Here is a 57,073-nt window from a genome sequence, read left to right on the forward strand (position 1 = left end):
CCACCTTAAAACGTGAAGTGCTACGTGATCGGAAAGTCTTTGACAACCCAATTACCTGTCGCCAAGAGGTCTTCCGGTGGTGCATGCGCTATAACACGCGCCGGCGGCACTCCTGGTGCAATCTCGTAGCGCCTGATGTCTTTGAAACCGAGACTTCGGCTATACTGACCACAGCAGCATAGCTAGCCCCCGATGTGTCCACTTTTCGGGGGTCGGGCCCGAGTGTTTATCCGCGGCAGATCCATTCCCCGGTGGCAAGATGGAACGCATGACTGCCACCCTTGATTCCACCGGTACCACCGCTGCCGTCATTGTCACCCACCAGCGCGCGGAATTGCTGCGCGCCTCGCTCGAAAAGGTAGTCAACCAAACCCACCCCGTGCAGTGGGTTATCGTGGTGGATAATGGCGCCGAGGATGCGGTCCGTGACGCGGTGGAATCCCTGGCAGGCGATCGCGCGGTCTACGTGCCGTCCAAGACCAACCTGGGTGGTGCGGGCGGTTTCGCCCTCGGTTTCCTTACCGCGCTATCACTCGGCGCCGATGCCGTGTGGTGCGCCGATGATGATGGCCGCCCCGCCGATTACGGCGTATTAGAAGAGCTCTACCGCGTGGCAGGAAATAATAACCTGCACGAGGTCTCACCTGCCGTGTGCAATATCGACGATCCCGGCCGCTTGGCCTTCCCGCTGCGCCAAGGGCTGGTGTGGCGCCGCCGCATGGAGGAGCTGGAAGGAGACTTCTTGCCCGGGATCGCCTCCCTGTTTAATGGCGCCCTGATTTCCGCCGCGGCGATGCAGACCATCGGCGTGCCGGATTATCGCCTTTTCATCCGCGGCGATGAGGTGGAATACCACCGCCGCCTGGTCAACTCCGGGCTGTCCTTCGGCACAGCTTTGACCACCAGCTACCTGCACCCGGATGGCTCGGATGAATTCAAGCCCATCTTGGGCGGAAAGATGCATACCCAGTACCCGGAGGGCGAGTTCAAGCGCTATTTCACCTACCGCAACCGTGGCTACCTGCTGTGGCAACGCGGCATGCGCAAGCTTTTGCCCCAGGAATTTGCCCGCTTTGGCTGGTTCTTCTTGGTCCAACGCCACGATCCGGCTGGATTCCTGGAGTGGCTCAAGCTGCACAACCGCGGGCGCCGCGAGGATTTCCGCCGCCCCGGAAATCGCTCCTAAGGCGCCGCAGGCCTACTTTTCTTTAAAGATAAAGACACGCTGGATGGCAAAGTTGGTCACCGTCGCCACGCCCTGGGCAATGACGAAGGCGATGGTGTCTTTCACCGCGCCTTCAAAGCCTAAGGAAATCAGCGGCTCATTGAGTACCCAGTACAAGAAATTCTGCACGGCAAAGGTGGATACGTATAACACGCCCACGGTCACGGCCGTGCGGCCGGACACCTTCGTGCCAAAGGTCCAGCGCGCATTGGCCAGATAGGCAGCGATGGTGCCAAAGACCCAACCAATCGCCTTCGCCCCAGAGCGGTGCAGACCTAAATGGGTCAATAACAGCGTCAGCCCATAATCAATGACGGCGGCAAAGACGCCTACCGCAATAAATCGCACCAACTGCTGCTTCAAAGAGCTGGAGGGGCGCTTTACTTCTGCAGCATCTTCAAGTGGATTAGTCACAGGCAGTTAGCTTACCCGCGCAGCAGCGCGCGGTACATGTCTAGGCGGTACACCGGCGCGGCGGCGTCCTTACCGTAGGCACCAATCTGGGATAGCTGGTCCAAGGAGGCATCGCACAGCGCGCGAATCTCCGCGCCTTTCAAGGTATTGCCATCATCATTGACCCAGCCCAAGGCATCCATGGTGGTTTCCACCACGGAATCGGTCAGCTCCTCACCGCCCATGCAGGATATAGCCAAAGCCATGGACCAAAAAGCATCTTTGCCCTCATTGGTGACCTCGCGCGGCAGGCTGGCCAGTGCCTCGGCGGTGGCCGCCGGTAGATCACTTCCGCGGTTTAAGTCCATGGCTTGTAAGAGGGGAACAAAGTCATAGAGCTTAGTGCGTTCGATGAGCGCCCTTACCTGTGGTTTAACCTTGGCCAGGACTTCATCGGTGATCTTTTCACCGGTCAATTCCCGGTTCACCGCAGTAAGTTCAAAGGGCGCAAAGAGATTACCCGAGCCACCCACGCACAGTGCGTTGGGGGTGCCATTATCGCGGGGATAGATTTCCGCGACCACCAGCTCAAAGTCCCAGAGGCCCCAGACAAAATCGATCTGGTCGCCCTCGCGCCAGAGGAATTCGGATGCCTGGCGCTCTGGGTCAAGGCGCGGGCCGCGGGCATCACTGTGCTCGTAAAAATGCCACGGGGAGTTTTCATCTGGCAGACCGAAACAGATGTGCAGTACTTTCTGCAGCTCATGCAAGGTAAGCGCATCGCTAAAACCAATTTGGCGGTGGACTTCCCCATCCGCACGGATATTGGAGGCTTGGCAGATGACGGTGAGCGGTTCCCGCTTTAATGACAGCAGCGGGTCGGCACGACGAGCCCGTGCCTGTGAAATATCGGTGACCCCTGCATTCATGGGCCCCACCATACGCAAATTTTAAGAAGCCAGTTTTTCTATATCTCGCGCTTCCATCCCACTGATGATAAATGTAGTTGCCGCTCCGATTGCTCCCAACAGCGTCCACGGGCGCTTGACACCGCGCTTCCGCAGGAAAGACACCACCTTGCGGGACACGGCTACATCGGCCCATAGAGCAAGGCCCACTAGGATAAGCACCGCTGCCAAAATGGCCCAGAGCTTAAGACCCTTATCCGCAAATTCCTGCGGGGAGCGTGGTTCATCGCCGTCCTCTTCGGCCTGGGCATTGGTATAGGCCACCAATGCGCCAAAACCAATCGTGGACAAAACGTAGGCGGTAATAAGTCCCTTTTTGGATTTAATCCAGTCCGGGTAAGAGGTGACGATACCTTGGGCGGCCGCTTGGGTGATGCGCCCAGCCAAGGTGTCATCGAGGGCGTAATTATCGCGGGATTCTTCTGCTGCTTCGCGGTTGTTTGTCATAGCGACCACTCTAAGCGGCGGTAAGCTATTGCGCATGTACTCGGAAAAGACAGAGCATATGACCCCCGCCCAGCAAGCCGCTCAGGATGAGCGGGCCGAGGACGATAAGCGCAACGGGCACTTTGAAGCAACAGAGCACACCAATCTGCCGCTCAGCCCCTTTATGACGCGCCTTTTAGCAGAGGAAATGCCGATTTTGGATTCCACTTCGCGGCGTCGGGTGTACGAGATTTTAGGAACCTACGAAGGGCCCACGATTGAGTCCCTAGCAGGGCTACCGGAAGAAATCCGCGAGATCATGGATCTCTAAAGCGCCGCATTCGGGGCAGTCTGTGTGCCCACGATGTTTTAAATATCACGAACGTCACTCCAGCCACCGCACTATGAGCTAGGTAGGCTGGTACATCGATACAATCCGTCGAGCAAAGAGTAAGAGATGGAACTACATACCACCGAAAAGTCCCTGCACGGCTGGGGCCGCACCGCCCCCACGACCGCCCATGTGCTGTCCACGGAAGACGTGGACGTCATCAAGAATGCAGTGGCACAGGTCGCGGTCGATAACTCGGACAAGCCCGCCCACCTGCGCCGCGGCGTCATCGCGCGCGGCATGGGACGCTCCTATGGTGACCCCGCCCAAAATGGCGGCGGCCTGGTCATCGACATGCAAAAGCTGAACAAGATCCACTCCATTGACCCGGAGTCCGCGCTTGTTGATGTCGATGGTGGCGTCACCCTTGACCAACTCATGAAGGCCGCGCTGCCCTATGGCCTGTGGGTTCCGGTCCTGCCGGGCACCCGCCAGGTCACCATCGGCGGCGCCATCGGCCCCGATATCCACGGCAAGAACCACCACTCCGCCGGTTCCTTTGGCAACCATGTGGTCTCCATCGAGCTGCTGGTTGCTGATGGCCGCGTTCTCCACCTCACCCCAGAAGGCAGCGAGGATGACCCGAGCGGTGACCTCTTCTGGGCCACCATCGGCGGCATGGGCCTTACCGGCATCATCCTGCGCGCTACCATCCGCATGACCAAGACGGAAACCGCCTACTTCATCGCGGATACGGATCGCACCGATAACCTGGAAGAAACCATTGCCTTCCACTCGGATGGTTCGGAGCACAATTACACCTACTCCTCTGCATGGTTCGATGTCATCTCCCCAGAGCCGAAGCTAGGCCGCTCCACCATTTCCCGCGGCTCCCTGGCCACCTTGGCGCAGCTCGAGGAATTGGCCCCCAAGCTGGCGAAGGATCCGCTGAAGTTCAACGCGCCGCAGCTGATGACAGTGCCGGATATCTTCCCGTCTTGGACGCTGAATAAGCTCAGCCTGTCTGCTGTGGGCTTGGCTTACTACACCATGGGCGCGCCGGCGAAGAACCAGGTAAAGAACTTGACGCAGTTCTACCAGCCGCTTGATCTCATTGGTGAGTGGAACCGCGGCTATGGTTCCAAGGGCTTCCTGCAGTACCAGTTCGTCGTTCCCACGGAGGCCGTGGAGCCGTTCAAGGAGATCATTCGCGATATCCAGCGCTCCGGCCACTACTCCGCGCTGAACGTATTCAAGCTCTTCGGCGAAGGCAACCGCGCGCCACTGTCGTACCCGATGCCGGGCTGGAACGTCTGCGTTGACTTCCCCATCCGCCCGGGCTTGGGCGAGCTTCTCGATGACCTGGATCGCCGCGTCATGGAGTTTGGCGGCCGCCTGTACTTGGCTAAGGAATCGCGCACCTCTGCCGAGAACTTCCACCAGATGTACCCGGGCCTAGAAGGCTGGCTCAAGACCCGCAATGACATCGACCCCACCGGGGTCTTTGCCTCCGATATGTCCCGCCGCCTCGAGCTGCACTAATCACTGGACTCATCACCACCCTCATGAAGGAGACTTTTTAAACCATGCTTAATGCAGTAGGCCAAGCCCAACACATCCTGCTTTTGGGCGGTACCTCTGAAATCGGCCTCGGCGTCGTCGCTGAGTTCCTTGAGCGCGGCCCTGCCAAGGTCACCCTGGCTGCCCGCGCCCAGTCCCCGCGCATCGAAAAGGCGCAGGCTGACCTAGAGGCCCGCGGCGCGGATGTCGAGGTCGTGGACTTTGATGCCACGGACTTTGACTCGCACCCGGCGGTCATCGAGAAGGCCTGGGAGCGCGGCGATGTCGATATCGCCATCGTGGCCTTTGGCACCCTGGGGGACCAGGAAGAGCTGTGGCAAAACCACGATAAGGCCGTGGCTTCTGCCCAGACTAACTACACCGCGCCCGTATCCTTCGGCGTGCTGTTGGCCGAAAAGTTCAAGCACCAGGGTCACGGCACCATCGTGGCTATGTCCTCTGTAGCGGGCATGCGCGTGCGCCGCTCCAACTTTGTCTACGGCGCCTCCAAGGCCGGCGTGGATGGTTTCTACATCAACTTGGATGAAGCGCTACGCGGCTCCGGTGCCAACGTGCTCGTCGTTCGCCCGGGCCAGGTTCGCACCAAGATGTCAGCCGAAGCCGGCGATGCCCCGCTGACCGTTAATGTCTCTGACGTGGCCAAGGCTACCGTGCAGGCGGTGCTGGATGGCAAGCAGTCCATCTACGTCCACCCGCTGTTTAAGTACGTCTCGCTAGCATTCAAGTTCATTCCGCAGCCCATCTTCCGCAAGCTGCCGTTCTAACCGTTTCCACTGTGCCCTGCGAACTGCAGGGCACAGTGAGTAGCGCACAGTGGGTAGCACACAGGGAGTAGCGCGCAGGGTACGCAGGGCCCTTAAAAGGCCCTCCGCCCTGCGCGCTTTGTTAGTTAATAAGCCACAGCTCACACCGCGCCTAATCCCAGAAGAGTGATTAAGGTATGCGAAACTAAAGGGCATGACAAGCCCAGCTACGCCTTCCCAACCAGCTCCAGTGAGCGAGAAGAAACACACCACCGCGTATCACGCAGATGCGCTACCCCACCGCTCTACCCTGCTGGGTATCTTCTTTTCCGCCCTCGGCGGCGGCATCGTCACCCTCCTTGGTTGGTATGCCTTCAAGGCGGTATCCCTGCCGTCCTTTAATACCTCCATGGTCACCCGCGCGCTATCTACCGTCGGCGTTGTCATCACCTTGGCGCTAGCGGGTGGGTTTAGCGCGTGGTGGATTTATGACCATTACAAGGAGACTTTCTCCAGGCCGCGGTGGCGCACGTGGGTAACGTATGCGGTGACCTACCTATCACCGGCTCTTTTAACCCTCGCATCCATCGGCCTGCCGCTTTCTGCCTCCCGCCTCTGGCTCGATGGCGTGCAGGTGGACCAGGCATTCCGCACCCAGTTCCTTACCCGCTCGGTGGATCAAATGGGCTATGCGGATATGAACTACCTGGACATGCCCACCTTCTACCCCGTGGGCTGGTTCTGGTTAGGCGGGCGCCTCGGCTCGTTGCTCGGCGTCCCGGGCTGGGAGGTCTACCAGCCCTGGTCGCTGATTTCCATTGCGGTAGCAGGCTGCATCCTCGTTCCCATCTGGCAGCACCTCACAAAATCCCTGCCGGTGGGAACCGCCATTGCGCTTACCACCACCGCCATCACGCTGACCATTGCGGCGGAAGAGCCGTACTCTGCCGTCATCGCCATGGGTATCCCAGCCATTGCGGTCTTGAGCGCTAGGGCTTTCCAGGGATCGCGCTTGTCCACCCTGGCGGTGGCCCTATACCTGGGCATTTCTGCCACTTTCTACACGCTATTTACTGGTGCGGCAGCGCTTACCGTCGTGAGCCTCATTGCAGTATTTACCGCATTCTATGAGCGCACGTGGCGCCCCATCGTCCGCCTTATCATCATCGCGGTTATCTCTATAGCCATCGCGCTGATCGCATGGGCCCCCTATCTCTGGAGCGTGCTGCACTCGACCGCACCGTTGCAAACCACCGCGCAGCACTACCTGCCGGAAGAAGGCACGCAGATTCCGGTACCCTTCTTGTCTTTGAGCATCATCGGATTCCTTTGCCTAGTCGGCTTGGTTTATATCGTCATGCGCCTGAAGAACGCGGAGATGCGCGCGCTCGGCCTTGCCCTCATCGGCATCTATGGGTGGATCGTCCTATCCATGGTGGTGACGCTAGCCGGCACCACGCTGCTGAGCTTCCGCCTCGAGGTCATCGTGGTGCTGCTATTTGCCACCGCTGGCATTCTCGCCCTAGGGGAAGTGCGCACCGTCGGCATCCACCGGCTATACCCCGCCAGCTTTTCCAGCGCGGGCAATAAGCGCCTGACCGCCGTCTTTGGTCTCATTTTGACGCTGGCGGGTGTTTTTTATGCCCAGCAGATCCCAGAGGAAAATGAGGATGCAATCGACTACGCCTACAGCGATACCGATGGTTACGGCGAGCGCGCGGATCGCTTTACCAGCGATTCCGCTCATTATTATCTGGATATCCACAACTTCATCCAGGATAAGGGCAATACGGCCAACGAAACGGTAGTCCTCACGGATGAAAAAACCTTCATGGCCTACTACCCGTACTGGGGCTTTAATGCCTTTACCAGCCACTATGCTAATCCCCTCGGGGAATTCAAGCACCGCAATGACCAGATTGAAGCATGGGCGGATGAATCGTGGGACTCTACTCCTGCAGAGTTCCAAAAATCCCTCGATTCCGCACCGTGGCGCGGGCCGGATGCCATCATCTTCCGCGGTGACCTCGACAACAAAGATGATGGATTCAAGGTGCACTTGGCTGAAGATATCTATCCTAATCAGCCAAATATTCGCTACCGCGCAGTCTTCTTCAACCCCGAGGTCTTTGCGGAAGGCTGGGAGCTGGAGCAAACGGGTCCATTCGTAACGGCGGTGCGAACCCAGTAAGTTTACCCACACTTCCCCGGGGTTATCGGGGCGTGCACACTGGAACTTGGGCCAGACTGACGTACACTAATCGCCGTGTCAGATAGCCTTAAAACGAAATCAAAAGAAGCACGCCCCTCTGGGCTAAGTATCGCCACAGCCCCTGCCGGGCTGCGCTGGACCGCGATCATCGCCGGGTTAATTGGTTTCCTGTGTTTTATAGCCACCCCGCTATTGCCAGTGAACCAAACCCAGTCTTCCTTTGATTGGCCGCAGAATGATTCGCTGCAATCTATCAATGCACCGCTTATCTCCGTGGCGCCAGAAAACCTGGAGGCCACCATCCCCATGTCCGCGGTGGATGAGCTCCGCGATGGCCAAAACATGGTCTACAGCACCGTCCCACCCGAGTCTAAGAAGGCCTCAAACCGCGGCCTATTTGTCCGCTCCGGCGATGACGGCCTGTCTGTGGTCTCGCTCGATGAGGTCCTGCTGACCTTAAGCGCTAAAGAAGTAGCGCAGCTTTCCGATGACGCCCAGCTGCACATCTCCGCCACCGGTGACGGCACCACCGTCAGCGTCGGCAAGCACAAAAAGGCCACCGAGGATGACCTACGCCCACAGGTCACCGGTGTGTATACCGAGCTCAAAGATGATGCCAATGTGCAAAGCTTGGTCGATGACGGGCTGAATATCCACGTCGATATCAACTCGCGGTTTACTTCTTCTCCCTCTCTGATTAAGTCCATCGCGATGTGGCTCGGCGTCGCCATGATGATTGTCTCGCTATTCTGCCTGTGGCGCATTGACCGCCTTGATGGGCAAAAGCTGCGCTTCATGCCAGAGACGTGGAAGAAGATTCGCCCCCTTGATGGCGTCGTCGCCGCAGTCTTGGGCTTCTGGTACATCTTCGGCGCCAATACCTCTGACGATGGCTTCATCTTCTCCATGAGCCGCGTCTTCGATAACGCCACCTACATGGCCAACTACTACCGGTGGTACGGCGTGCCGGAGGCGCCATTTGGCTCACCGTACTATGACCTCGTCGCACTACTTTCGCAGATTTCCGCCGCGTCAGTCTTCGTCCGCCTGCCCGGACTGATTTCGGGCCTGATTATCTGGTTCATTCTCTCGCGGGAAATGCTGCCGCGCTTTGGGGACATCGTCGATGCCCGCCGCGTCAGCCACTGGACCGCCGCACTGATGTTCCTGGCCTTCTGGCTGCCGTATAACAACGGCACCCGCCCAGAGCCAATCGTGGCTTTAGGCGTGATGGTGACGTGGGCATCCTTTGAGCGCGCCATTGCCACCCACCGGTTGCTGCCGGCCGCCGTGGGCACCATCGCTGCCACGATTACGCTCGCCGCTGGCCCCACTGGCCTTTTTGCGGTCGGTGTATTCCTCGTGAGCCTGCCACACCTATTCCGTGCCATGGCCGCGCGCGTGCCCGCCATGGGCGGCGGCGCTACCGGTTGGCTTAGCCTGGTTGCCCCATTTTTGGCCTCCGGCACTGCCATCATCGTCGCCGCCTTTGGGGATCAAACCTTGGCCAGCGTTGCCGAATCCACCCGGGTGCGCTCGGAGGTCGGCCCGTCGCTGCCGTGGTATTCCGAATACGCCCGTTATTCCACGCTCTTCCAAGAATCCGTGGATGGCTCGCTGACCCGCCGCTTCGCCGTACTCACCATGCTGTTTTGCTTGGTGCTCATCCTGGCTGCGTTTATCAAGGATCGCCGCGTTATTGGTGCCGCAGTCGGCCCCACCCAGCGCCTGCTCATCATCGTGGCGCTGTCGATGTTCTTCCTCATGTTCACCCCGACCAAGTGGACGCACCACTTTGGTATCTATGCCGGTGTTGCTGGGGTGATCGCTGCGCTGGCTGCCGTAGTGCTATCCCGGTTTGCGTTGCGCTCCCCGCGCGCCCGCACCTTTAGCATCGCCGCGGTGCTCTTTTTGCTCGCCATCTCCTTCGCGGGTTGGAATGCATGGTGGTATGTATCCTCCTTCGGCATCCCGTGGTGGGATCGCACGGTGCAGTTGAAGGGCGTTGAGGCCAACTCGATCCTGCTCGCCATCTCCTTGGTCGTTCTCGCGATCGGCGTAGTGCAATCCTTGCGCCACAGCCATCGCAAATTGCAGGCCCAAGAGGAAGGCACGGAAAAAGAATTCAAGCAAGAAGCCGCCGCGAAGGTATCGCGCTCGGCCGGCATCATGTCCGCGCCCATCGCTGTAGCCTGCGCCATTGTGGTGGCTTTTTCGATGGCTTCCTTTGCCAAGTCCACCGTCGCCCAGGCGGATTCCTACTCAGTGGGCAAGGGCAACCTTGCATCCTTGCGCGGTGATACCTGCTCGCTGGCAAATGAAACCTTGGTAGAAACCAATACCAATGACTCCTTCCTCACCCCAGTAGATGGTGACTTGGGCGATTCCTTGGTAGATAAGGATGAAACCAGCAATGGATTCGGGCCAAATAATATCCCCGAATCCATCGAGCCTGAGGATCAAGATTCTGCTTCTGTGGGTGCTATTGGAGATAGCTCCCAAGATTCCGACTCCACCAGCCAAGACGATGCCACCGCTGGTACGGATAAGGAATCCGGCGGGGATTCTTCTGATTCGCAGGAGACCCGCCGCGCTGGGAAGAAGGCTTCAGAAAGCACCGATACTTCTGAAGGCGGTGTCCGCGGCACGCAGGGCGTCAATGGCTCGACCATGCACCTGCCCTTCAACTTGGACTACACCACTGTGCCAGTCTTGGGCTCCTACACTGAAAGCCAAGAGTCGCTGTCCCAGGTAACCACGAAGTGGTATCACCTTCCGGAGACCACGGAAAATACCCCGGTTCTGGCTGTCAGTGCCGCAGGCAAGATTTATCACCACGATGTCAATGATGTGGAACAAGAGGGCATGGAGCTCACCTTGGAATACGGCACCATTGATGAGAATGGCAAGGTCACCGATAAGGGAGAAGAAGAGCTTTCCGATGTCGGCGCCACCCCCAAGTGGCGCAACCTGCGCCTGCCCATGGATAAATTGCCGGAAGAAGCCAATGTCGTGCGCCTAGTGGCCGAGGATGATTCCACCGATGAAGACGACTGGCTAGCCTTCACCCCGCCGCGCGTGCCGGAACTAGACACCATCAATAACCAGTTCCCTGCGGAAAAACCCGCACTCTTGGACTGGTCAGTGGCTCTGCAGTTCCCTTGCCAGCGCACCTTTGACCACTACGCCGGCGTAACCGAGATTCCGGAGTATCGCATCCTCCCAGATGCGGCGGCGCAGACCTCCCTGACGGATTTCCAATCCTTCTCTGGCGGCGGTGCTATGTCCACTGCGGAAGCGGTGAACTACTCCTACGAAATCCCGAGCTACCTCAATAACGATTGGGCCCGCGACTGGGGTGCCATTGAAAAGTACGAATTGCGTACCGATTCACAGGGCAATACCCCGGCCAAGGCAGAGATCGATTATGAGGACGTTACTCGTTCTGGACTGTGGAAAGAATCCGAGATGAAGATCCGGCCAGAGGGCGAGCAATAGCAACCACCCCCTAGCTGTGCAGCCAGCCGCAGCCGGTTTTATTGCGTCAGCTCACCGCGCAAAAAATCGGCGGCGTCCTGCACGCGCTGGCGCGCCACGGCCGGGGTGGACACGCGGTGGGTGGAGACGTAATCGCGCTCTTTAGCCTGGGGGATGCGGACGCGATCGGCTATCTCGTCCTCGGTCGCGGTCTGCACGAAGGTCTCGGGGAATTGCGCGGGCAGTTCATAGCCCCCGCGGTAATCCTCCGGCAAGTTGGCCAGGGCACCGAAGTCGGGGAAGGTGAGCAAGAGGGCATCGGCAGGCGCGAGTGCTGCTAACGCGCCGCCAGAAGAATATCCCCACGTGGTGACGTGGGAGGCGCCCTGCTCGCGGGCGTAATCAATGGCGCGGTCGACCGCCGTAACCATGTCTTTAACCGTATGTTTCGGCGCGAGCGGATAATCCACGTCAATGATCGTGGTGCCGGAAAGCTGCGCGGCGGCGGCGACCTCGGGGCGCCACTGCATTTCCAGTGCCTTGCCATCGCCGCGCCACCAGCCACCGGAATGCAGTGATACCGCCCACCGGCCGGTGGGCTCGGACGGACGGAAAATGGTGCCGACCTCGGCTGATTCTACGGTAATGCCGTCTGTAAACGCCGTGCCTGGAAGCGCGTGATTAACCCCGGTGCCCAAAACCATCATGGCGGCGTGGGTGATGCGGTCTGGCAGCAGTGCGCAATACTGGTCTGCCTCCGGCGAACCACCGCCGGCCCAGGGCGGGCGGAAATCCGGCGTCTCATAATGGGCGTCGATATAAGAAACTAGCTGCTCTAGCTGCTCTTCTTCGCTCATCTGGCGGTCTTGCCCGCCGATGCGCCATTCTTGGCCAGGCTCTAGCGGCCGGTGGGGATCTTTATCGTGTGCATCAGTCATATCCCCGAGCCTACGCGTGTACATAACGCGCACAAGGCCGGCTCGGGGAAGAACTGATTTACCAGATGGTCACCCGGTCCTCTGGGGCCAGGTACATTGCGGAGTCTTTGTCTACGTCGAAGGCCTCGTAGAACTCAGCGATATTCGCGGCGATGAGGTTGCAGCGGAACTCCGCGGGCGAGTGCGGGTCAATGGCCAGGTACTGGGTCGCCATCTCCGGGCGGATGGCCGTGCGCCAGACGCGGGCCCAGGACAAGAAGAAGCGCTGCAGGCCATTGTAGGTGTGCTCGGCCAATTCCGGCTCGGCGCCATCAACCACAAATTCTTCTTCTTGGCCAAGCAGGTCAATGCCCTTATCAGCGCAGTAGTTCTTGTAAGCCACCACGGAAATGCCCAGTCCGCCCAGGTCACCGATGTTTTCGCCCAAGGTGAATTTGCCGTTGACGCCGGCGGATTCGGTGCCAGCCTCCTTCAGCACCGTGGGGACCTGGCCATCGAATTGCTCCACCAGCTTTGCCGTAAGCGCCTCAAAGTCCGCGCGGTCTTCATCGGACCACCAGGAGTTCAGGTTGCCCTGGCCATCGAATTGCGAGCCCTGGTCATCAAAGCCATGCCCGATTTCGTGCCCGATGACAGAACCAATGGCGCCGAAGTTCTCTGCGGCATCCGCATCAGGGTTATAAAACGGCGGGCGCAGGATGGCGGCCGGGAAGGTGATGTCATTGACCACCGGGTTATAGAAAGCATTCACGGTCTGCGGAGTGGTGACCCACTCATCGCGGTTGGCGGGTTTGCCAATCTTTGCCAGCTCATAGTCGTGGGAAAAGGCGGACCCGGCGCGGGCATTGGCAATCAGATCCGCTCCCTGGTCAGAAATCTCCAGCCCGGAGTAATCACGCCAGGTATCGGGGAAACCAATCTTGGCCTTGAACTGGGAAAGCTTTTCTAGGGCGCGCTCGCGGGTCTGCGGGGTCATCCACTCCAACTGGGAAATGCGCTCGCGGTAGGCGGCGATGAGGTAGTCCACCAGCTCATCCATCTCGCGCTTGGAGGATTCTGGGAAGTGCGCGTCTACGAACTCTTTGCCAATTTCCTCTCCTACCAGGCTTTCTGCCAGGCCCACCGCGCGCTTCCAGCGGTCGCGCTGCTGGGTGGCACCAGAAAGGCGGGTGCCATAGAACTCGAAGTTCTTGGCGCCTACTTCTTCCGGCAAGAGGGCCGCGCGGGAGCGCAGAATGTGCCAGGTAGCCCACAGCTGCCAATCGGCCATGCGGTCAGCGGTAAAGAGCTTTTCCAGGTGCTCCAGGTAGGACGGCATCATATTGACCACGCGGTGCTCCGGCAGCTTTCCACCAGCGAGCAAGGCTTGGGTGATGGAAGGCAGCTCAGAAAATTCGCACGGGTTATTGGTCTTTACCGCATCGCGGGTAGAAACCACGTCCCAGTGGCCTGCCGCCAGTTCTTTTTCCAAGCTGACGATGCGCTCGGCGGCTACCTCGGTGCCGAGGCCAAATAGGCGGGTGGGCTCGATAAAGCCCAGCATCTCCGCCACGTGCTTTTCGTAGGCGGCCAGCGTTTCTGCGTGCGCTTCTTCGCGGTAGTAGGCCTCATCCGGCAGGCCCAGCCCGGATTGCACGATATAGGCAACGGCCTCTTCCGAGCCGGAATCCTTTTCTACCCAAAACGTCGCCGGCGCCCCCACGCCCTCGCGCTCGAGCTCGCCCAAGCGGTGCGCCAATTCCGTGGGATCGGCCGCACTCAGGCGGTCAAGGTCCGCATCCAGCGGGGCCATGCCGGCATTGTTGACGCCCGCGGTATCCATGAAGGATGCATACAGCTTGCCGGGGCGACCATCGTTGTCTTTAACGATGTCATGAACTAGTTCTTCTGCTTCATCGCGCAGGGCGTGGAAGGTGCCATCCACACCGCGGTCATCTGGGACAACGTGATTTTCTACCCAAGGTCCATTGACTAATTGATAAAGATCTTTCATGGTTGCCACTGTAGGCCAAACCTTCCAGTTAAGGTATGGACTATGGAAAAATTCCGCTTTCCACCAGCCCGGCCGCGCGTCCTATTTATCGCTGTCCTTGCCTTTGTGACGTTGGTCCTTGCCTTGCCCGCCATCGTCCACGCGGTGCTACCGCCACACCACGCCGATGTGGAGCAGGTAACCCTATCTGATCCCAGCCAGGACTGGGATATTACCGTGTCCGATCTGTACTGCGAGCGCGACTATACTTCGCTGGCTAGCGTTGGCTGGACCTGCGGTGACGCCTCCGTGCAGGCGGTCATCGTGGAAGATACTGACGACGACGAGCACACCCTGCGCCGTATGGTCCGAGCCTATGGCATGGCTCCGGGCCTTCCAGAGGGCGAGGTATATGAAGGAAAATATGGTGCCCTCGCGCTTGCCGATGCCCCCTCCTCCACCGCCGCCATCTCCATCAACGGCACCGGTGCGGACGAGAATAAGGACTGGGTGGTCACCGTCACCGGAGATTCCGCGGCAACGCGCACGACCACTGAACGCATCTGGAAAGCCTTTGGGCAAGAGGAACTACCAGAAGAATTCACTGCTGATATCGCGGAGTTTTCTGGAAAGGCCTTGGTATAAATGTCTAAACTTTTTCGCACCGCGCTGTGGATTTTCTCCGGCCTGGGACTTATCGGTTTTATCTCCCAGACGGTCATCACCCTATTGATCTCACCGCTGATGGGCATTATCAGCATCCTCATCGCAACGGTTCTTGTGGCAATTGTCATCGCGGTATTGCAGCTGAGCCCCATGTGGGCGCGCCCGGCGCGCGTATGGGCACCACTTGCCTTTTTATGGGGTTCTGGCATGGCCATTAGCTTGGCGGCTATAAGCTCCACACCGGTCATGCAGCTCGCCATCAATTCCGGGTGGGTCGATTCCTTCATGTCATGGAGTGGTGCCTATCCTGAAGAGATTTCCAAGGCCGCAGGTGTTTTATTCGTCCTGATGTCCTTCCGCCAACTCAACCGCCCCTGGCACGGGTGGATGGTCGGCGCCGTCGTTGGCCTAGGCTTTGAAGCCAATGAAAACATCCTCTACGGCTCCATGGGCGCTACCACTCACCCGGATAGCGATTTCGTTGGGCTCGTACAGATGTGGGGCCTGCGCCTTATCGCTGGCCCTGGCCTGCACGTCTTGCTCACGGCCCTAGCCGGTTGGGGCATCGGCTGGGCTCTCTACGCTGCGGCCAAACCGCTCTGGTGGCGCATCGGCGTGGCTCTCGGCTGCCTCGCGGTATCCTTTCTCCTGCACTTTGGCTGGAATTACCTGCACGATTCCGATACCGCGGCCGTCATCCAAGCCCTTTCCGTGGCAATCATCTTGTACCCGCTGAGCATCTGGCTCATACTGCGCGGCAATAAATACGCCAACAACGATGACAGCTATAGCCACAGCACTGCGGAGGACGCGCTAGTCTTCACGCGCTAATGCCCAGCGTGCTTGTTCTCCCAAAATTGTCCAAGACAACCGCATTCCGCAAAAATTTCTCCCGATTTTCGGTGAAACGCGGTTGCTTTGGACGCCTAAGCCTTCTGGAACCCACCCCAGTCGCATAAATATGTGGTTTAAAGCACATGTTGGTAGTGGGCTTCGCTACACTTTCTACAAGGCGCTTTTGCCACTAATCCTCCATTTTAAGGACTGAGGACCTTCATGAATGCCCCAACCCACGAGTCCCGCACGGATGACAGCACGGAAAGTACCAAGGGGGCAGCTCCAACAAATTCCGCAGAGGAAGTCAACCGGCAAAAGGCGGTGGGCTCCACCCTGTCTTGGGTCATCGCGCTTTTTGGCACCGGTGTTGGTGCCGGCATCCTCTTCTTGCCGCTCAACGCAGGCGCCTTCGGATTTTGGCCGCTCATCTTTGCCACCGTATTCATCTTCCCGTTGGTGTATTTTTCCCACCGGACCTACGCCCGCATAGTCAGCGGCGCGCCACAAGAACAACACGGTAAAGATGTCCTGGAGCTGGTGCGCTACTACCTTGGCCGCAATAGTGGCCTTTTCATCGCCGTCTTGTATTGGCTAGCCATCGTGCCGACGGTGCTCATTTACGGCATCAGCATTACCAATGTGGTCGATAGCTTCATCGTCAACCAGCTCGGCGGGCCGAGCATCAATCGGTGGATATTGTCCATTGCCTGCGTGGGCGTTATGACGGGCCTTTTTGCCATCGGCCGCCGCCCCATGCTGTGGCTGGCCCAGATGCTGGTCTACCCGCTCATCGTCGCCCTGGCGGCAACCTCCATTTATTTGATCCCCAAGTGGGATTTCGAAAGCTTCCTCAACGTTGAATACGAAGGCGGCCTCTGGGGAATCCTTAAGGGCATCCTGCTTATCCTGCCGGTGCTGGTCTTTTCCTTTTCCCACATGGCCGCGCTATCGCAGTTCTCCGTCGACGTGCAGCCGGCCTACGGCAAGAAGACGGAGAAGTTCGTCTCCCGCGTAGAGCTCTATACCGCTGCAATGCTCGTGGTATTTACCATGTTCTTCGTCTGGTCCTGCGTTCTCGCACTTGGCGCGGACGGAATGAAGGAGGCGGTCGATCAAAACATCCCGGTGCTGTCTTATTTCGCCAACGTCACGGGCACGCCATTCATTGGTTATATGGCACCGCTTATTACCATGTGTGCAATCATTTCTTCCTACTTTGGACACATGCTTGGTTCCGAGGAAGGTACAGAATATCTACTGCGCATTGCCGTGCCCCGCATGGCCAATAAGCTCTCGCGCCGCGCACTGCTCAACACCATCTATGTCATCGTATTCGTGGCAACGACCCTCGTCGCCGTCTTCAACCCCTCCATCATGGACATGATTTCGGTGGTTGGCGGCATCTTTGTGGCATTCTTGGTCTATCTGGTGCCGGTCTACATGTTTAAAAAGGTCGATGACTATTCCCAGTTCAAAAACGATATCTGGAATTACTTCGTCTTCGGCATGGGCCTTGTCATCATGGCCGTGACCGTCTGGAACCTGATCTAAAAACCAGTCCCTCGGCGCTTATTGGCACACCCGCACCTGGCTTACCTGTGCTAGGGCTTGATTAACGTTTGCGCACGCTTGGCGCTCAAGGTCGGCCGCGGTGCGGGTGGCATCGCGAAGCGCCTGCTGCGCAGGTCCTTGCAGGTTGAGGTCGTTTTCAATGCGCTCGCCGATGGCCTCACTGGATCCGCCGACTGGGGCATTGTTGACACCGCGCGTGACATCCGCGGTATGGGTCTGCGCATCGCCGTACGTGTTGGCGGCTACGGTAAACCCATGCCCAGTAGATACGGAGGCGTGGATGGTGCGATCATCAGACCAGCCGAATTTGGTGCCCCATACTCCGGGAATGTGATCGGTGCCGAAATCCTGGCGGTATCCATCCGCAGCCACGGGAGCGGCGGTAGCCATTCCCGCGAAAATGGGCGCCGCGATGGGATCGTTCTGGATCTCGGCAGTAAACCGCGCGACATCTTCGCTCGAGGTCTTCGTGGTTCCCCAGTAGCCGGTGTAGTGAGTCTCGCTCAGCCCGAATTCCTGGATGATGCTGGGAATGGCCTGCGGGTAGCGGCGGTCCAGGTCGCTGGCCACGTTATCGTCGCTGTAGCGAATCATATTTTCCACTTGGTCCTTATCGGCGGCAGAACCATACTTGAGCACCCAATATCCCAGATAGAGCTTGCTCAAGGACAGCGCCGGACGGGACTCGTGGCTATTGGCGGTAGAAACGGTGGCGCCGGAATCGTGCCTAACGGTGATTTGCGTACGATCAGGCACGGATCGGGGATCGAGGCTGACCGCTTGGGCAGCAGGAATGGTCACGAAGGAAAGTGCGGTAACGAGAGAACCAATAGCTAATTTTTTCATAACGCATATAGCGTAGCTGGAGAGGTGCTGCAGCGCAGTCTATAACTGCAAAAAGTTTTCCTACTGCACTATCTATCGCATCAATACCGCTAGGTCCCGCGCATCCATGCCGTGCTTATGCATGGCGACGCGCCCGTGAGAATGCTCGATGCCCTCGCGGTCCCAGTATTCTTCCGCGCGAACGGGATCGTGGGAGGCACCATTGGCGCGGACCACGCGCCACCAGGCGGCGTTACCGCCGTCCCTATTCATCACGGTGCCGACATTGCGGGCCCCGCACCCGGCGAGTTTTGCCACCTCCCCGTAGGAGGACACATTGCCGGCCGGGATAACGGCCACGATGGCTAGCACGCGCTGTGCCAAATCAGAGGAGTCTGACATAAAACGCCTCTTCCCCCCGCGCTTAGTCCCTGGTGGGGTTGAGCACGTCGTCTGATTCGGTGGGCTCATCCTTGGGCGCGTCTTCCACCTCAGTCAGGGTGACAGTCGCGCCGGTGGAATCCGCGAGCAGGCACATGCGCCCGAAAGGGGAATCCCACGGTTCGCGGATGATTTCACCGCCGAGCTCTACCGCTTTCTTGGCGGCTTCATCGATATCGCGCACCCCTAGGTAGGTCTGCCAGAAGCTCAGTACCTGGGGCGGGAACTGGCCTTCGGCATTCCACAGGCCCGCGAACGGGGCGCCGTCTTCTTCCGCGGTGGCGTAAATGAAATTCTCGTCCTCGGACTCCATGGCGCGAATCTCCCAGTTAAATAACTCGCCATAAAAGTCCATGGCCTGCTGGAATCGCGTCGTAGCGGTCAGTTCGTGCCATACCGGGGTGCCGGGTTCGCCACCGGCAACGAAGTGCTCGGGGCCGGAGGGCTGGATGAGGCCGAACATGCCACCGGCGGCATCGGCAAGCAAGGCCATGTGGCCCAGTTCTACGGGCTGGGGCGCGGCCAAGATGCGCCCGCCGAGGTTCTCCGTGCGCTGGCAATCGCCGTCGATGTCCTTGGAGAGGAAATAGGTCACCCACGTATCCGGCATGGGTGCTTCGTCCGGCTGCGGGATGAGCCCAGCAATAGGCAGGCCCTGCAGGCGCGCCATCTGATAGGGGTTTTCCTCCTGGGTCTCGGCCGAGACTTCCCAGCCCAAGACCTGCTCATAAAAGTGGGCGGACTTGCGCGGATCCGAGGTGGTCAGATCGATCCAGTAGGGCATGCCTACTTCGGCTTCAAATGCGGGCATTTATAGATTCCTCCACTTTTCCGGATCAAAGTCATCGTCTGCGGTGGCTTCATCAAAATAGTCATCTTCATCATCGGGCTCGCCCACGCGCGCGCAGGTACCTTCGATGCACACCTCATCGCCAATCTGCAGCGTGGCGCCACGGCGGGTTTCGGTTTCACCATTGACCGTGACGGCGCCTTCTGCGATAAGTTCCTTGGCTTCACCACCGGTGCCGACCAAGCTGGCCAATTTAATAAACTGGCCCAATTTGATGGACTCGCCAGAAATTGCAACCTCAAGCATGCCGCCCAGCTTACCCAGAGCCCGTTCCCGCGCGGCTATGGGTGGGGTGCAAGGGCTTAGTCACGCGCGCGCAGCGAGACCGCCGTGCCCGTAGCGGTGACCAAGAGCATGTCATTATTGGTGCCCATTGGGGAATAGTCGAAGGCGATGCCCACCACGCCATCAGCGCCCAATTCCTGGCCGCGGCGCCACAATTCATCCAGCGCCGCCTCGCGGGCCTTGATGGCTTCGCTTTCATAGCCAGAGGCGCGACCGCCGGTGATATTGCGTATCGATGCCCCTAAGTCTTTGAGCATATTGATACCGGTAACGGTCTCACCAGCGATGATGCGCAGGTATTTGGTGATTTCATAGCCGTCGACGGTATTCGTGGTAGTAAAAATCATAACTTCAGGCTACATCGCAATGAGCCCGCGAATGCCTTCAAAGAGGATAACCACGCCGAGGAGCAGGAAGACGATGCCACTGACAATGTCCACCCACGCCGAGTTCTTGGCCATCCACTTCGATACCGCGCGCGTGCTCAGACCGACGCCAACGAAGAGAACCAAGCTTTCCAGCACCAGTACCGCGGCGACGACGACGTTTCCGCCCACCCCCATGCCTGGGTCGATGAAATTGGCAAAGATGGCTCCAAAGAAGATGACCACCTTGGGGTTTGAAAGGTCACAGATTAATCCCATGCGGTAGGCCGTCTTCGCCTTGATGATGCCGTCCGGGGTAAACCCGCGCGGTTGTGGTGCCTGCTTCTCTGTGCCCACGACGGTGGCTGGTGCACGCCGCTCCCGCAGACCGGAGGAAATCGCGCTATAGGCCATCCACAGCAGATAGCTGCCGCCGAGGACCTGCAGGAGCACCAAAATGCCCTCATGTGTAGAGATCAATGCCGAAAGCCCCGCGAGCGAAGCGATGGTCCACAGGGCAAGGCCCGTCGTGCTGCCAATGGCCACCCACACTGCCGCGCGGGTGGAACGCGCACCTAGGCGGATAATCTGCACCACATCTGGCCCCGGCGAAGCCATGGCCGCGAACCATATACCCATCAGGGTCATAAGGGCGCCTATAGCCACCTAACACCTCCACATTCGTATGCATTTTTACTAACGCGTACAACTGTAGGAAGTGTCTCACCTGCAGCGAAACAGGTAACTACTGTGACTTCAGCAGCGCGGTGGCGCCCTCCCCGGCCATCACCACACCGAGCAGGCCAAAGACGAGGCCTGAGACAATATCGATGCCGGCGGAATACCGCGCCGTCCACCGCGCGGCCGCGCGCACGAGCAGCGCAAAGGCGGAAAACCACACGAAGGACATGACCGCGAGGATTAACGCCACCGCGATAGTCCACCCCACGGACATATCTGGGCGGATGAATTGGGCGAATACCGCACCGAAAAACACCAAAGCCTTGGGGTTCGACAGGTTAGTCACTAACCCCAGCTTGAAGGCCCGCCAGTTGGTCTTGTCTTCGACATCGGCATCGCCAGCCGCCCGCGCCTGGTCCGCATAGTCTTCCGTGTCCACCTCGTAGGCGGGCGCGCGCCGCGCGGCTAACCCGCTGCGCAGGGACGATACGCCCATGTACAGCAAGAAAAGCCCACCGAGCAATTGCAAAATGCTCAGCACGCCCGGCCGCGCCGTAATCAGCGCCGATAAACCGGCCAGGGAGGCAACGATCCAAAAGACCGTCCCGCTAAATACCCCCACCGCGCACAATAGCCCGGCGCGCGTGGATCGTGGGGCCACGCGGATGACCTGCACGATATCCGGGCCCGGAGACACCAAAGCCGCGAGCCAAATCCCCATCAGGGTAAGAAGTGAGGAAATGGTCATGAACTAGATCCTTGTACCAGATAGAGGTTTCAGTCTGTAAATAATAGTAGTGAAGTGTCCCGAGTTTTGTTCCTAGGCATTTGCCTTGATTTCTATTATTCCCTGTTGCGGGTTCTTTTTCCACAATTCGGTTTCCACCTCGGCTGGGGTTCGGTATCCCAGGCTTTGGTGGAGCCTTACCTCGTTCCACCATGACACCCACTCAAATGTGGCGATTTCTACCTCGATAACGTCATTCCACCTGCGAGTATGGATCAGCTCGCCTCTTGTAGGAGCCGTTAACGTTTTCAGCTAGAGCATTGTCATAGGAGTCGCCAACTGTCCCAGTAGAAGCAGTGATCCCGTGTTGGGAAAGGCGCTCGTTGTAGACAATGCTGACGTACTATAAGCCGTGATCCGAATGGTGAATAAGGCCTGTTGTTTCCCTCGCGCTCACAATCGCTTGGTTGAGTGCTTGCAGCGGTAATGCCTGAAGTGCGCATCGAGTCCGATAATGCCCATCCGACGATCCGCCGGGAGTAAACGTCAGTGACAAACGCGGTGTACACAAAGCCTTTCTTCGTACGAACATACGTAATGTCGGCCACCCACAGCCTGTTTAAGGCCCTTGGCTTTGAACTCACGCTCGACCAAATCCGGGCGCAGATCCGGCACGTTGAGGTGTACGGGTTGTGGTAGGTGATCCGCCTTTGCCTGTGCCAGAAACACCAGCCAGGCGCATCAGCCGGGCGGTTTGTTCGCGACCGATGTCGATTCCGTCACGGTGAAGTGCATGCCACATTGGGGCCCGACCCCCGGACAGTGGACACGTCGGGGTTAGCTATGCTGCTTTGGTCAGTGTAGCTGATGTGAGTGCTTCGAAGTCATCGGGAGCTAGAAGGTTGCACCAGGAGTGTCGCCGGCGCGTGTTGTAGCGCATGCACCACCGGAAGACTTCCTGCCGGCAGATAATGGGATTGTCAAAGACTTTCCGATCACGTAGCACTTCACGTTTTAAGGTGGCGTTAAACGATTCTGCCAGAGCGTTATCAGCACTAGTTCCCACCGCTCCCATGGACTGGTGGACACCTAACGACGAGCAGTAGTTCCTAAAGGTTTGTGAGGTGTACACGCTGCCGTGATCAGAATGGAAAATAGCCCCGTCAAGACTGCCGCGCACGTCGTGTGCGTGGGCTAGGGCATCGATGACCAGTGAGACCCGCATGTGGTCTGCGAGTGCATAACCTGCAAGTTTCCGTGAGTAAGTGTCACTGACTGTAGCCAAATACATGTTCTTACCTCCCTTACACGGCAGGTAGGTAATGTCGCCGACATACACACGATTCGGCTCGTTGGCGGTGAATGTACGGCCTACTAAGTCCGGCATGACACGGTGGCCAGGCTTGCGCCTAGTAGTGACACATCGGCGGCGCTTGGTAAAGCCTTTGAAGTCCCATGGATTTCATGATGCGTGCGACCTTCTTGTGATTTATCGGGCCGAAGTCCGTATCGTCGTTGAGGCTTGCAGCGATGCGTTTAGCACCGTAAAGACCATGCTCATCATCGAAGATGGTTGTGATCCTTGCACCAATAGCGGCATCGGAACACATCTTTAACCTGCGCTTTTCACGGGTTTGCACCCATTTATAAAACGAGGAGCGATTGAGCTTTAACACGTGACACATCCGCTTAACCGAGTACTCGGTTCGGTGGTCATCGACAAACTGGAAGCGGATCACCAGTGAGTTGCTTTAAGCAAAATATTTCGCGGCCTTACGCAGGATGTCGCGTTCTTCGCGCAGCTTAGAGACTTCCTTTTCCAGCTGTCGGATTCGCGCAGAATCATTCGCCGCTTGGGCTTTATCATGCACAGCTTTAATGCGCGCACGCTTTCCGGTGCCGTACTTCTTGACCCAAGAATGCAGCGAAGCACGGTTGATACCGAGCTCTGCTGATGCTGCGTTCAGCGAGAGGTCCTCATTGTTCTCATAGAGAGCCACAGCATCGCGTTTGAACTGTTCGGAGTACCTGGACATGGTGGTAGATTACCAATCTTGCCAGCCCGACTGGGCTGGATATCAGGTGTCCACCAAACCGGGGTCAGGTCCTTGTCCGCACGCCGTAGACACCGTAATTATCCCGATGAACAGCACCAATGCGTTCAACTAGAACAACCGTCACGAAGGCGCCGAGCGCTTAAGCCCTCGGGCTTTGGACTGGCGATAACCACGCGCGGTGATGAACCCACCAGCCCGGTTATTCTTCAATGCCAATGCAGATGAACTCGACAGAGAAACAATCCCGGTATTTATCGATGAACCGGATCATTTCTTAACGTTTTGGGGCCTGGTCGTGAGGCGAAAAAAGCTGACGCGGCCTTCAGCAACTCGTTGGTATCTCGAAGCTCTTGATTTTCGCGGCGTAGCCACGCGTTTTCGGCGGCCAAATCTTCAGGCACAGGTTCTGGGGTGTTTCCCACGCGGCGGGCAGGCTTAAGTCCATTGACGAGCCGTGTGCCATGAAACCCCCAACTTTGGAGCTACTGCCTGGCACGCGGGGTGCATCGACATATTTTCCGCCACGATGCGATCTTCCACGAGACGGACCACACGATCCTTGGCATCCTGGTCAAAATTTTTCTCGGCACGTTCCAGATTTTCCCATCTACTCAAACGGAACAAAACCTGGGACACTTCAGTATATGAGAATCAGGGAAGTATTTTCTTCTGAGTCTGATTCCGTAGTCGCTCCGCTTGAAATTGACTACATGGAGAACATGGGGCAGTACCCAGCCGCAAAGTCTGCTTGCGAAACTATTTATCGCAGCACAAATCGGTCGGTAATGGTAGTTCGACCCGGTCTGATCGCCGGCTACGGCGACGAAACAGGGCGCAGTGGTTACTATCCGTGGCGCTTCGCGCATCCCACGGGTGAGAACGTGATCGTCCCAGACCTGGCGTTTCCCGTCGCTATGATTGATGTGAAAGACCTTGCAGGCTGGATAGTTGAGTCTGCAGAAGTTGGGACTTTCGGAACCTTTAACGCTACGGGGTTTGCTACTTCCTTGTCCGATGTGTTCAAGATTTCGCGTGAGTTAACCGCATCGGAGGCTACGGAACGACCTTGCTCTGATGAACTGCTTCTCGCTAATGATGTAACCCCGTGGATGGGCCCAAAATCGTTGCCGTTGTGGGTACCAGGTGAACAGTTTCGCAACATCGCGCTACTCGATTGCGCCGCAGCCTACGAAGCTGGCCTGCGGATTCGCCCGTTGAAAGAAACATTGGCGGATGCGCTGCGATTCGAAGAAGAACATCAGGGGGAAAGACTCACTGGGCTCAGCGATGAAGAGGAAGTCGTGCTTCGCCAGCGGTTAGAAGATGGTATTTAGTTTCGGCAGGACCAGTTTTAGTTGCAGTCGGGACCGCGCTGAGTTGGTTTTCGCCCCGCGACTGACTGTGAGAATGAGTCCGAATCAGACTTGAGCGCAACTTCTGCGGTGCTAGCTCTTCGTAACGGGGAGCGATCTTGTCTTCTTTCGCCCCTCCGTGGAGTTCTGTTTCGTCATATAACCTCTGGTGTATGTGAAAGGTCGCGAGCAGACCTATTGCAGCAACCCCTTGACACCGCGCAATGGGTAAGCTGAATGAGCAAACGGTTAGAGCGATCGTGGGGAGGAGCCTCGGCATGAGTCTGAAAGATGACCTGGAGGAGTACGTCCAGAAGACCGTCGACGAACAGTGGGAACGTCGCGCAGGCCAGAAGGTGCCCGACGCCGATGACCTTCCGCTGAAGAACCTTGCTGTCGAGCTCGACGCAACTGTCCTCTACGCGGATCTTGCGTCGTCGACGAAGATGGTCAAGGGGTACAAGGACTGGTTCGCTGCGGAGGTCTACAAGAGCTATCTCTATTGTGCAGCTAAGATCATTCGAGCGCGGGGTGGTATCATCACGGCCTACGATGGGGACCGTGTCATGGGTGTGTTCATCGGGGACTCGAAGAACACCGCTGCCGCGAAGTGTGGGCTCCAGATCAACTGGGCGTCGAAGAATATCGTGGCAGCGAAAATCGCTGAGAAGTACCCGAAGAGCACCTTCGTGCTCAAGCAGCGGGTCGGCATCGATACCTCGAAGCTTTTCGTCGCCCGAACAGGCATCCGAGGCAGCAATGACTTGGTGTGGGTTGGGAACGCAGCAAACAATGCGGCGAAGCTGGCTGCGCTCGATCCTCGCTACCCGACCTACATCACCGCCGACGTCTACAACAGGCTGAATGAGACCTCGAAGCTAGGGGGTAACCCGAAGCAGAACATGTGGACTGACCTGGGGACCTCCGACATGGACTATCGGATCTATGGGTCGACGTTCTGGTGGTCTGTCTGACGGGAGATGTCAACTGAGGGAGCTGATCCACTCGTCCATCTGCGGGATGATGGGATTTCCCTGGTACACGGTTCCGATGCCGGGCATCCCCTGCGGCCGGAGTAGGCCTTGGTTGTGATCGTTCAGGTTCGAGTAGAAGACGCCTCCGACGACAACCGGGCTCGATCCCCAACCGCGCCCCGCTAGGTGCGCTAGATGGGCTGCCCTGTTGACGACGTCGCCCATGTATACGACGTCGTTGATCGTGCTGCCGCTATAACCCGCCTTGATCATGAGGACCCGCCCGTACTCAACGCCTATGCCGATGCTGAGCTGGGTGATCCCTGCTTTCTCGTAGTGGTGGTTGAGGAGGTCTAGGAGGGTATTGGCCTGCGCTGCTGTAGCGAACACATCGTCGATGTGGTTGACCTGCGTCGTCTTGTAGGAGGCCCACACGCAGTCGCCGACGATATTGACCTCGCGCACATTAGAGTTGGAGTTTAGGACTGCGACCATTTCCGAGATAAACGACCGGTAGATCTTCGCAAGAACGGGTCTCTTGTGCTTCGATGTCAGGCCGGACGAATCTCGGATGTCAATGAAGATCGCCGAGCACATGCCGTAGAAGCCGTTAGAGAACGTGAGCTTGTCTCGGTCAGGGAGTCCGTCTACCTCCTCATACGCTCCTGCCGGCTGGTCCAGGATCGCTTGGATCCGTGCCGAGCTGGCCTTCCAGTCATACGGTCTATAGTTGCCGTCCATTTGCGTCCTAACTGTTCGTGATACCGACAACGAGGGACAGGACTGCGATAGCGGCTCCTGCAGCGAGAGCGTACCGGATGGCCCACTTTGCGGCGGATGCTTTTACCGTGGCAATCCGAGCATTGACATGTATCTGGTCAGCGAGATCTTTCGTCAGCTCAACAGGGTTAGAGGTCAGTACATGGAGCACCTCGCTGTACTCATGCCTCTTGCCCCTGAAATTTCGATCGATGCTTCCAAAAAACAGTCTGTTGATCGCGTCTCGATCTGCATCCTTGTCCTTGACTCTCGGTGTCAGTGTCCATCCGCACCAAGCGCCGGTAATAAAAAGCAACAAGCAGGTCAACCCAACGAGAGTGTCGAACAATACAGTCCGGGAAGTAACGTCCTTTGCGAGGTTGTATGTCATTGTTGCCATCACCCCGGTGAAGGCAAGTGTCACGCTGGCCTTCGCATCTGAGTGGCGAATCCACTCGTTCACCAATGCGAGTGTCTTCCATGCGTGATCTGGGTTAGGTTCGGGTGAGCTGGCGAGCGTGGTCGCGTCGTGCGGATGGCCCTCGGTGGTCCGTCGTCCACCGCGCCGAAACGGCATTCGAAACATAGCTCTAGAGTACAAAGGTTTACATAGATACTTCAGGAACGTCCATTACACGCGAGTCTCAAATGAGCCCACGAGCTGGCAGTCACGGGTAGAGCTTGAAGACGGTTTACGCTCCTGCCCCCGCAGCTGCCGGGGCGACTGCGGCGGAAGCGCTACCTATCGATTAGGAGGTTACCCTGTACTGAAACGTGGTCGAGTTCAAATTAAACGTGTAACGCGGGGCGTTGATGACGCTTCGCGTTATTGGGGGTAGGTTGAAGCGCGGTCTGTTCGTTCGCCGACGCGGCCGCCGCCGGATTCTCGGCGGCGATTCCGGCCCGAACCTCGGGGACATCCCCCATCTTCGATAGCTTGAGTGAGCACGACCATCTGATCTGGTGCGCTGGTTTTCGTTCGGCTCTCGGTCTATTCCGCCACCTCATGCGCGGCCGCGAAACCGCGGTGAAGAATCTGCATCTAGTCGGTTACGGCAACTGGAACGGCGAGGGCTCGGCAACGCTGATGAGGGTGGGGTCCTTTGTCAAACACACTGCCCAGGTAGTCGCGGGCTGTGTCGATGAGACTCGGCAGCACTCCGAATGGATGTCCGTGGTATCAAGGCCGCTGAACTATTCAAGTTGCGGGACGAAAAGAGTCTCGCAGTGACGCTTGGTCCCTGAGCAAGTTCGATCCTTCCACGATCTGCACTGGAGACGCCAAGCGCTCGGGGCCCTTGACCGGCTGGGGCACGTGCCGGGTGGTGGCTCGCCCACAGCCCCCGTGCCCACACGCACCGAGAACGGACAGGCCACCGGGTACGATCCCAATTCCACGGAGACGGACCGTGAACTCGAATGACGTGCCTGGCCCAAGGTGTGTCCGCTCGGCGTGTGGTTTAACCCCTATGAGACTTGCCGGTCACAGCCTCAGCGCTTCGCTTGCGCAGCCCGCAGGCCGTTCAAGATCACGATCACTTCGGCGACCTCGTGAACCAACACGACGGCGGCCAGACCCAGCACGCCGCTGATCGCCAGTGGCATCAACACGATGATGATGGCCAGAGACAGCACGATGTTCTGGTTGATGATCCGGCTTCCTCGGCGGGCGTGCTGCAGCGCCTTCGGGATTAGCCGGAGGTCGTGGCCGGTGAAGGCGACGTCAGCAGACTCGATCGCGGCGTCAGAGCCGGTCGCTCCCATCGCTATGCCCACCGTCGCACCCGCCAGTGCCGGCGCGTCATTGATGCCGTCGCCGATCATCGCCGTCGGCGTCTTGGAGGAGAATTCGGCGACGATGCTTGCCTTGTCCTCAGGGCGCAGCTCGGCGCGCACGTCGTCGATTCCGGCGATTCCAGCCAGCGCCCGGGCGGTGCGAGTGTTGTCGCCGGTGAGCATGCTTACTTCCACATCGTTGGCGTGCAGGGCCTGCACGGCTTCGGGCACCTCGGGCCGCAACTCATCACGGACCCCGATCGCCCCGGCGAGAGCGTCATCGACGGTGACCAGGACGCAGGTCTGGCCCTCGGACTCCATGCGCTCAACGTCTGCTTTCAGTGGCCCGGCGTCGATCCATCGGGGGCTGCCCACCAGCACCCGTCGGCCTTCGACGGTGCCGCCGATGCCATGCCCAGCTTCCTCGCTGATGTCCGAGGCGGTGGGCGCTTCGGGCCCCGCTGCCGCGATCGCTGCGGCGAGGGGGTGTGTCGATTGCTGCTCAACTGCTGCCGCGAAGGAAAGCACCTGCGGCCGATCGAATCCGTCTGCCGGGACCACTCCGGTAACCTCAGGCTGGTTGCGGGTAAGGGTTCCGGTTTTGTCCACTGCCAGGTGACGGATGCCGCCGAGCCGCTCGAACGCCGCGCCGGACTTGATGACCACTCCGAACTGGCTGGCCGCGCCGATCGCGGCCACGACCGTCAGCGGCACGGAGATTGCCAGCGCGCACGGCGACGCTGCGACCAGGACTACCAGCGCACGGGTGATCCACGTCTCAGGGTCGCCCAGCAGCGAGCCGATAACGCCGACCAGCACCGCCAGGATCATCACCCCGGGCACTAGGGGTTGGGCAATCCGGTCGGCGATCCGGGCGCGGTCGCCCTTTTCCGCCTGCGCTTGCTCGACTAGGTCCACGAGTGTGGTCAGCGAGTTGTCCGTTCCAGCTGCGGTCGTCTCGACCTCCAGCACCCCGGCGGAGTTGATCGCTCCCGCAGGCACTTCGTCGCCGGGCGCCACCTCCTCCGGAATGGATTCTCCGGTGATCGCTGAGGTGTCAAGGCTGGAGCGCCCGGACCGAATGATGCCGTCCGTGGCGATCCGCTCCCCGGGGCGCACGAGCATTAGCTCGCCAACCTCGAGGTCCTTCGCTGCGACCTCGGCCGCTGTGCCGTCGCGCAGCACCGTCGCGGTCTGCGGTACCAGCTTCAACAGTGCCCGCAGTCCGCCTTGGGCCCGGTCCATCGCCTTGTCTTCCAGTGCCTCGGCGATCGAGTACAGGAACGCTAGCGCCGCGGCCTCTCCGACGAATCCGAGGATCACCGCGCCGACCGCGCTGATCGTCATTAGCAAGCCAATGCCGAGCTTGCGCTTCGTGACAAGGTTTCGGATCGCTCCAGGCGCGAACGTGTAAGCGCCCAACAGCAGGCCAACCCAATACAGTACCGTCGCGGGCGTCTCCAAGTCGGACCAGTCCAGCGCCAGTCCTGTTATGAGGGCTACGCCGGAGAAGATCGGCAGCAGTAGCTCAGGGTCCTTCCACCATGGCCGATCGAGCTCGTCAATCTCCGTGCCGGTTTCGTGTTCGCATCCACATGCTGAACTCATGCGTTCTTTCCTTTCTCGCCGCAGTCGGGCACCGAGCACTCAGTGTCGATACAGGGGGCATTCTCGTCGACGGCCAGCGTCGCGTGTACCAGCGCTTCGAGCGCTGCCGCGAGGTGGGGATCGGCGATTTCGTAGCGGGTCTTGCGGCCCTCCGGCTCAGCTACGACAATGCCACAATCGCGCAGGCAGGATAGGTGGTTCGAGACGTTCGAGCGGGTCAGATCCAAGCTTTGCGCGAGCACGGCCGGGTAGCTCGGACCGTCTAGTAGGGTTAGCAGGATTCGGGAGCGCGTCGGATCAGCCATGGCCCGGCCGAGCCGGTTCATGACGTCGAGGCGCGAAGCAATAGTCAGCATGCGCTGAATTATACAGTATGCGATGAACTATTTAAAATGGGGTGAACTAACAGTCACGCGAAAGTCCCGCCACCTGCAAGAATTAGTCGATGGGATAGCCGATGACTGGTCCTTCGCGGTTCGGCTGCCAACCCAACGCGGGGGGCGTGGGCGGCGAAGTTCTCCAGAATCTTCACGTGGATGTCCACACCCACCCCTGTGGGGATGGTGATGAACAGGGTGTCGGCGGACATGACGGCGGCGTAGGTGCGGCCAGCGACACTGACACCAGGTTCTCCATCAAGGGCTAGACACTCACGGACATTGCGTACGGGTCGAACCACACGTAGCGAAGCTTTCTAATAGCCAAATGACTAACTCTTTTCGCTGGTATCCGGGAATGATACTTACTTGAAGTCGGCGGTGTTGGCTACCCCGCGTACAAAGTACTGGCACTGCTGCTTGGAAACCACTTTGATCTACGAAGCCATAGCCCTTCAAGCTACATCGCAGGAAAATTCCATTTCACGGTCGGTATGGGCCTTTTGCAGTTGGTTAATTCGAAATTCGTTCACCATCTCCTTAGCCACCCGCACGATTAACGCGGTGTTTCGCCATCTTCGCGCGAGGCGAGTAGTTCCTTTAAGTGCGCATCGATGTCATCGAGCTTTTTAATAACGGCAACGGCGAAAACGATACTAATGACTAGAGCGATAATGCTGAGCATCAATGCCCTCCTTTACTCTGGCGGCCCATTACAGTGGACCTGGTTCCTTGCGAGGCGATTAAATCATGGTTCTGGTCAGGCGTAGGGGTGCGCGGTGGGAAGGGGGGACGTCGGCAAGCAAAAGCGCCGCGCCCCCAGGAAAAGGGAACGCGGCGCTACAGCCATCCGGCGGGAGGGTGCTTAGTGGTCAGCGCCCTGGATGGAGTGCTTGTGATCGCGGACTGCTTCGCCCTCAGCGTAGAGCGGCATATCCTGCTTGGCCTTGTACCACTCAGCGTGGTTTGGCTCCAGCGGGGTACGGCCGGCGATGAGGTCGGCAGCCTTCTCGCCCACCATCATGGTTGGGGCGTAGATATTGCCGTTGGTCACGGACGGGAAGACGGAGGCATCCGCAATGTAGAGGCCTTCGACGCCCCATACACCCATGGTGTCTGGGTTAACCACGGCCATAGGATCGGACTCATCGCCCATCTTGGCGGTGCAGGATGGGTGCAGTGCGGTCTCGCCGTCATTGCGGACCCACTCCAAGATTTCCTCATCGCTCTGGACCTCTGGGCCCGGGCTGAACTCGCGGGCGCCAACTTCCTCCATTGCCTTGGTATCCAGCAAGGAGCGGGCGACGCGGACGGCTTCTACCCATTCGCGGCGGTCCTGCTCAGTGCGCAGGTAGTTAAAGAGGATGGAGGGCTTTTGCCGGATATCGGAGCTCTTGATGTGCACGTGGCCCTTGGTATCGGAGAACATCGGGCCGACGTGCCACTGGAAGCCGTGCTTAACGTCGGCCTTTTGGCCGTCATAGCGCACCGCCATGGGCAGGAAGTGGAACATCAAGTTCGGGTAGGCCTCATCCTCGTTGGAGCGCACGAAACCGCCGCCCTCAAAGTGCGAGGTAGCCACTGGGCCCTTCTTCGTCAGCAGCCACTGCAGGCCCATAAACGGCCAACGCCACTTATCCAGGTAAGGCTGGGAGGAAGCGGTGGACTTGGTGGTCTCGTACTGGATGTAGACCTCGAGGTGGTCCTGCAGGTTCTCGCCCACGCCTGGCAGGTGCTTGACCACATCGATGCCGTGCTTTTCCAAGATCTCACGGTCACCCACGCCAGAGACCTCTAGCAGCTGCGGGGTATTGATGGCACCGGCGGACAAGACGATCTTGTCCGCGAAGACGCGGTGGGTGCCACCCTGCCACTCGTATTCCACGCCCACTGCCTTGGTGCCTTCAAAGAGGATCTTGGTGGTAAATGCGCGGGTACGCACCTCAAGGTTGTCGCGGTCCTGGTTGGGGTACAGGTAGGCGCGGGCAGCGGACCAGCGCTTGCCGTGCTTGATATTGCGATCGAAGGGGGCAAAACCTTCCTGGCGGTAACCGTTGACGTCATTGGTTAGGTTATAGCCAGCCTCTTGTACCGACTTGAATAGCGCCTGGAAAAGCTGCGAGGTAGCAGGGCCGCGGGACAGGTAGAGCGGGCCATCGTGGCCGCGGCGCGGATCATCGTCGTCTGCGGCAGCGGTGGTTTCCATGCGGTTGAAATAGGGCAAGCAGTGGGCAAAGTCCCAGTTATCCATGCCTGGGTTCTGGCCCCACTTTTCGTAGTCCATGGGGTTGCCGCGCTGGTAGATCATGCCGTTGATGGAAGAGGAACCGCCGAGCACCTTGCCGCGCGCATGGTAGATGCGGCGACCATTCATTTCCGGTTCCGGATCGGATTCATACATCCAGTCATAGTTCTTTGCCCCGATGGGGAAAGAGAAACCGGAAGGCATGTGGATGAATAGGTCCCACAGGGAATCCGGGCGGCCGGCCTCAAGAACGAGCACGCGGGTGTCTTTGTCCTCGGTCAGGCGAGCCGCGATGACGGAGCCTGCAGAGCCACCGCCGACGACGACCACATCGCTGACCTCATCCGTCGCCCTCTTTGTCGAGCGCTTCTTAGTCAACTTGTCCACAATACCCATAAATCCCCTTCCTTCTATGAGCCATCTCACGCGTAGTTCTCGCCGTATTTCGGGCGGATCCATTGTATCCTGCGCAAAAAATCTATGCTTTTCCACTTTCATTTATGCGCAATAGCGCCCCCAGAATACACATCTGGTGGACGTTTTCCCAGATTAATGTATATTTACGGTGTTCGGATATGCATCTAAGTAGATGAAATCCGGGGTCTTTACGCATAGATTGCTCGCATATGATTTATGCCACCAACCTATCTCTCACCCCTCTTTTCGGGGGACTGTGGGGCACTCTTGCGAAAGATTCGGCACTTAATCGATCAAGACTAGGAGAAGTAGATGGCTAACCGTGGTCCGCACGACCATGAAGAGTCCCGCACAGGGGATTCCGACACCTCTCTCGCTCACTCCCCTGGGGAAACTCACCCAACTGAGGACAAGGGTCATAAACCGCGCAACCAAGTACGCGCCATCGTCGGCAGCTATAAGGCCGAAACCGGCGATGATGTCGGCGCCGATGAGGTGGCCGCACCCAAACCCAATTGGCCGGTCTTTATCATTTCCGGTGTGCTGATTATCGCCATGGCCCTGTATGCGGGCTTCGGGCAAGAATCCGCGGCGAATACCCTCGCCAGCGTCACCGGATGGATCGGCACGAACCTGGGATGGTTCTACGTCCTGACCGCCACCATCGCCGTGGTCTTCGTCCTCTACATCGCCTTTTCCAATACCGGCAGCATCCGCATGGGCCCGGACCACTCCCGGCCCAAATTCAATACCTTCTCGTGGGTATCCATGCTCTTTGCCGCCGGCATCGGCGTGGACCTCATGTTCTTCGCGGTGGCCGAGCCGGTCACGATGTACATGGATCCGCCGGTGGGCGATGGTGAAACCATGGAGGCCGCCAAAGAGGCCGTGGTCTATGCCATGTTCCACTACGGGCTTACCGGCTGGGCACTCTATGCGCTGATGGGCATGGCCTTTGGTTACTTCGCCTACCGCCTGAATATGCCGTTGGCTATTCGCTCGGCGCTGTACCCGCTCATCGGCAAGCGCGTGCACGGCCCCATTGGTTCGGCCGTGGACATTGCCGCCATGCTGGGCACCGTCTTTGGCGTTACCGCGTCCCTGGGCATCGGCGTGGTGCAGCTTTCCTACGGATTCCACCTCATCTTTGGCATCGAGCAGGGGCTGGGGCTGCAATCGGCGCTTATCATTGTCGCGGTGGTCATTGCGACGCTATCGGCTGTATCCGGCGTGGATAAGGGCATTCGCTTCCTCTCTGAGCTCAACGTGTACCTGGCCATCGCGCTGATGGTCTACGTCGTGGTCTTTGGCAAGACCGCCTACCTCTTTGATGCCATCGTCACCAATATCGGTGATTACGTCTCCAAGTTCCCCTCCTGGACGCTAGAGACCTTCGCCTTTGCTGAGGACCAAGCCAGCGTGGATACCTGGATGCAGTCTTGGACCCTCTTCTTCTGGGCCTGGTGGATTGCCTGGGCAACCTTCGTCGGCCTATTCCTGGCCCGCATTTCCCGCGGCCGCACGCTGCGCCAGTTCATCCTGGGCACGCTGACCTTCCCCTTCCTGTTCATCCTGATGTGGATGTCCTTCTTTGGAAATACCGCCCTGGACATGGTGCGCTCTGGTGATTATCCGGAGTTTGCGGAAAACGCCATTAACGTTCCGGAGCAGGGTTTCTACGACATGCTCCAGGAATTCCCTGGCTCCGCCATCGTCATCTTCCTGACCACCTTCATCGGCCTGCTGCTGTATATCACCTCGGCGGACTCCGGTGCGCTGGTCATGTCCAACTTCACCTCCCGCATCACGGATAACCGGCAGGATGGCGCCCGGTGGCTGCGCATCTTCTGGTCCATTACCGTTGGCGCGCTCACCTTGGCGTTGCTGCAGCTCGATGGCATTGCCACCGTGCAGTCTGCAACCGTGGTCATGGGCTTGCCCTTCGCGTTCGTGGTCTACCTCATCATGTTCTCGCTGTGGAAGTCGCTGCGCTTGGAAATCGTCCAGCGCGAGGCCCGCAAAACCGCCTTGCACGGCGCCATCAGCAGTCGCACCGAGCGCGAGCCTAGCGATTCCAACCTGTGGAAGAACCGCCTGGACCGCGCCAATTCCTTCCCCACCAAGCAGGACATGGATGAATACCTGCGGGGAACTGCCGCCTACGCCCTCGAGCAGGTGGCCACGCAAATGCGCACCCGCGGCTATGACGCCATCTTGCTCACCAGTGAGCTTCCCGATGCCGAACTGCCCCAGCTCGATCTCGAGGTCCGGCTGCACAACGAGCGCCAATTCCGCTACCAGCTCTTCCCGGTTTCCGCGGAGCGCCCGGACTTCTGCGAGGGCGACGGCGAGTACTACCGCCTCGAGGTCTACGACATGACCGGTTCGCTGGGCTATGACGTTTACGGCTACTCCGAAAACCAGATCATCAATAACGTGCTGGACCTGTACGAGCGCCACCTGGCTTTCCTCTACATGCAGCAAAGCCAGCCGGGCGATTCCGATGTCTCCGATGGCGCCGAGCCGGAACGCACCTGGCGCGAAGATAGTTAAACTGGCGGGCGATACCGCCTCAATTAGAGAAAGGTTGCTTGCACTTTGAGCACCCAGAACACCTTGTTCGATCCCACCACCACCGAATTGCTCCAGGGCGTGCACTCCGGTGATGCCCCGAAGTCGCTCTTCATCAACGGCCAGTGGGAGGCCGCCCAGGATGGCGAGACCCGCACCATTGTCTGCCCTGCCGATGGCTCCACCGTCGGCGTCGTCTCCGAGGCATCCGAGGCAGATACCCTGCGCGCCATCGAGGTTGCACGTGAAACATTCGATAAGGGCGAGTGGGCCGCAACGCCGTCCGCCGAGCGCGGCAAGATCGTCATCCGCCTGGCGGATTTCATCCGTGAGCACAAGGAGCTTTTCGCCCAAGCCGAATCCGCGGATACCGGCAAGCGCTACGAGGAATCCCTGGGCGATATGGACGATATTGCCAATGCTTTCGAGTACTTTGGCACCTTGGCCCAGCACCAAGCTGGCCGCGTGGTCGACCCGCAAGATCCCAACCTGCGCTCACGCATCGATGCCGAGCCGGTGGGCGTCTGCGGCCTGATTACCCCGTGGAATTACCCGCTGCTGCAGGTGTCCTGGAAGGTAGGCCCGGCCCTTGCTGCCGGCAATACCTTCGTGCTCAAGCAGGCGGAGCTGACCCCGCACACCGCCATGCTGCTCATGGCTGCGCTGAAGGAATGCGGCCTGCCAGATGGCGTGGGCAATCTCATCACCGGCGCCGGCGCTAACTGCGGCAATCCACTCTCCCAGCACCCCGACGTGGACATGGTCTCCTTCACCGGCGGCCTCGTTACCGGCAAGCTGATTGCAAAGAACGCGGCCGAAACCGTCAAGCGCACGGCACTAGAGCTCGGCGGCAAGAACCCGAACGTTATCTTTGCTGATGCCAACTTCGACGTCGCCGTGGATAATGCGCTCAATGGCGCCTTCTTCCACTCCGGCCAGGTCTGCTCCGCCGGCTCGCGCATCGTGGTGGAAGAGTCCCTGCACGATAAGTTCGTTGCCGCACTGGTCGAGCGCGCCGAGAAGATCAAGATCGGTGGACCCACCGATGACAAGGCCGAGACCGGCCCGCTCATCTCCGCTGAGCACCGCGAGAAGGTGGCGGCCTACGTGGACAAGGCCCGCGAGCAAGGCGCCAAGATCCTCACCGGCGGCCGCGCCGCCACCAGCGAAGACACCAATGGCCAGCACGGCACCGGCACCACGGATCTGGGCCAGGGCGTGTACTACCTGCCCACGATTATCGATGGCGCTACCCGCGAGATGGACTGCGTCCACGACGAGGCCTTCGGTCCGACCGTGACCATCGAAACCTTCACCACCGAAGAAGAGGCCATCGAGATCGCAAACGATACCGAGTATGGCCTGGCCGGCGCGGTGTACACCTCCGATGCCGGCCGCGCCGAGCGCGTTGCCCGCGCCCTGCGCCACGGCACCATTTGGATCAACGATTTCCACCCGTACCTGCCGCAGGCGGAATGGGGCGGCTACAAGCAGTCCGGCAATGGACGCGAGCTAGGCCCAACCGGCCTAGCCGAGTACCAGGAACACAAGCACGTGTATCAGAACCTGAACCCTGCCGCATGGGATCAGTTTGGCCTGCAATAAGGCGCAAAAAGACCATAAAGCCTAAGGCCCCGCCCCGCCGCTGCTCTTTTTAAGAGCCTCGCGGGGCCTCAGCTTTGCGTGCGCGGCTTGATGGTCATCGTATCCACGTTGACGTGGGCCGGTTGGGCGGCGACCCAGCGGATGGCCTCGGCGATGTCCTCTGCCACGAGGTTGAGCTGGCCATCGTAGACCGCGGCCGCGCGCTTTTCATCGCCCTTGAAGCGCACCAAGGAAAAGTCCGTGGCCACGCGGCCAGGATCAATCTCGGTAACGCGCACATCATGATTTTCTAGCCGCAGCGCGCGGGAAATCACGCGCACGCCGTGCTTAGCGGTGTTATAGCCGGAACCGCCTTCATACACGGTCCACCCAGCAATGGAACCGACGTTAATAATCAGCCCGGAAAGATCCGGCACTCGCTCGAGCTTGGGCATAAGCGCCTGAATCATGCGCACGGTGCCGAGCACGTTGGTCTCGTACATCCATTGCCAGTCATCGATGGAGGTATCAACCAGCGGCTCTAGGCCTTTGGCACCGCCGGCGTTATTGACCAAAAGGTCTACGCGGTCGAGGTGGGAGACGAACTTGGAGACGGAAACATCGGAGGTAACGTCCAGCTCATAGGCCTCGCCACCGATTTCATTGGCAAGCTGCTGCAGGCGGTCTGTCCGGCGCGCTCCCACGACGACGTGCCAGCCGTCCTTGGCCAAAGAACGCGCGGTGGCCTCCCCAATGCCAGAGGAGGCGCCGGTTACTACTGCTACTTTCTTTTCAGTCATGCACCCCATGCTACGCAGCGCGCGGCACGGTGCAGGGCTTTTTACTTAAAGGGCCTCCTCGAGTTCAGAAAGCAGGGAGTTTGCGCGCTCGTAGGAGTCATCGCTAGGGCGGAATTCGCCGTCGTTCCAGTCGGTGAAGATATTAAAGTCCAGCTGGTTGCGCAACTGTGGCATGGAGAAGTTAGCCACGACATTGCGCCATGCCTCGACCGCGCGCACGCCACCGACGGAGCCATAGCCCACGAAGGCCACCGGCTTGCCCGCCCATTCCGCGCCGAGCGAGTCGTAGGCATTCTTGAACGGACCAGGCACGGAGTGGTTGTACTCCGGGGTCACGAAGACGAAGCCATCGCAGGCATCGACGGCCTTGGACCACTCCTGCACGTTGGCGTCATCGTACTGCTTATTCGCCGCACCCGGAACAACCTCGCTGGTAAGGATGGGAACATTGAACTTCTTGAGCTCCAACAGCTGGTACTCCACGCCGTTCTCGCGGCCTTGGGCGAGGTCATTGACCCACTCGCCTACTGCCTGGCCCGCCGCCTTATCGCGGGTAGAGCCGATGATGATGCCAATTCGGGACATAAGAAAACCTCTTTCCTTCAACCTTTATGTAACCCGCCCTAGCCTACCGCGCTCGCCGAAACTTGTCTGATGGTGATATTGATTCTGCCTTCCTGCAGCCCGCACCCCTCCGGCAACGTGCCATCATTTACCCGCACCACGCCGTGGTAGGCAAAGCGCTTCGGCCCGCCAAAGACCACCAAATCACCCGAGCACAAAGTCACATCGTCCCAGGGCTTAGTGCGTTTTTCGGTATGGCCTATGCGGAAGAGGGCCTCATCCCCAATCGAAAGCGAAATCACGGGCGCGGGCGATTCCTCAGAGTCATCCACGTGCATGCCCATCGCCGAGCCGGGCGGATAATAATTCACCAGCGCCATCTCCGGCACGAAGTTATCCACCCATGGTTCAAGCTCCGGGGCAACCTGGGCCGCCTGCCGCAGCGCCGCCGGGGCCAATTCCCGCAGGTTATCCGGCACCGGCGGCACCCGCGTGCCTTCCATATTGTCCACGTACCGATAGCTGGGATAATGCCAATACCGGCCAAGATGCAGCTGAAATACGCTCATCTGCCCGCCCGATTTCAGCCGCGGCTGCACCATCGCCATCGGCGTATGCGCATACGCACGAGCAATCTCCCGAGTCTCTTCTACCAGGGCCTTTTGCTTGCCGATGCCCACCCATCCCGGCACGTGCCCCACACCCGGCGCGACGTACGCATTCGGCCGCGGCAGCGAATCAAAAAGCATTCCTCCACCCTAGCCGCTAATCGGTTAGGCCACGCTGCCGACGAAATGCAGGAAGCGATGACATACCAAGCAGGAGTAAGCCCGGATGAGATCAATATCGTCGTTGATGTCGTTCTCCCCTCGAATATTTCCGAGTTAAAGGTTCGCGCCGAAGAACAATTATGGACCCGAAACGGGTTGTAATGATAGCACCCAATTAACCTAAACATATTGGGTTGTCCCCGAATCGTGGATACTTAGTAGAACTGCTTCACGGTTTGGCAGGAGTTTCTACTTTGGTGGTGGACTGGACGATAGGTCGGGCATCGAGCAAGCTCGCACTGTCAATCCTAGAACTCAAGCCTCTACCTCGTCCGAGGTCCCACATAGCCTAATCCAGAAATCAGACAACGGTAGAAGCATTATCGAACGGAAAAGGAACGAAAGTACCCACCTGTTTGAGGTCAGTCATTGGCCGACAGCATTTTGCATTAGAGCCGACAAATCTATCGGTTCTGCGGCTGTTTTTTAAGTATTGAATATTCTCCAGACATGAGATCTATTATTCCTGAGAATATTGCGATGATACCTATCCAATTCCCTGTTATATAGATGAAAAGTGTGCCGAGGAGTATGAAGAAGCAGCTAACTGCTTTTAGCTGTTTAGCTCTTCTGTCATTGGATTCGTCAGGCTGATAGATCCGGGCAACTATGAGATCAACGGCGGCAACGGCTAGAAAAATATACGAGATTTTTGTGTAACCGAGTAAAGCAAAGACCCCTGAAACCGCAAGCACCGCAATCCCAGCAAAGCCAATCAAACGACTCATCAGAAAAACACTCCACAATATGGTTTGCCAGTAAACTTCTCCTTAATTCTATCGAAAGGTGAGGGGGTCAAGTCCGGTATGCTCGGCAGGAACCACGCGCCCTCTACAATGGCCACCATGGATGAACAGAAGCTGCACGACCTGCAACGCTACGGCACTTGGGAGCGGATGACCGGTGGGCAGTGGCACCTGCCGGGCATGGGGGACATCGACAAGGAGCACCAGCGCACCTTTGGGTTGATTGGGCAGTTCAACGATCTGCACAACACGGATAAGGAGCAGGCGCAGGCAATCTTGCGGGAGATCCTGCCGGAGGAATCACACGTACCGGGGGCGCACGCGCCGCTGAATATGGAATACGGCTGCAATATCGTCTGTGGGGAAGGCGTCTTCATCAACTTTGGCAGCAGCATTTTGGCCCAAGCCAAGGTCACATTCGGGGACCGCGTGCTGATTGGGCCCAATTGCTCGTTCATTACGGTCGGCCACCCCGTTAACGATCACGCGATGCGCGAGGGCGGGTGGGAAATCGCCCACCCCATCACCGTGGGGCGCAATACCTGGTTTGGGGCCAATGCCACCGTCATGCCGGGGGTTACCATTGGTGAAAACTGCGTTATTGGTGCCGGCACGCTGGTGACCAAGGATATTCCGGATAATTCGCTGGTCCTGGGCACGCCCGGCCGAGTGGTACGCACGCTGGACGGCGATGAGGATTCGTGGGAGCGCAAGGATTTGGATGGCCCCGTGGAAGGTTTTGGGGCCGCCAACTAAATGTTCGATCTTGCCAGCATTGGCGCGGGGCTGCCCGTAGCCAAGACCATCGATTCGCTGCCTAGCACCGAAAACGTCGTCATTCAGGCACCACCCGGCACGGGTAAAACCACGCTCGTGCCACCGGCGCTGGCCAATCATTCCGCAGGGCGCGGCAAGGTCATCGTCACCGCCCCGCGCCGCGTGGCCGTGCGCGCGGCCGCCCAGCGCTTAAGCACCCTCAGCGGCACCCCGGATAAGGTCGGTTTCGCCATCCGCGGCGCATCCCGCACGGGCAGCGAGGTCGAATTCGTCACCCCAGGCGTGCTGCTGCGCCGCCTGCTGAAGGATCCGGAGCTCGAGGGCGTAGCCGCCGTGGCCATCGATGAGGTCCACGAGCGCCAGCTGGATACGGATTTGGTGCTCGGCATGTGCCTGGAGCTGGCAGAGCTGCGCGAAGACTTCCGCGTCATCGCTATGTCCGCCACGGTAGACGCGCAGCGCTTTTCCCAGCTCATGGGCGCGCCCATCCATACCACCGAGGCGGTGACCTATCCCCTGGATATCCAGTACGCACCACAGCCGGGGCGCGCGGCGGGGTCGCGGGAGTTTTACGGGGGCATCGCCAAGCAGGCAGCCCGCCAACACGAATCAACGCTGGTCTTCGTGCCCGGCGTGCGCGAGGTCAACCTGGTGTGCGAGGAGCTGCAGGGCCATAATGTTTTCCCGCTGCACGGCAAGCAGACCACCGCGGAGCAAGATGCCGCGCTTTATACCGATGAGCAGCGCATTGTGGTGGCGACGTCCATCGCGGAATCCTCGCTGACGGTGCCTGGCGTGCGTGTGGTGGTAGATGCCGGGCTGGCCCGCGTTCCCCGGCGCGATGCACAGCGCGGCATGTCTGGCCTGGTGACGGTCTCCACATCGAGGTCGAGCGCGGACCAGCGCGCGGGCCGTGCCGGGCGTGAGGCGCCGGGTACGGTCATTCGCTGCTATTCCCAGGACGATTACCAGCACTTTTCCCCGCACACTACGCCGGAGATCCTGTCCGCGGATCTCACGCAGGCTGCGCTGTTTTTGGATTGCTGGGGCGCGGGCCCGGATTTCCCGCTGCTCGATCCGCCGCCCGCCCAAGCCCTTGCGGCCGCGCGCGCCACCCTCAAGCGCATTGGTGCGACGCAAGAGCTCGCCCTCTTGCCCACCGATCCCCGCCTCGGCGCGGCCCTTATCCGGCACGGCAGCCAGGCGGCTCCCACCATCGCCGCGCTTGCCGATGCCCCCACCAATACCACCGATCTCACCCGTCGCCCCGCCCCGCACAAGGAAATCAGGCGCCTGTCTCGCCTGGTAGAGGATCTCGGACCCGCTGACCCTGGCGAGGTCGTCGCCACCGCCTATCCCGAGCAGGTGGCCAAGCGCGTGGGTGAAGACTATCTGCTGGCCAGCGGCACTCGCGCCCGGCTGCTGGATAACTCCGGGCTGGCCGGCTCGCCGTGGCTCGCCATCGCGGAGGTCACCCTCTCCAATGCCGGAAACCCCATCATTCGCACCGCCGCGCGCATCGAAGAGTCCGCCGCACTGGATGCCATCGGCGTGACCGAAGAAACCCGCGCCTTTCTGCGTGGGGGTCGCGTGCGCGGGGTCAAAGTCCGGGCGGCCGGGGCGATTGTGCTGTCCGAAACCGCGGTCAAGGTCACCGGCGATGCCGCAGCCCAGGCATTAGCCGCCGGCATCCGCGAAGAGGGCCTGGGCTTATTTACCTTCAGCGAGAAGGCCCAGAGCTTAAAAGATAGGCTCCGCCACCTGCACGCGCACTACGGCGATCCGTGGCCGGATGTCGATGCCGCCGATCCCGCCGAGTGGCTCGGGCCCGAGCTGCACCAGATTGCCGCGGGAACCCCCACCGCCAAGATAGACATGTACCCCGCCCTGCAGCGCCTGCTTCCCTGGCCCGAAGCCACCCGCTTAGACGAGCTCGCACCTCAGCGCCTCCCAGTGCCCTCCGGCCGCGATGCCAAAATCGATTGGTCGGGCGAGCGCCCCGTGGTCCACATCAAGTTGCAGGAGTGCTTCGGCCTGGCCGAATCCCCGGAGTACTGCGGCAACCGCGTGCAATTTCACTTGCTCTCCCCCGCCGGCCGCCCGCTAGCGGTAACCGATGATCTTGCTAGCTTCTGGTCCGGCCCCTACGCCGGGGTGCGCGCCGATATGCGCGGGCGCTACCCCAAGCACCCGTGGCCCGAGGATCCATGGAATGCCATTGCCACCGCGCGGACCAAGAACCGGATGTAGCCTAACCCCACTGCTGCCAGGATAGATAGCAGCTCATGACCACGACCAAGGTAAGCAGGGCGTAGCGGATAAACTTCGTTCCGCCGCTCAGCACCGTCCGCGCGCCCACCTGGGCGCCGAGGATATTGGCGGCGGCCAACGCGATACCAAGGGTCCACCACACGTGGCCGCCAAGGATGAAGGTCACCAGCGCACCGAGGTTCGTGGCGGTATTGACCACCTTGGCCATCGCCGCGGATTTTAAGAAGTTCTGGGAGAAGATGAAGGTAAAGGCCATAATCAGGAACATGCCGGTACCCGGGCCAAAGATGCCGTCATAAAAGGAGATGGCCGCGACCGCCGCAAGCCCCGCCCAGGTGCGCCATCCGCCGCGGATGCCGGGAGACTCGGTGGTGCCAAAGCTCGGCTTAAAGGTCACGAAGACCCCCACCACCACTAACAGCACGATAATGAGCGGGCGCATGATGTCACTATTAAGATTCGCCGCCACACTCGCGCCCAGCCCGGCGCACACGAGCGCGATGAGGGCGTAGCGAACTAGCTCCCCTGCGGGCGGGCGCACCTTGCGTACCAAGGTCACGGCGGCCGATGCCGTGCCGGATACCGCCGCAAGTTTATTGGTGGCCAGCGCCGTTGCCGGCGCGAGCCCCGGAACCACGGCAAGCAATAGCGGAATAAGCACGAGGCCTCCCCCGCCGATGACCGCGTCGATCCAGCCTGCCCCCGCCGCTCCCACAAGGAGCACCGCCCACTGCGCCACGTCGATATCCATGACGAGATCATAAACCCCGCGGCGGGGAGGTCTAGACTCGATCGGAGACGAGCAGAAGATGGGAGAATACGTGGCTAAACGGCACTGGGGAATGAGCGTAGATACCCACACCATCCTGCGGTGGGGCATCGTGGTCCCCGTCTCCATCCTCTTGGGCTGGCTTTTTAGCATGTGGCACGTGCCGGCCGCGTGGATTTTGGCCGCGATCATCGCCTCCGGCGCCATGGCGCTTATCACCGGCGAGGACCTCAAGGTCAACCGCAAATTTTATGGGCTATCGCGCGGATTCATCGGCATCATGGCCGCGCTGCCACTGACGGTGGTCTCCTTTGGCCAATTGGTGGGTTACCTGCCGGCGGCCATAACCATATCCTTTGTCACCATCGCGTTGGGCATCTTCTGCGGCGTCATGCTGCACCGCCAGCGGCCACGGGACGTCTCCTCCGAAACCGGTATCCTGTCTATGCTTCCCGGCGGTGCCTCGCTCATGCCCGCGCTTGCCGATGAACTCGGTGCCGACTACCGCTACGTCGCGCTCACCCAATACCTGCGGTTATTGATCGTTTCCGTATCCCTTCCCGCCGTCGTGACCTTCCTCGATACGCCTGCCGGAAGGGGCGGTGACTTAAGGCTCGAGGCGGAAACCACCTGGTGGATCATCGCATTGGTGCTCGTTATCGCGCTGGTCGGCGAAAGGCTTGGCAAATTCCTGCACCTGCCCGCAGCGGCGGTCCTCGGCCCGCTGATCTTGACGGTGCTGGCCTCGTTCTTCCTGCCGGAGGGGCATACGCTGGAGCCGATTTATGCCTTTAAGGTTATTGCCTTTTTATCCATCGGATGGGTCTGCGGCGGCGGTCTTTCTCTCCCCTCGCTCAAGGCCTTTGCCAAGCAGCTTCCCGCGACGATTCTTTCTATCGCGGCGGTCCTCGGCCTCTGTGCGGCCACGGCGTGGCCGCTGATGCACTGGCTCAATATCAGCTACTTCGAGGCCTACCTGGCCACCAGCCCCGGCGCGCTAGAGACCGTGCTCGCGCTCTCCGCGGAAGGCGGGGCTGGCCCCGTGGTGATTGCGGTGCAACTTACCCGCCTCATCGCCGTGCTGGTCATTGCGGGATACTTGCCGCAGCTCATCAGGGCCGTCAGCAAGTTTTCCACACGGCGCTAGCGTGCGCGGCTAGCCTGCGCGCTTAGTTATTGAGCACGGCTTCGCGCAGCACCGACATCGGCACCGAGCCAAGAGCCAGGGCCTCGGAGTGGAATTCGCGGGCGCTCATACCCTGCTCCTCGGCGGCGGCGCGGGTTTCTTGCCACAGGCGCTGGCCCAAGGCATAGGACGGCGCCTGGCCCGGCCAACCCAGGTAGCGGTTGACCTCAAAGTTGAGGTTCGCATCATCCATGGCGGTGTTTTCGCGCATGTAGGTCTTCACGTGGGCCTTATCCCATACGCCGGATACGGTGCAGTCCGGCAGCTTCTTGCCCAGGTGCAATCCGATATCCACCACGACGCGGGCCGCGCGCAGGCGCTGGGCATCGAGCAGCCCCATCCGCACGCCAGGATCGTCCATGTAGCCCAGCTCGGCCATGAGCTGCTCAGCGTACAAGGCCCAGCCCTCGCCGTGGCCGGAGTTCCAGGTCACCGCGCGGCGCCACAGGTTCAAATCCTCTTGTACCAGGGCAGAACCCAGCTGCAGGTGGTGGCCCGGCACACCCTCATGGTGCACGGTGGTCAGCTCCTGCCAGGTGTGGAAGGTATCTTGGCCCTCCGGCACGGACCACCACATGCGGCCTGGGCGCGAAAAGTCATCGCTGGGCGGGGTGTAGAAGATGCCACCGGTGCCCGCTGGGTCGATACGGCACTCGATCTCTTCGACTTCTTCCGGAATGTCGAATTCCTTGCCGTTGAGCTCGGCGATGACCGCATCGGCCTTGCTCTGCATCCACTCCACCAGGGCATCGGTACCGCGCAGCGTATAGCGCTCCTCGTGGTTAAGCTTGCGCATGGCAGAGCGCACCGAGCACTCTGGGCCATAGAGCTCGTGCGCAATCTTCTCCTGCTCCCCGCGCAGGTAGCGCACCTGGTCAAGGCCCCATTCATAGGCCTCATCCAAGTCCACGGAATCGCCGACGAACAGCTTGGAGAAACGCTCGTAGCGCTCGCGTCCCACAGCGTCCTTATTAGAGGACTGCGGCTGCAGGTCATTAGACAGCCAATCCGAGAACTCGCCAAAGGCCTCCTTGGCCTTCTTCACCTCAGTGGAGTCGGGGTCGAGGCCGAGGCCCTCGAGCATAGAGTCGGCATCGGCAAGCCGCTCGCACTGCACAATGACCTCAGAGAGCTGGCGGTGCGGTGCCACCATGCCGTGGGAGGCCGCTTCCTTCAGGGACTCGCGGTAGCCATCAAGGGAGCTCTTGACCTTGGACAGGCGGGAGCGAATGGCCTCGCGGTCCTCCTCGGTATCCTGCGGCATAAGCAACAGCGAGTCCCGGATGGTCTGGACGGGCGAGGCAATATTATTAAGGCTGCGAATATCCTCGCCGTGGTGGTGCAAATCCAGATCTAAGCAGAGACGATCCCGCAAGACGGCGGCGGTGACATAATCCACGTCATCGAAATCATCCTCATCGTCGGATTCATCGGTGGTGTCATCCAAGGCATCCAGATCCGCAACCATGTCGCGGGTGCGATCAGCGACAGCCTCAAAATAATCGGGAGAAAAATCCTGCAATTCGCCTTCAAAACCGTCAATGCCCCACGCGGTTGCATCTGTTGGGGATAGCTCGGCTAGGTCGTGAACGAAGTTATCGCACGAAGCGTCCAGTAGAGAGGGCTGGCGCTTAGCGGTCTGCTCAGAACTCATAAGAGGGAAGTCTAACCCTTTATCTTGTTGATAGGCCACCCAGGCCCACCCAAATGTTGCAAACTTGTTAGCTAATCGTTGTTCCACTTCGTGCCTGGGTAGTGCCACTGGGCAAAACCATCCAGCACGGCCGCGGGATTTTCCTCTATTACCAGTGCTTTTACAAAGCGGGGCAGGATGAAGCCCGCCTCAGCCATGGCGGCATACATGTCATAAAAGGGCTGCCAAAAACCTTCCACGTCAACCAAGCCAACGGGCCCGCGAATGCTGCCCAGCTGTTGTTGGGTCAGTACCTCTGTTACTTCCTCCAACGTGCCCACGCCGCCGGGCAAACAGATAAAGGCATCCGCCAGCTGCTCCATCCGGGTTTTCCGCTCGGCCATAGAATCCACGACCTCGAGGCGGGTCAAGCCTGGGTGGGAGATTTCTAAATCCACCAAAGATTGCGGCATGACGCCAGTGACGGTGCCGCCAGCATTCAGGCAGGAATTGGCAACCTCGCGCATGAGGCCGATATTTCCGCCGCCATAAACCAAGTTCAGCCCGCGACGGGCAAGCTCGCCGCCCAAGTGTTGCGCCGCTGCGCTATACGCGGGCGAATTGCCCACGGCGGAGCCGCAATAAACTGCTACTGATCTCATGCGCCCCAGCATAGGGAATTTTTGGCCTACCTCCACCTTTAGACCATTCGGTACGTACACCTATGAATAGATTAGACAAAGCAGTCTGTGACACATATACTTTCTTTCATGATCAAACCTGGCCCCGTGTTCACGCGCCCCCGTACACCGGCTGCTAAGTGCCTTCACCTGGTGCGCCTGAACCCGATCATTACCCGTAGTGAGCTGGTAGAAGCCACCGGACTCTCCCAGCCCACCATTACCCGCGCTACCACCGCGCTCCTAAACGCAGGACTCATCCAAGAGCGCACCGACCTCACCCAATCCCAGGGCCGAGGCCGCCCTACGGTCCCCCTCGAGGCCGCGGATAATAACTGGGTACTCGGCGGCATCGCCGTCGGCACCTCCGAGACCTATATCGGCCTCTATGACATCAAGGGCCGCACCGTTGCGGAGGAAGAAATCACCACTCCTGTCGCCCGCCTGACGGAGGAAGACTTTCTTGAACACATCATGGCCGGCATCAACCGCATGATGACGGGCCTGGATCGCCGCCTCGTGGCCTTAGGAATTACCACCTCAGGCACCGTGGATGAAGAGGGCCTAGTCACCGCAGACAATCTGGGCTGGCACGGTGTGGATATCGCGGCGCGCCTGCGCTTCCAATTTAGCGTCCCCGTGGTGGTTACCTCCGCCATTTCCGCCATTTTGGGCTCGGAGACGCAGGCCGCCGAGATTGGTACGAACGAGCGCGTGCTCCTGCTCTTCGCGGACGATTCTTTAGGATCAGCGCTATCCGCCGATGACGAGGTAAATTCCATCATCCCGCTGCCACAGACCCGCTCTGACCTACTGGGGCACGGCGCTTCCGAACATCTCTTGGCCACCCAGTCCATTCTGGACGCCGTGCGCCGCCACGGCATCGAGGCCAATACCCTGCCCGAGGTCGCGACCATCGCCGAATCCAATTCAGCCGTGCGCGCCATTTTGGATGAGCGCGCCCGCCAGTTGGGCCAGATTACGGCGGAGATGGTCCGCGAATACTCGCCGAAGACCGTGGTGATTGCCGGCGGGGCCTTTACCGGTGATTCCCGCGCGCCCCAGCTTTTTGCCTCCACCGTCCGCGATTCCGCCTCGGAGGACCTAGAGCTGCGCATGATTCCAAGCCACAAAGAAATCGTGCGCGCCGTCGCCCGTACCGTGGCTACCGATCAGCTATTGCGCGAACCATTGGAGCTGGGCCGCTCACTCCAGACCGCGTAAAACCTCGCGCGCGGAGTCGATCCCGGTAAACAGGTGGGCCTGTAACCCGCAATAAGTGGCGCCCTCGATGTAGTCGATGCGGTCATCAAAAAAGTGCGTGTCCTTGGGCTGCGCTGAGAGCGCGTCCACCGCCACTCGGTAGGCCTCTGGGTGCGGCTTGGCCACCCCAATATCGCAGCTCAGCGTTACCGCCGCGCACTCTGCCAACCACGGGTGCTGCGCGCGTACCTGTTCCGCCAGGGTCGTAGGGATATTGGATAAAATCCCCACGCTAAAGCCCTCCCCGATGAGCCCTTTGACCAGCGCTACCATCTCTGAGTCCGCCTCGAGCAGGTACTGATTCTCGCAGGCCACGGCCCCAGCGCAGTCAATGGGCTCCATACCCGCACGGGCGGCTATCTCGTTCCAGTAGTGGCTATCGCTAAAAATTCCGGCATCGTAATCCGGCCGGAAAAAGTTATAGGCCTCCCAGAATGCCTCCGGGTTCGCAGGCGCGAGGAAGCGCTCTAGTTCAGCGTGCGCTTCCGGCGTGGCGGGGCGCAGCAGCACGCCGTACAGATCAAACAGCAACTTCGGCATAATGCGTCCAGTTTATGCGCGCCTAGTAGCTTGGGTCTGCACAGCCACAATCCCCACCGCGGTACCGGCGATAAAAATCACCAGCGCCGCCGTTGCCTGCGCCATCGGTAACACGATGAGCACGGCCAACGAGGCCAGAATCAGCATTCCACTCAAGGAATATAAGGAGCGGTTGACCAGCCCGCGCTTGCCGATGACCCCACACGCCAGCATCACCACCCCCGCAAACGGGCTCAGCATGAGCGCCGCGGTGGTTAAAAAGATGCCGAGGGTCACGTGGCTTGAGATGACCGCAGCACCGATGATGAGGCTTAATGCCAAGACCGCTAAGACGGCAGAGAGGATTGCTTTCAGGTGTGCAGACATACGTCAATCCTCCCACAGCAGCGCAGTGCCATGGGAGGATTGATTTAAATCTTGATGGGTTTGTTATTCACAACTTAGGAGTTGCGGTTAGCCAAACGGGAATCGATGCGCAGCAGACCAGCGCCATCGTTGCCCACCAGCTTGATCTGGTCAATAATCTCAGAAACGGTGTCCTCTTCCTCGATCTGCTCAGCCAGGAACCAGTCAATGAGCTGGCGGGAGTCCAGATCCTGAATGTCAAGGGCAACGCGGGCGATCTCGCGAATCTGCTCGGAGACCTTCTGCTCGTGAGCCAAGGAAGCCTCGAACGCATCCAGCGGGGTGGCAGCCTTGATGGAGCCAACCGGGATATCGTTAAGCTCTACGCGGTAGCCGCGTGCCAAGAGGTGATCCGCAAGCTTCTGTGCGTGGACGCGCTCTTCGCCAGCCTGCGCCATGAACCAGTCGCGCATACCCGGGAAGGACAGGTTATCCATCTCGTAGGCCAGCTGGGTGTAGACCATAGCGGCACCGTGCTCGTTAATGACCTGATTGTTTAGCAGGGTTTGCAGCTTCTCATCCATTGCTAAATCCTTTCTGTAGGAATCAATTAATTGGTTGTAGGCACTACAATACCGAAATAAAATCCTCCGTCTAGCAAGGTATGCTTAATCAAACTCGCACCTCAGAGGCATTTTTCAGATTGGATCACCTAAGTTAGTTAAGACAAAGCTGCACCACGGGGCGAAGTTACTATCGCCTAATAGTTCGAGGTCATCGACCCAAAAAGGACGATCTCGCCGCGCTAGCCCACTCCATCCAACCCCCTGCAGCTAGTACGCTTATGCACATCAGGCCCGCAATGTGATATTAATCACCCAGTTGGCCGCTCAGACGCTCCAGGCGCTGCGCGCTCGCCCCATCGAGGCCCCGAAACTCCACTTCAATGCCCCGATCCGCGTACTTTTTCTGCACCGCATCCAGCGTCGCCACCGTCGAGGCATCCCAGACCTCGGCATCGGTAAGGTCCACCACCACGAAGTCCGTATCAAGCGTGTAATCAAAGGCGTAGACCAAATCATTCGAGGAGGCGAAGAAGAGCTGGCCATGCACCACGTAGGTATATCCGTCTACCAACTCAACCTCCACGAGGTGTGCCACCCGGCGGGCAAAGCCAATCGATGCAGCCACCACGCCTAAGACCACTCCTACCGCCAGGTTATGCGTGGCCAGCGTACCCGCGACCGTCAGCAGCATGACGAGGATTTCAGAAAGCGGCATCAACTTGAGCGTGCGCGGGCGGATGGAATGCCAATTCACCGTCGTCGCCGCCACGAGGATCATTACCGCAACCAGCGCGGCCATCGGAATGCGGCCTACCGTCTCGCCGAAAAGCAGGCACAGCACGAGGAGGAAGGCGCCCGCAAGGAACGTCGACAAGCGCGTGCGCGCCTGAGACACCTTGACGCCGATCATGGTCTGGCCAATCATCGCGCACACGCCCATGCCGCCAATCGCCGCGGCCAATATATTGCCAATGCCCTGACCAAAGGACTCGCGGGTCTTATCGGAATGGGTATCCGTAATGTCATCGACAAGCTTTGCCGTCAGCAGCGATTCCATGAGGCCCACCAGCGCCATCCCAAAGGCATAGGGCGCAATTACCTGCAGGGTCTCCAGGTTCCACGGAATATCCGGAATGAAAAGGCCCGGCAGCGTCGTGGGCAGCTCGCCCTGGTCCGCCACATCCGGCACCTTCCACCCTGCCGCGACGGCGATGATGCTTACCACCACGATGGTCACCAACGGCGCCGGAATTGCCTGGGTAAACCGCGGCAAAACGATCATGATGGCCAGGCCAATGGCCACCAGCACATAGACCATCCAAGGGACATCAATAAGGTGCGGCAGCTGCGCGGTAAACATCATTATGCCCAGCGCATTGACGAATCCCGTCATCACCGAACGCGGGATAAAGCGCATAAGCTTGGCGATGCCCACCCACGCCAACAGCACCTGGATAATACCGGCTGCAAGCACCGCCGCCACCACGTAATCGTGCCCATACTCGTGCGCGAGCGGTGCCACCACCAGGGCAACCGCGCCCGCCGCCGCGGAAATCATGGCGGGCCGGCCGCCGGTAAAGGCGATAGCCATCGCCATAATCACCGAAGAATATAGCCCCACCCGCGGGTCGAGGCCGGCGAGAATAGAAAAGCTTAAAACTTCCGGGATCAAAGCAAGCGCCACCGCCAGTCCGCCGAGCACCTCCTTGCGCAAACGCGCAGGTGAGGAAAAGGCAAAGCGGAAACTGGCGATGACGCCGGTGGGTGCAGGCTGCTCGTTAATCACGCCTGCACATACTAGTAGCTACTACGAGCCTTCCCGAAAGGAGCCATCCGCCGTGATGACCGGCAGCACCGACCAAGCAAAGTTGATCCACTTATCCGTCTTCTTCCACGAGTAATCCGGCTCAAAGATGGTCTTCGGCTTGGTGTACACCACAGCGGAACGCACCTCATCGGCGGTTTCTTCCAAGAAGTTCACCACCAGATCCAGGGTCTTGCCGGAATCGGCCACGTCATCAACGACGAGTACCTTCTTGCCCTTCAGGGAATCCGTATCCAACTGCGGGGACAAGATGATCGGCTCGTCCAAGGTCTGGCCAATATCGGTGTAGAACTCCACATTGATAGCGCCCATGGCCTTAACCCCAATGGCATAACCAATGGCACCGGCTGGGATCAGGCCGCCGCGGGCAACGCCCACGATCAAGTCAGGAAACCAGCCGGATTCCACGATTTGCTCCGAAAGATTCCGGCTCGCTTCGCCGAAGACTTCCCAGGTGAGGTTCTCCCGGTCCGGGTGGATCCAATTCTCAGTCACGATTGCGCGGCTCCTTTTGCGTCATGGGCTTTCTTTGTAGTTTAACTAGCGATACCTACCAAGGGAAAGCAGCTACCGGAAAGGAACCTCTCCCAACGTGCGCCGCAGCTTGCGCGTGCGCAGGCGCTCCGGGTTTTCTGCCAGCTGTTCCACCGCGCGCACGGCGCACATGACGTGGGCTTCCTTGGAGTTGGAATAAAACGCCTGGGCCTGTGCCGGCAGCTTCGGCACGGCGTGCAGCGGCAGATCCGATACGGAAAGCAGCGTGCCATAAGGCACGCGGTAGCGGTACCCATTTGCTGCCAAGGCGCACGATTCCATGTCCACCGCTACCGCGGTAGAAGTGCGCAACCACTCCCACAGATCCCGGCTGGTGCGCCATTCCCAATCGCGGTCATCGGTCGATAGCACCGTGCCGGTGCGCATGAGCGAATTATCGCTGCCGTAGACCTCATCCACGGATGCCTCCAGCATGCGCTGGACCTCTGGAATGGCCGGAATCGGTGTGGAAGAAACCACCTGCCGGTCCAAGATGTGGTCGTGGCGCTCGTAGGCATTGCCCAAGATCAAGTCACCGATGCGCATGCGCCCATCCATGCCGGCGCAGTGGCCAATCATGATCCAGGCCTCCGGCCGCAGCACGGCCAAGCAATCCGTAATCGTCTTGGCATTCGATGGCCCTACACCAATGTTGATCATCGTGATGCCATCGCCGCCCGCGGTAATGAGATCGAACCGGGGCATCTGAAAGCGCGAGGTCAGCGTCAGCCCATCCAGGTCGAGGTCCACCGCATCATTGGGATGAATGGTCTCCCCATTGGGCAATACGAGCGCCGTATACCGCGAATCCTCCTTGGTCAGCTCGCGCAGGCCGAATTTCACGAATTCCGTGGTATGCATCGCGTAATTGGTAAACAGAATGTATTTCTGCACCGTATCGACCTCGACGCCGGTGTAGTGCTCGATGCGCGCACAGGCAATATCGAAGCGCTGCGCTCCGAAGTGAAATAGCGGCTTTTCTTCGCCGTGAAAGGCATCCCACTCACCATCAATAATCGCATCGTTGACTTCATCCAAGGTCGGGCGCGGGATAGGGCCGCGTTCCTGCGGCGCCGCCGGGGCATCTTTGATGTATTCCGGCGGAATGCGCTCATCCGATTGGCCCACGAAGATATCGCACGGATAATTGTTAGTCAGCCGAGTCAGCTGCTCGTGCAAGTACTCGCGGATGATGTGCGGCTTAGAGATGACCGCGGAGTACTTCCCCGCCTCATTCACATAGCCAAAGGGCTCGGAGCGGTCAATCGGCTGCCATTTACGAATCTCCACCGTGACCTTGGGATAGACCACGTGGCGATAATCATCGAGGGTGCCCGAGGCAAGGGCCTCACGCCCCAACTCACATGAGGTTTCATAATGCTCAATTAAGCGAGTCACCGCTTCATCTACGGAGTGGACATGCTGCAGATCGGTCATAACGGCGAGTTTAGCGGGGACCGCGCAGCACGGCAGTGCTCCGTGCCATACATTGTTTATACCGAGATAGGTTTATACCGAGATAGCCTGAGTTAAAGCTCTGCTGATATCACCAGCGAAGGGGCAGGGCTTGTCGGCTTTCAACCATCATCGGTGTCAACGTAATCTCTGAAGCTAGGAATTCAGAACCCGATGAACGGATAGTGGAACGGTTTCAAACCGCTAACGAACCTTATTGCAAATACCGCAGTCCTTATCCGAGTTGCACCCCGGAATCATGCTTCTCTGACTGGAAGGCGGAAAGATCGGACTTTTAGAAGCTCTCCGCTGCACGATTAAAGGAAAGAAAAACCGTACCCTTCGACACCACAGTGGCAAAAGAATATGGCGAAGTACTCACAGTGCACCGCGTACTCCGAAAAACGAATGCCTCATTTAATGCGCGAAAATCAGCGGTATGAGCCACAAAAAGCGTTTAACTTTTGCCGATATGGGAATAAAGTTTAGTAGTCCTTGGGGTGCCTAAGCCGCATGCCCGCCGGACCGAGCGCGAGAAAGAGTGCCGACTCCAACATTGCATGCGATTCCTAATAAAATTGCAAATAGCGCAGCAAGCAAAAGCCCCGTGGATGAAGGAAGCAAAAGACCCCCTACTGCAGAACCAACAGCTGAGCCCAGATAGTTTGCAGATGCATTCGCAGCGACTGCAGTCGCACCTTCATCAGGGTTCGCACTGAGCATGGTATTTTGTTGCGGCGCCATAGAAGCCCAACCCAAAAGCCCCCATGCAAATAGGCACACCGCTGCCACCACATGACTCGAAGGGAAGAGCAGTAATAGCGCGAAATCAGCGGCAAGTAAAGCAATGATTATTAACGTTAGCGTGCGAGAACTATCTACCTTATCGAGCACCCGCCCGATTCCAAATGCGCCCACTGCGCCACCGATACCCCATATCCACATGCCCGCAATGGTGTCTACCTGCACACGACCGAGCACGACAGAAATATAGGTGTACAAACCTAACGACCCCACTCCCACAAAGAAAGTAACTAGGACCGTAAGTAAATTATCTACTCGGCCGATGACTCGGACTCGCTGTCTCAGCGAGGAAGAAGGCACAGCCGGTACGGCACTCGGATTGCGCAACGCTATACCTACCATCGCCACTATGCCAACTAGCGAAACCAACCCAATAGTAGCCCGCCAGCCTAACTGCTCAGCGACACCCAATCCCACCGGCACACCCACGACAGTTCCCACCGCCAATCCAGCTAGCACCAATGACAGTGCGCGCCCGCGACGCTCTGCTGCGACAGACACACCCGCAACCGCTGAGGACAACGGCGAATAGACTCCCGCCGCCACACCAGCAATTAGCCGCGAGACGATAAAAACTTCCACCGTAGGTGATACGGCAGTCATAATATTCGCCAGAGAAAATACAGCGATTGCGCCAAGCAGGCCGCTACGCGGATTCTTGCCCGCTTTACCCGATAACAGCGGACCAGATACAGCGTACGCACCGGTAAAAGCGGTGACGCCCAAGCCAATCATGCTGCCGTTCGTGCCCAAGTCTTCCGCAATCTGCGGCAGCAAGCCAGCAATAACATATGCATCTAAGCCGAGGGCCACGCTACCTATGACAAACGGCCACAGCTGCTTAAGCATTGTCAATCACCGCATCAAGCAAGCCCGGAAAACGTTCATTCAAGTCTTGGCTCCGCAAAGAAATCAAACAGGTTCGACCCTTACTTCTTGTCCACGTCACTCCCGCTTCGCGGAGCTGTCGAGTGTGATACGTCAGGGTAGATCTCGGGAGGTCATCGGCAAGCTTCAAGCTATCGTGCTCTTGGCCGTCCGCCATGCGCTTAACCATTTCCAACCGGATGGGATCGCTTACTGCGGCCAGAACACGGACGAATTCTAGTTCTTCGATGGCTGGATGCTCATACTTTCGCGGGCTCACCCTTACTCCAATCGTGCAAGAAAGCCTGAACAATTAGCAAGGCTAAACGGCCTGCGATAATCGTGCAAGTTTTCTTGCATAAACGAAGGCCCGCCGACTGCGCATCGGCGGGCCCTCTCCCCATGACTAATCTCTGGCACTTAGCGGCAAGGAGTGGAGCGCCCTACGCCGTAAGCACCGCCCGTGATTAGGCAAGCCTAAGTTTACAAAGATTGTGGCGCGAGGTCAAGCGTTTTCTCCATAAATTTCTTCAACTTTTCCAAAGAGGCCATTTACCTGCATTAACGCGTATGATTGGAAGGCATGGCTGTCGAATCTCTTGCAGAGTTGAAAAGTATTATTTCTGAACAACTCCTCAAATTCGGGCGCGTGAACGAGGAAGATGCATCCGAAGAAAAAGATTCGCCTCGCCTTGGCATCGCCTCCCCGGCCGCGGCCAGTTCTTTGCAGGATGACGTCGCCGATGAGATCGTTGACCGCCTCAAGGCCGAAAAGGATAAGTCTAGTCCCGGCGATTCCGCCCTCGATGCCGATGCCGCCAGGACCCTGCCCCTCGGCGCACGCACGAAGCCACGCGGCGTTTTCGAAGACGATTGGGGCGCCCGCCCGAGCGACAAACGCCCTTGGCCGGTCATCCTGGTGCATGGCACCTGCGATACCAAGGGCGTCTGGCAAATTATGGGCAATATCTTGCGCCAAGACGGTTGGGCGGTCTTTGCCCCTGATTATGGCCATCGCGCAACGCAGACCATCCCGGAATCTTCGCAGCAGCTCGGCGCCTATATCGATACCGTGCTTGCCGTGACCGGGGCAGAAAAGGTCATCTTGGTAGGCCACTCCCAGGGTGGCCTGCTCGCGCGGTACTGGATGCGCATGCACGGCGGCGCCGAAAAGGTCATCCACCTCATGAGCATTAGCGCGCCTAATCATGGGACGACCCACGGGGGCATCGCCAGTCGCCTTATCCGCACCCAGCGCCAAGAGGCGGTGATCCGCTCCATCATCGATGGCTGGTTTGGCCCCGCCGGCATGGACCAGGTGGTGGGCAGCGAGGTGCTTCGCGATGTCAACCGCGATGGCGACCTCGAATCCGGCGTGAGCTA

55 protein-coding genes and 1 pseudogene (1 of these 56 cut by a window edge) are annotated in these 57,073 nt (G+C 59.1%); 20 read left to right on the top strand and 36 right to left on the bottom strand.

All coding sequences use genetic code 11. The features are described 5' to 3' along the window. The first annotated feature begins 259 nt into the window (after positions 1-259). Positions 260-1,186: a galactofuranosyltransferase GlfT1 gene (glfT1, locus tag ABRP95_RS07390; protein WP_284771108.1), complete on the top strand. Its 927-nt coding sequence runs from the start codon at positions 260-262 to the stop codon at positions 1,184-1,186. Positions 1,187-1,198: 12 nt separating this feature from the next. Here glfT1 and ABRP95_RS07395 read toward each other — a convergent pair whose 3' ends face one another. From ABRP95_RS07395 to ABRP95_RS07405, 3 genes are read right to left on the bottom strand one after another with little or no spacing between them, the layout of a single operon-like run. Next, the gene (locus tag ABRP95_RS07395; RefSeq protein WP_284771109.1) at positions 1,199-1,639 is read right to left on the bottom strand and encodes a GtrA family protein; all 441 of its coding nucleotides are present in this window, start codon (positions 1,637-1,639) and stop codon (positions 1,199-1,201) included. Between the two features lie 11 nt (positions 1,640-1,650). Next, positions 1,651-2,559: a plasmid pRiA4b ORF-3 family protein gene (locus ABRP95_RS07400; RefSeq protein ID WP_284771110.1), complete on the bottom strand. Its 909-nt coding sequence runs from the start codon at positions 2,557-2,559 to the stop codon at positions 1,651-1,653. Between the two features lie 9 nt (positions 2,560-2,568). Next, on the bottom strand, positions 2,569-3,033 hold the full coding sequence (locus ABRP95_RS07405) for a hypothetical protein (protein ID WP_284771111.1): 465 nt from the start codon (positions 3,031-3,033) through the stop codon (positions 2,569-2,571). 34 nt (positions 3,034-3,067) lie between these two features. Between ABRP95_RS07405 and ABRP95_RS07410 the strand changes: the two genes are divergently transcribed. The 5 genes from ABRP95_RS07410 (at position 3,068) to ABRP95_RS07430 (ending at position 11,377) form a co-directional block, all read left to right on the top strand. Further along, complete coding sequence (locus ABRP95_RS07410) at positions 3,068-3,343, top strand: hypothetical protein (RefSeq protein WP_349839159.1); 276 nt, start codon at positions 3,068-3,070, stop codon at positions 3,341-3,343. A 126-nt stretch (positions 3,344-3,469) separates the two neighbouring features. Beyond that, on the top strand, positions 3,470-4,885 hold the full coding sequence (gene dprE1, locus ABRP95_RS07415; RefSeq protein WP_349839160.1) for a decaprenylphosphoryl-beta-D-ribose oxidase: 1,416 nt from the start codon (positions 3,470-3,472) through the stop codon (positions 4,883-4,885). 44 nt (positions 4,886-4,929) lie between these two features. Continuing rightward, positions 4,930-5,688, top strand: a complete 759-nt coding sequence (gene dprE2 / locus ABRP95_RS07420) for a decaprenylphospho-beta-D-erythro-pentofuranosid-2-ulose 2-reductase (RefSeq protein WP_284771113.1) — start codon at positions 4,930-4,932, stop codon at positions 5,686-5,688. A gap of 193 nt (positions 5,689-5,881) precedes the next feature. Further along, a complete protein-coding gene (locus ABRP95_RS07425) occupies positions 5,882-7,858 on the top strand; it encodes a galactan 5-O-arabinofuranosyltransferase (RefSeq protein WP_349839161.1) in 1,977 nt (658 codons plus the stop codon). A gap of 75 nt (positions 7,859-7,933) precedes the next feature. Then, positions 7,934-11,377, top strand: a complete 3,444-nt coding sequence (locus ABRP95_RS07430) for an arabinosyltransferase domain-containing protein (protein WP_349839162.1) — start codon at positions 7,934-7,936, stop codon at positions 11,375-11,377. A gap of 38 nt (positions 11,378-11,415) precedes the next feature. Here ABRP95_RS07430 and ABRP95_RS07435 read toward each other — a convergent pair whose 3' ends face one another. Both ABRP95_RS07435 and ABRP95_RS07440 read right to left on the bottom strand, forming a co-directional pair. Further along, on the bottom strand, positions 11,416-12,294 hold the full coding sequence (locus ABRP95_RS07435) for an alpha/beta hydrolase (protein ID WP_284784906.1): 879 nt from the start codon (positions 12,292-12,294) through the stop codon (positions 11,416-11,418). Positions 12,295-12,352: 58 nt separating this feature from the next. Next, positions 12,353-14,287, bottom strand: a complete 1,935-nt coding sequence (locus ABRP95_RS07440; RefSeq protein WP_349839163.1) for a M13 family metallopeptidase — start codon at positions 14,285-14,287, stop codon at positions 12,353-12,355. 42 nt (positions 14,288-14,329) lie between these two features. Between ABRP95_RS07440 and ABRP95_RS07445 the strand changes: the two genes are divergently transcribed. The 3 genes from ABRP95_RS07445 (at position 14,330) to ABRP95_RS07455 (ending at position 17,320) form a co-directional block, all read left to right on the top strand. Further along, positions 14,330-14,911 carry a hypothetical protein gene (locus tag ABRP95_RS07445; RefSeq protein WP_284783318.1) on the top strand — a complete coding sequence of 194 codons (582 nt, stop codon included), beginning with the start codon at positions 14,330-14,332 and terminating at the stop codon, positions 14,909-14,911. After that, complete coding sequence (locus ABRP95_RS07450; RefSeq protein ID WP_284783317.1) at positions 14,912-15,763, top strand: PrsW family intramembrane metalloprotease; 852 nt, start codon at positions 14,912-14,914, stop codon at positions 15,761-15,763. A gap of 225 nt (positions 15,764-15,988) precedes the next feature. Further along, a complete protein-coding gene (locus ABRP95_RS07455) occupies positions 15,989-17,320 on the top strand; it encodes an SLC5/6 family protein (protein ID WP_284771120.1) in 1,332 nt (443 codons plus the stop codon). Between the two features lie 18 nt (positions 17,321-17,338). Here the strand turns inward: ABRP95_RS07455 and ABRP95_RS07460 are convergent, their stop codons facing one another. The 10 genes and pseudogenes from ABRP95_RS07460 to ABRP95_RS07500 all read right to left on the bottom strand — a co-directional run bounded on the left by ABRP95_RS07460 (position 17,339) and on the right by ABRP95_RS07500 (position 23,551). Next, positions 17,339-18,187: a hypothetical protein gene (locus ABRP95_RS07460; protein WP_296090121.1), complete on the bottom strand. Its 849-nt coding sequence runs from the start codon at positions 18,185-18,187 to the stop codon at positions 17,339-17,341. 72 nt (positions 18,188-18,259) lie between these two features. Next, positions 18,260-18,568: an MGMT family protein gene (locus ABRP95_RS07465; RefSeq protein ID WP_349839164.1), complete on the bottom strand. Its 309-nt coding sequence runs from the start codon at positions 18,566-18,568 to the stop codon at positions 18,260-18,262. A gap of 22 nt (positions 18,569-18,590) precedes the next feature. Beyond that, complete coding sequence (locus ABRP95_RS07470; protein WP_349839165.1) at positions 18,591-19,418, bottom strand: VOC family protein; 828 nt, start codon at positions 19,416-19,418, stop codon at positions 18,591-18,593. Further along, positions 19,419-19,703 (bottom strand): RNA-binding S4 domain-containing protein, encoded by a 285-nt coding sequence (locus tag ABRP95_RS07475; RefSeq protein WP_349839166.1) that lies wholly within the window; start codon positions 19,701-19,703, stop codon positions 19,419-19,421. Positions 19,704-19,759: 56 nt separating this feature from the next. Then, positions 19,760-20,089 carry a YbjQ family protein gene (locus ABRP95_RS07480; protein ID WP_200440534.1) on the bottom strand — a complete coding sequence of 110 codons (330 nt, stop codon included), beginning with the start codon at positions 20,087-20,089 and terminating at the stop codon, positions 19,760-19,762. Between the two features lie 9 nt (positions 20,090-20,098). Further along, complete coding sequence (locus ABRP95_RS07485) at positions 20,099-20,755, bottom strand: LysE family translocator (RefSeq protein WP_234457176.1); 657 nt, start codon at positions 20,753-20,755, stop codon at positions 20,099-20,101. A gap of 97 nt (positions 20,756-20,852) precedes the next feature. Next, positions 20,853-21,536 (bottom strand): LysE family translocator, encoded by a 684-nt coding sequence (locus ABRP95_RS07490; RefSeq protein WP_349839167.1) that lies wholly within the window; start codon positions 21,534-21,536, stop codon positions 20,853-20,855. A 72-nt stretch (positions 21,537-21,608) separates the two neighbouring features. Continuing rightward, positions 21,609-21,827 (bottom strand): integrase core domain-containing protein, encoded by a 219-nt coding sequence (locus ABRP95_RS12085; protein WP_349865592.1) that lies wholly within the window; start codon positions 21,825-21,827, stop codon positions 21,609-21,611. An 11-nt stretch (positions 21,828-21,838) separates the two neighbouring features. Further along, positions 21,839-22,159, bottom strand: coding sequence for a DDE-type integrase/transposase/recombinase (locus ABRP95_RS12090; RefSeq protein WP_502880366.1), 321 nt, complete (start codon positions 22,157-22,159; stop codon positions 21,839-21,841). Between the two features lie 197 nt (positions 22,160-22,356). Further along, positions 22,357-23,551 (bottom strand): annotated as a pseudogene (locus ABRP95_RS07500) (IS3 family transposase). Positions 23,552-23,750: 199 nt separating this feature from the next. Between ABRP95_RS07500 and ABRP95_RS07505 the strand changes: the two are divergent. Further along, positions 23,751-24,011 (top strand): hypothetical protein, encoded by a 261-nt coding sequence (locus ABRP95_RS07505; protein WP_349839168.1) that lies wholly within the window; start codon positions 23,751-23,753, stop codon positions 24,009-24,011. Here ABRP95_RS07505 and ABRP95_RS07510 read toward each other — a convergent pair. Beyond that, on the bottom strand, positions 24,008-24,208 hold the full coding sequence (locus ABRP95_RS07510) for a hypothetical protein (RefSeq protein ID WP_349839169.1): 201 nt from the start codon (positions 24,206-24,208) through the stop codon (positions 24,008-24,010). The genes ABRP95_RS07505 and ABRP95_RS07510 overlap by 4 nt on opposite strands. Before the next feature lie 8 nt (positions 24,209-24,216). On the opposite strand from ABRP95_RS07510, the gene ABRP95_RS07515 reads away from it, so the two are divergent. Further along, complete coding sequence (locus tag ABRP95_RS07515; protein ID WP_237792276.1) at positions 24,217-24,906, top strand: Rossmann-fold NAD(P)-binding domain-containing protein; 690 nt, start codon at positions 24,217-24,219, stop codon at positions 24,904-24,906. A 296-nt stretch (positions 24,907-25,202) separates the two neighbouring features. Beyond that, positions 25,203-25,898 (top strand): adenylate/guanylate cyclase domain-containing protein, encoded by a 696-nt coding sequence (locus ABRP95_RS07520; protein ID WP_349839170.1) that lies wholly within the window; start codon positions 25,203-25,205, stop codon positions 25,896-25,898. Positions 25,899-25,907: 9 nt separating this feature from the next. Here the strand turns inward: ABRP95_RS07520 and ABRP95_RS07525 are convergent, their stop codons facing one another. The 6 genes from ABRP95_RS07525 to betA form a co-directional block, all read right to left on the bottom strand. After that, a complete protein-coding gene (locus ABRP95_RS07525; protein WP_005276242.1) occupies positions 25,908-26,639 on the bottom strand; it encodes an adenylate/guanylate cyclase domain-containing protein in 732 nt (243 codons plus the stop codon). Between the two features lie 7 nt (positions 26,640-26,646). After that, on the bottom strand, positions 26,647-27,243 hold the full coding sequence (locus tag ABRP95_RS07530; RefSeq protein WP_475394515.1) for a Pycsar system effector family protein: 597 nt from the start codon (positions 27,241-27,243) through the stop codon (positions 26,647-26,649). Positions 27,244-28,148: 905 nt separating this feature from the next. Next, positions 28,149-30,041, bottom strand: a complete 1,893-nt coding sequence (locus ABRP95_RS07535; RefSeq protein WP_349837054.1) for a heavy metal translocating P-type ATPase — start codon at positions 30,039-30,041, stop codon at positions 28,149-28,151. Further along, a complete protein-coding gene (gene cmtR, locus ABRP95_RS07540) occupies positions 30,038-30,397 on the bottom strand; it encodes a Cd(II)/Pb(II)-sensing metalloregulatory transcriptional regulator CmtR (protein ID WP_005276226.1) in 360 nt (119 codons plus the stop codon). Before cmtR ends, ABRP95_RS07535 begins: the two co-directional genes overlap by 4 nt. Before the next feature lie 577 nt (positions 30,398-30,974). Then, positions 30,975-31,103 (bottom strand): hypothetical protein, encoded by a 129-nt coding sequence (locus tag ABRP95_RS07545; protein ID WP_005276220.1) that lies wholly within the window; start codon positions 31,101-31,103, stop codon positions 30,975-30,977. A gap of 180 nt (positions 31,104-31,283) precedes the next feature. Next, positions 31,284-33,059 carry a choline dehydrogenase gene (betA, locus tag ABRP95_RS07550; protein WP_284796502.1) on the bottom strand — a complete coding sequence of 592 codons (1,776 nt, stop codon included), beginning with the start codon at positions 33,057-33,059 and terminating at the stop codon, positions 31,284-31,286. Between the two features lie 333 nt (positions 33,060-33,392). On the opposite strand from betA, the gene betT reads away from it, so the two are divergent. Both betT and ABRP95_RS07560 read left to right on the top strand, forming a co-directional pair. Continuing rightward, positions 33,393-35,633 (top strand): choline BCCT transporter BetT, encoded by a 2,241-nt coding sequence (gene betT / locus ABRP95_RS07555; RefSeq protein WP_349839171.1) that lies wholly within the window; start codon positions 33,393-33,395, stop codon positions 35,631-35,633. A gap of 45 nt (positions 35,634-35,678) precedes the next feature. Further along, a complete protein-coding gene (locus ABRP95_RS07560) occupies positions 35,679-37,256 on the top strand; it encodes an aldehyde dehydrogenase family protein (RefSeq protein ID WP_349839172.1) in 1,578 nt (525 codons plus the stop codon). 68 nt (positions 37,257-37,324) lie between these two features. On the opposite strand, the gene ABRP95_RS07565 is transcribed toward ABRP95_RS07560, so the two are convergent. Genes ABRP95_RS07565 through ABRP95_RS07575 form a run of 3 tightly spaced genes read right to left on the bottom strand, consistent with a single transcriptional unit; the run spans position 37,325 to position 39,348 of the window. Continuing rightward, positions 37,325-38,044 (bottom strand): SDR family oxidoreductase, encoded by a 720-nt coding sequence (locus ABRP95_RS07565; protein ID WP_284784920.1) that lies wholly within the window; start codon positions 38,042-38,044, stop codon positions 37,325-37,327. A 36-nt stretch (positions 38,045-38,080) separates the two neighbouring features. Further along, entirely contained in the window at positions 38,081-38,620 is a 540-nt protein-coding gene (locus ABRP95_RS07570) for an NADPH-dependent FMN reductase (protein WP_349839173.1), read from the bottom strand. A gap of 38 nt (positions 38,621-38,658) precedes the next feature. Further along, the gene (locus tag ABRP95_RS07575) at positions 38,659-39,348 is read right to left on the bottom strand and encodes an alpha-ketoglutarate-dependent dioxygenase AlkB family protein (RefSeq protein ID WP_349839174.1); all 690 of its coding nucleotides are present in this window, start codon (positions 39,346-39,348) and stop codon (positions 38,659-38,661) included. A gap of 57 nt (positions 39,349-39,405) precedes the next feature. On the opposite strand from ABRP95_RS07575, the gene ABRP95_RS07580 reads away from it, so the two are divergent. After that, positions 39,406-39,531 carry a hypothetical protein gene (locus ABRP95_RS07580; protein WP_349838552.1) on the top strand — a complete coding sequence of 42 codons (126 nt, stop codon included), beginning with the start codon at positions 39,406-39,408 and terminating at the stop codon, positions 39,529-39,531. A gap of 302 nt (positions 39,532-39,833) precedes the next feature. On the opposite strand, the gene ABRP95_RS07585 is transcribed toward ABRP95_RS07580, so the two are convergent. Further along, positions 39,834-40,157: a hypothetical protein gene (locus ABRP95_RS07585; protein WP_349839175.1), complete on the bottom strand. Its 324-nt coding sequence runs from the start codon at positions 40,155-40,157 to the stop codon at positions 39,834-39,836. Between the two features lie 108 nt (positions 40,158-40,265). On the opposite strand from ABRP95_RS07585, the gene ABRP95_RS07590 reads away from it, so the two are divergent. After that, positions 40,266-40,931 carry a sugar O-acetyltransferase gene (locus tag ABRP95_RS07590; RefSeq protein WP_239269670.1) on the top strand — a complete coding sequence of 222 codons (666 nt, stop codon included), beginning with the start codon at positions 40,266-40,268 and terminating at the stop codon, positions 40,929-40,931. Continuing rightward, positions 40,932-43,202 (top strand): ATP-dependent RNA helicase, encoded by a 2,271-nt coding sequence (locus tag ABRP95_RS07595; RefSeq protein WP_349839176.1) that lies wholly within the window; start codon positions 40,932-40,934, stop codon positions 43,200-43,202. A 1-nt stretch (position 43,203) separates the two neighbouring features. Here the strand turns inward: ABRP95_RS07595 and ABRP95_RS07600 are convergent, their stop codons facing one another. Then, positions 43,204-43,974, bottom strand: a complete 771-nt coding sequence (locus ABRP95_RS07600; protein WP_349838553.1) for a TSUP family transporter — start codon at positions 43,972-43,974, stop codon at positions 43,204-43,206. A 58-nt stretch (positions 43,975-44,032) separates the two neighbouring features. On the opposite strand from ABRP95_RS07600, the gene ABRP95_RS07605 reads away from it, so the two are divergent. After that, positions 44,033-45,139 carry an AbrB family transcriptional regulator gene (locus ABRP95_RS07605; protein ID WP_349838554.1) on the top strand — a complete coding sequence of 369 codons (1,107 nt, stop codon included), beginning with the start codon at positions 44,033-44,035 and terminating at the stop codon, positions 45,137-45,139. Positions 45,140-45,161: 22 nt separating this feature from the next. Here ABRP95_RS07605 and ABRP95_RS07610 read toward each other — a convergent pair whose 3' ends face one another. Then, positions 45,162-46,832, bottom strand: coding sequence for a DUF885 domain-containing protein (locus tag ABRP95_RS07610; RefSeq protein ID WP_349839177.1), 1,671 nt, complete (start codon positions 46,830-46,832; stop codon positions 45,162-45,164). 71 nt (positions 46,833-46,903) lie between these two features. Further along, a complete protein-coding gene (locus ABRP95_RS07615) occupies positions 46,904-47,473 on the bottom strand; it encodes an LOG family protein (protein WP_296089970.1) in 570 nt (189 codons plus the stop codon). A gap of 108 nt (positions 47,474-47,581) precedes the next feature. On the opposite strand from ABRP95_RS07615, the gene ABRP95_RS07620 reads away from it, so the two are divergent. Next, positions 47,582-48,715 carry an ROK family transcriptional regulator gene (locus ABRP95_RS07620; RefSeq protein WP_349839178.1) on the top strand — a complete coding sequence of 378 codons (1,134 nt, stop codon included), beginning with the start codon at positions 47,582-47,584 and terminating at the stop codon, positions 48,713-48,715. Here the strand turns inward: ABRP95_RS07620 and ABRP95_RS07625 are convergent. From ABRP95_RS07625 to ABRP95_RS07655, 7 genes are all read right to left on the bottom strand, one after another. Next, complete coding sequence (locus tag ABRP95_RS07625; protein ID WP_349839179.1) at positions 48,698-49,294, bottom strand: HAD-IA family hydrolase; 597 nt, start codon at positions 49,292-49,294, stop codon at positions 48,698-48,700. The genes ABRP95_RS07620 and ABRP95_RS07625 overlap by 18 nt on opposite strands. Before the next feature lie 12 nt (positions 49,295-49,306). Continuing rightward, positions 49,307-49,660, bottom strand: a complete 354-nt coding sequence (locus ABRP95_RS07630) for a hypothetical protein (protein ID WP_349839180.1) — start codon at positions 49,658-49,660, stop codon at positions 49,307-49,309. Positions 49,661-49,734: 74 nt separating this feature from the next. Next, complete coding sequence (locus tag ABRP95_RS07635; RefSeq protein WP_023016464.1) at positions 49,735-50,223, bottom strand: ferritin; 489 nt, start codon at positions 50,221-50,223, stop codon at positions 49,735-49,737. Positions 50,224-50,509: 286 nt separating this feature from the next. Next, the gene (locus ABRP95_RS07640; protein WP_349839181.1) at positions 50,510-51,991 is read right to left on the bottom strand and encodes a SulP family inorganic anion transporter; all 1,482 of its coding nucleotides are present in this window, start codon (positions 51,989-51,991) and stop codon (positions 50,510-50,512) included. Positions 51,992-52,012: 21 nt separating this feature from the next. Next, positions 52,013-52,525: a phosphoribosyltransferase gene (locus ABRP95_RS07645; RefSeq protein ID WP_284770873.1), complete on the bottom strand. Its 513-nt coding sequence runs from the start codon at positions 52,523-52,525 to the stop codon at positions 52,013-52,015. A 72-nt stretch (positions 52,526-52,597) separates the two neighbouring features. Further along, positions 52,598-54,001: an AMP nucleosidase gene (gene amn / locus ABRP95_RS07650; RefSeq protein ID WP_284784944.1), complete on the bottom strand. Its 1,404-nt coding sequence runs from the start codon at positions 53,999-54,001 to the stop codon at positions 52,598-52,600. Positions 54,002-54,523: 522 nt separating this feature from the next. After that, positions 54,524-55,672 carry an MFS transporter gene (locus ABRP95_RS07655; protein ID WP_284770871.1) on the bottom strand — a complete coding sequence of 383 codons (1,149 nt, stop codon included), beginning with the start codon at positions 55,670-55,672 and terminating at the stop codon, positions 54,524-54,526. A 601-nt stretch (positions 55,673-56,273) separates the two neighbouring features. On the opposite strand from ABRP95_RS07655, the gene ABRP95_RS07660 reads away from it, so the two are divergent. Continuing rightward, positions 56,274-57,073: the 5' portion of an esterase/lipase family protein gene (locus ABRP95_RS07660; protein ID WP_349839182.1), read on the top strand. Its footprint extends 214 nt past the window's final position; the window shows 800 of its 1,014 coding nt (coding positions 1-800); the start codon lies at positions 56,274-56,276; its stop codon lies beyond the right edge, outside the window.

The organism is Corynebacterium sp. KPL2895, assembly GCF_040225815.1.
Taxonomy (GTDB): domain Bacteria; phylum Actinomycetota; class Actinomycetes; order Mycobacteriales; family Mycobacteriaceae; genus Corynebacterium; species Corynebacterium rhinophilum.

Excerpts from the sequence above, each read along its gene's own strand:
- ABRP95_RS07570 (WP_349839173.1), bottom strand. The coding sequence starts at position 38,620 with ATGTCCCGAATTGGCATCATCATCGGCTCTACCCGCGATAAGGCGGCG.
- ABRP95_RS07575 (WP_349839174.1), bottom strand. The coding sequence starts at position 39,348 with ATGCTTTTTGATTCGCTGCCGCGGCCGAATGCGTACGTCGCGCCGGGT.
- ABRP95_RS07585 (WP_349839175.1), bottom strand. The coding sequence starts at position 40,157 with ATGAGTCGTTTGATTGGCTTTGCTGGGATTGCGGTGCTTGCGGTTTCA.
- ABRP95_RS07450 (WP_284783317.1), top strand. The coding sequence starts at position 14,912 with ATGTCTAAACTTTTTCGCACCGCGCTGTGGATTTTCTCCGGCCTGGGA.
- ABRP95_RS07480 (WP_200440534.1), bottom strand. The coding sequence starts at position 20,089 with ATGATTTTTACTACCACGAATACCGTCGACGGCTATGAAATCACCAAA.
- betA (WP_284796502.1), bottom strand. The coding sequence starts at position 33,059 with ATGGGTATTGTGGACAAGTTGACTAAGAAGCGCTCGACAAAGAGGGCG.
- ABRP95_RS07615 (WP_296089970.1), bottom strand. The coding sequence starts at position 47,473 with ATGAGATCAGTAGCAGTTTATTGCGGCTCCGCCGTGGGCAATTCGCCC.
- dprE1 (WP_349839160.1), top strand. The coding sequence starts at position 3,470 with ATGGAACTACATACCACCGAAAAGTCCCTGCACGGCTGGGGCCGCACC.
- ABRP95_RS07580 (WP_349838552.1), top strand. The coding sequence starts at position 39,406 with ATGACATACCAAGCAGGAGTAAGCCCGGATGAGATCAATATCGTCGTT.
- ABRP95_RS07535 (WP_349837054.1), bottom strand. The coding sequence starts at position 30,041 with ATGAGTTCAGCATGTGGATGCGAACACGAAACCGGCACGGAGATTGAC.
- ABRP95_RS07515 (WP_237792276.1), top strand. The coding sequence starts at position 24,217 with ATGAGAATCAGGGAAGTATTTTCTTCTGAGTCTGATTCCGTAGTCGCT.
- ABRP95_RS07605 (WP_349838554.1), top strand. The coding sequence starts at position 44,033 with ATGGGAGAATACGTGGCTAAACGGCACTGGGGAATGAGCGTAGATACC.
- ABRP95_RS07400 (WP_284771110.1), bottom strand. The coding sequence starts at position 2,559 with ATGGTGGGGCCCATGAATGCAGGGGTCACCGATATTTCACAGGCACGG.
- ABRP95_RS07455 (WP_284771120.1), top strand. The coding sequence starts at position 15,989 with ATGAATGCCCCAACCCACGAGTCCCGCACGGATGACAGCACGGAAAGT.
- betT (WP_349839171.1), top strand. The coding sequence starts at position 33,393 with ATGGCTAACCGTGGTCCGCACGACCATGAAGAGTCCCGCACAGGGGAT.
- ABRP95_RS07590 (WP_239269670.1), top strand. The coding sequence starts at position 40,266 with ATGGCCACCATGGATGAACAGAAGCTGCACGACCTGCAACGCTACGGC.
- glfT1 (WP_284771108.1), top strand. The coding sequence starts at position 260 with ATGGAACGCATGACTGCCACCCTTGATTCCACCGGTACCACCGCTGCC.
- ABRP95_RS07445 (WP_284783318.1), top strand. The coding sequence starts at position 14,330 with ATGGAAAAATTCCGCTTTCCACCAGCCCGGCCGCGCGTCCTATTTATC.
- ABRP95_RS07595 (WP_349839176.1), top strand. The coding sequence starts at position 40,932 with ATGTTCGATCTTGCCAGCATTGGCGCGGGGCTGCCCGTAGCCAAGACC.
- ABRP95_RS07600 (WP_349838553.1), bottom strand. The coding sequence starts at position 43,974 with ATGGATATCGACGTGGCGCAGTGGGCGGTGCTCCTTGTGGGAGCGGCG.
- ABRP95_RS07440 (WP_349839163.1), bottom strand. The coding sequence starts at position 14,287 with ATGAAAGATCTTTATCAATTAGTCAATGGACCTTGGGTAGAAAATCAC.
- ABRP95_RS07470 (WP_349839165.1), bottom strand. The coding sequence starts at position 19,418 with ATGCCCGCATTTGAAGCCGAAGTAGGCATGCCCTACTGGATCGATCTG.
- amn (WP_284784944.1), bottom strand. The coding sequence starts at position 54,001 with ATGACCGATCTGCAGCATGTCCACTCCGTAGATGAAGCGGTGACTCGC.
- ABRP95_RS07545 (WP_005276220.1), bottom strand. The coding sequence starts at position 31,103 with ATGCTCAGCATTATCGCTCTAGTCATTAGTATCGTTTTCGCCGTTGCC.
- ABRP95_RS07565 (WP_284784920.1), bottom strand. The coding sequence starts at position 38,044 with ATGGGGTGCATGACTGAAAAGAAAGTAGCAGTAGTAACCGGCGCCTCC.
- ABRP95_RS07475 (WP_349839166.1), bottom strand. The coding sequence starts at position 19,703 with ATGCTTGAGGTTGCAATTTCTGGCGAGTCCATCAAATTGGGCCAGTTT.
- ABRP95_RS07425 (WP_349839161.1), top strand. The coding sequence starts at position 5,882 with ATGACAAGCCCAGCTACGCCTTCCCAACCAGCTCCAGTGAGCGAGAAG.
- ABRP95_RS07435 (WP_284784906.1), bottom strand. The coding sequence starts at position 12,294 with ATGACTGATGCACACGATAAAGATCCCCACCGGCCGCTAGAGCCTGGC.
- ABRP95_RS07410 (WP_349839159.1), top strand. The coding sequence starts at position 3,068 with ATGTACTCGGAAAAGACAGAGCATATGACCCCCGCCCAGCAAGCCGCT.
- ABRP95_RS07530 (WP_475394515.1), bottom strand. The coding sequence starts at position 27,243 with ATGTTTCGAATGCCGTTTCGGCGCGGTGGACGACGGACCACCGAGGGC.
- ABRP95_RS07625 (WP_349839179.1), bottom strand. The coding sequence starts at position 49,294 with ATGCCGAAGTTGCTGTTTGATCTGTACGGCGTGCTGCTGCGCCCCGCC.
- cmtR (WP_005276226.1), bottom strand. The coding sequence starts at position 30,397 with ATGCTGACTATTGCTTCGCGCCTCGACGTCATGAACCGGCTCGGCCGG.
- ABRP95_RS07465 (WP_349839164.1), bottom strand. The coding sequence starts at position 18,568 with ATGTCAGACTCCTCTGATTTGGCACAGCGCGTGCTAGCCATCGTGGCC.
- ABRP95_RS07405 (WP_284771111.1), bottom strand. The coding sequence starts at position 3,033 with ATGACAAACAACCGCGAAGCAGCAGAAGAATCCCGCGATAATTACGCC.
- ABRP95_RS07610 (WP_349839177.1), bottom strand. The coding sequence starts at position 46,832 with ATGAGTTCTGAGCAGACCGCTAAGCGCCAGCCCTCTCTACTGGACGCT.
- ABRP95_RS07630 (WP_349839180.1), bottom strand. The coding sequence starts at position 49,660 with ATGTCTGCACACCTGAAAGCAATCCTCTCTGCCGTCTTAGCGGTCTTG.
- ABRP95_RS07490 (WP_349839167.1), bottom strand. The coding sequence starts at position 21,536 with ATGACCATTTCCTCACTTCTTACCCTGATGGGGATTTGGCTCGCGGCT.
- ABRP95_RS07520 (WP_349839170.1), top strand. The coding sequence starts at position 25,203 with ATGAGTCTGAAAGATGACCTGGAGGAGTACGTCCAGAAGACCGTCGAC.
- ABRP95_RS07525 (WP_005276242.1), bottom strand. The coding sequence starts at position 26,639 with ATGGACGGCAACTATAGACCGTATGACTGGAAGGCCAGCTCGGCACGG.
- ABRP95_RS07655 (WP_284770871.1), bottom strand. The coding sequence starts at position 55,672 with ATGCTTAAGCAGCTGTGGCCGTTTGTCATAGGTAGCGTGGCCCTCGGC.
- ABRP95_RS07620 (WP_349839178.1), top strand. The coding sequence starts at position 47,582 with ATGATCAAACCTGGCCCCGTGTTCACGCGCCCCCGTACACCGGCTGCT.
- ABRP95_RS07635 (WP_023016464.1), bottom strand. The coding sequence starts at position 50,223 with ATGGATGAGAAGCTGCAAACCCTGCTAAACAATCAGGTCATTAACGAG.
- ABRP95_RS07485 (WP_234457176.1), bottom strand. The coding sequence starts at position 20,755 with ATGACCCTGATGGGTATATGGTTCGCGGCCATGGCTTCGCCGGGGCCA.
- dprE2 (WP_284771113.1), top strand. The coding sequence starts at position 4,930 with ATGCTTAATGCAGTAGGCCAAGCCCAACACATCCTGCTTTTGGGCGGT.
- ABRP95_RS07460 (WP_296090121.1), bottom strand. The coding sequence starts at position 18,187 with ATGAAAAAATTAGCTATTGGTTCTCTCGTTACCGCACTTTCCTTCGTG.